This is a genomic window from Achromobacter sp. JUb104 (assembly GCF_024806975.1).
GTDB lineage: Bacteria > Pseudomonadota > Gammaproteobacteria > Burkholderiales > Burkholderiaceae_B > Achromobacter > Achromobacter spanius.
Map to the genome: position 1 here is coordinate 1541908 of NZ_JANUEY010000002.1, position 54841 is coordinate 1596748.

A 54841-nucleotide genomic window follows, 5' to 3' on the forward strand; every position below is an offset into this window, starting at 1 on the left:
TTCGATGGCGTAAGGCGCCGGCACGCGCTTGGCGGTGGACGAGCATCCAACGAGCAGCCCGCCCACGGCCAGGCAAGCAGCAATGCGCCGCCAACGCCCCTGGGGCCACCCTCCCGCCAAGCTTGTCCGGTGAAAAAAAGCGTTCATAAGCCCTCGGAAATAAAACCCACACGTCTGTTACGCCACGACGCAACCCCTGGGCGCAGGGCCGCTATCATCGGCGGAATATCCAAGCCAATTCGTCGTGAATCGACACGCCCGTGCCATGAAACAGCCCGTCCGTCTCAGTCTGATTGCCATTTTTGCGGTGCTTGCGGCCTGTAGTTCCTCGCCGTCGCCGCAAGCCGCCGATGCCTTGCAAGAGGTTCGCGACGAATACGCCGCCAGCCGCTTCGGCGACGTGGCGCGTACCGTGGCCACGTCCGATGCCCTGGCCTCCGCGCCCACGTCCATTCGGGTCGAGGCGCTGAAGCTTCAAGCCTTTAGCTACTGCGTCATCGGCTACCACCAGCTTTGCGAAGACAGCTTCACCCGCATCCTGCAATTGCAGCCCTCGTTCGAACTTGCTCCCAATGAAGCGGGGCATCCCCAATGGGGCCCGGTCTTCAAGTCGGCCAAGGCAGCCCAGACCCGTTGACGCGCCGCCGGCGCCCAGGAGATAGGCATGAAGCTCACCGTGTTCCAACATGCCGGCGATCCGGCCTTCGAACCCATGCATGCCGAGTTCACGGCACCCGGTGGCACGGTGGGACGCAGCCCCGAGAACCATCTTTCCCTGCCCGATGCCACGCACGAGATCTGCCGCGTGCAGGCGGCCATCCGTATCCATGACGCGGGCGCCACGGGCTTCCTGATGAACCTGAGCACCATGAGCGCGGTGAGCGTCAACGGGCAGCCTGTCGCGCGCGATCAGGAAGTGCCGTTGAACCCGGGCGATGAACTGGAAATCGGCGCCTACCGCTTGCGGGCGGAAGCCGCCACCGCAGCCGTCATGGCCGCGGCCGATCCCGAACCCGTGGCCGCCACGGCTACCGAAGACATCTTCGGCGACCTGATCGGCCCCGGCACCTTGCCGGTGGGCAGCGCACCCGACGTATCCACCCACCCCTTCGACCTGGATTCCGCTGCGGCACGCAACCCCGACGACCCACTGCGCCATCTGCCACGCGGCGACGCCACGGTGTCGCGCCCGGTCACCGATCCGCTGGCCCTGTTCGACGCGCCCGGTGACGGCTCGCCCAGTGTCTTCACCGACGGCACGCCGTCCACCCTGCCCGCCCACGACCCGCTGGCTGAACATCGGACCCACCCCGTGGACGACGCCTTGCGCGGGCCGCGCGAGGCCACCGACGGCCGCGCCGCCTCCGATCACCTGCGCGAGATCGGTGGCTTCCTGCGCCCCGCGCCCGTGAAGAAAGCGCTCGACGACAAGGGCCGCTAGCACGACACGCTTAGGTGTAGTCATAGCGAAACTCCCCGTCAGCGGCGGATAGGCGCACACCTTGCAGCTTGCGGTCCTGCATGGACGCGCCCAGCAGTTCGCGGCTGATCTGCGGCAACACGGTGTTGATAAGGATGGCGTCCACCATACGCGCGCCCGACTCCACTTCCGTGCAGCGCGCCACGACCAGCGCCGTCGCATCCTCCGCCACGTCCAGCGCCACGCCATGGTGCTCTTGCAGGCGGCGGCGCACGCGATCGAACTGCAAATCCACGATGCGCGCCAGCATGTCGTCCGACAGCGGCAGGTAAGGCACGGCCACCAGTCGACCGAGCAGCGCCGCCGGGAACGCCTGCAACAAGGGTTCACGCAATGCCGCCGCCAAGCCTTCGGCGTCCGGCATCAGCGCCGGGTCGCGGCACAGCGCGGCGATGCGCTCCGTGCCCACGTTGGACGTCAGGATGATGACGGCGTTGCGGAAATCGATGTAGCGCCCTTCGCCGTCTTCCATCCAGCCCTTGTCGAAGACCTGGAAGAAAATCTCATGAACGTCGGGATGCGCCTTCTCGACTTCGTCCAGCAGCACGACGCAATAGGGCCGCCTGCGCACGGCCTCGGTCAACACGCCGCCTTCGCCGTAGCCCACGTACCCCGGCGGCGCGCCCTTGAGCGTGGAGACGGTGTGCGACTCCTGGAACTCGCTCATGTTGATGGTGATCAGGTTCTGTTCACCGCCATACAGCGCTTCGGCCAGGGCCAGCGCGGTTTCGGTCTTGCCCACGCCGCTGGGACCGCACAACAGGAACACGCCCACCGGCTTGCCCGGATCGGTGAGCCGGGCGCGCGATGTCTGGATGCGGCGCGCCACCGCCTCCAGCGCATCACGCTGGCCGATCACGCGCTTTTCCAGCGTGTCCGCCAGGGCCAGCACGGCGTGTGCCTCATCGCGCACCATGCGGCCCACGGGGATGCCGGTCCAGTCGGCCACCACGGCCGCCACCGCCGCCGCGTCCACGGCGGTATGTATCATCGGCGCCTCGCCCTGGCCGCTGACCAAGGCGTGCGCGGCGCTGGCCAAGGCCTGCCGTGTGCTTGCGTGTTCGGAAGCCGGCGCCGTCGGCGCGTTCAAAGTCTCGCGTAGCGAGAACACCTTTGCCGCCAACTCGCGTTCCGTCTCCCAGCCAGACGCCAACGTCGCTTCCGCCAGCACCGCTTCGGCCAGTTCCGCCTCCAGGCGTTCAACGCGCTGCGCGTCGCCCGCGCCAAGATGGACTTCGTGCCGCGCAATGCGCAGCGCGGTCTCCAGCGCCTGAATGCGACGGCGCGCATCCTCCAGCGCGGGCGGCACGGCGTGCTGGCTGATCGCCACGCGCGCGCAGGCCGTATCCAGCAATGCCACCGCCTTGTCGGGCAATTGCCGCGCAGGGATGTAGCGATGCGACAAGCTCACCGCCGCCGTGATCGCCTCGTCCAGCAGCAGCACGCCGTGATGCGCCTGCAAGGTCTCGGCCAGGCCGCGCAACATGTTGAACGCGCGCGCTTCGTCCGGCTCGTGCACTTGCACCACCTGGAATCGGCGGCTTAGCGCGGGGTCCTTTTCGATATGCTTCTTGTATTCCGACCAAGTAGTTGCGCCGATGGTGCGAAGCTGACCACGCGCCAACGCGGGCTTGAGCAGGTTGGCGGCGTCCCCCGTGCCGGCCGCGCCGCCCGCGCCCACCAGCGTGTGGATCTCGTCGATGAACAGCACGATGGGGCGCACGCTTGCCTGGACCTCATCGATCACGCTGCGCAAGCGTTGTTCGAATTCGCCCTTCACGCCCGCCCCCGCTTGCAAGAGGCCGATGTCCAGCAGATACAGCGACACATCGCGCAAGGGCGGCGGCACATCGCCCGCGGCCAGTCGTAAGGCCAGGCCTTCCACCACGGCGGTCTTGCCCACGCCCGCCTCTCCGGCCAGCAGAGGGTTGTTCTGCCGGCGGCGCATCAGCACGTCGACAATCTGGCGGATCTCTTCATCGCGGCCGGACACGGGGTCGATCTCGCCCGCGCGGGCCTTGGCGGTCAGGTCAACCGCAAAGCGCTCCAACGCGGCCAGGTCATTACCCTGCGTCGGCGCATCGTCGCCAACCACGTCCGTGGCGGTGGCGGCTTCCGGCGAACCCTGCACCATCGCATCCATCTGCTCAAGCAGCTTGTCCGGCACGATGCGCGAGAACTGGGGCGACATGCCCAGCAGCACGTGACGCAGCGCGTAGGTCCTGACCAGACCGGCCAGCAGGTGGCCGCTGCGGATGCGCGCCGCGCCATAACGCAAGGATCCCAGCACCCACGCGCGCTCAACGGCGTGGTCGATGTGTTCCGACAGATCGGACACCGAACCGGCGCCGGCCGGCAGGCGGTCCATCTCGGCCGTCAGGTCGGCTTGCAATTGCCCCAGGTCCAGCTCGAACGCGCGTGCGATGCGATGCAGGTCGCTGTCTTGGGCATGCAGAATTTGATGCACCCAATGCACCAGCTCCACGTAGGGGTTGCCGCGCAGTTTGCAGAATGCGGTCGCGCCCTCCAGTGCCTGGTAGAGCAGCGGATTGAGCTTTCCGAAGAGTTCGATACGACCGATATCCGACATGGCGTCATGGCGCGTTCAAGCGCCTGGTGTCCTGGAAGGTTGAGCCGGCGAGCGGCCACGTGCTGGGGTTTGTTCCCGGCGTTCATAGTCCAGCAGCAAGTCGTCGGCATCGCCCTGCGCGGGCCGGCGCTTGCCCAGCCACGCCGACAGCCCCAACGGCCGGGGCGCGCCAAGGCGCACGCCGCCTGCATCTTGCGCACGCAGCACCGGGCGCACGTCCCAGGCCAGCTCCACACCGATGTAATGCCTGACCCAATGCGTCAGTTGTTGCGCGCGCGGGCCGCCCGGCAGGAAGCTCTTGTAATCGTCCAAGGCCAGCGGGCCGATCTCGATGCGGAACTTGTGCTGCGCATCCCGCACCGCCACGCCCAGCACCGTGTCGCGCCCCAAACCCACCGCGCTGCCAAGGCCAAGCCGCTGCTCGGGCTCAAGGCGTATCCATTGCGGCACGAATTCGCGGATGCGCACCGGCAAGCCGAAGAACGTTTGCAGGATGTGCTTGAGGCCTTCCGGGTTGCGGGTCTGGCGCACCAGATGCCCCGCCATGAAGTACTTGGCATGGTCCAGCACGGCATCGCGCCGCTGCATGGACGGCTCGCCCATGTGCAGCAGGCTGGCCACATAGCGCGTGAAGCGCGCATCCTTGCGGTCCAGGCTGACCGTACTTTGCGCGTCGGCCCAGGCGCGGTAGAACAGCAGGATGAGCCGGTGATGAAACACATCGGCAAAGGCGGCCAGCGTGCGGTCGCCGTAATGCGCCATGCGTTCGTGGGCATGTTCCGTCAGATGCAGCGGCAAGGGGCCGTTCGGGCCGAACAGACCGAAGCCGTAGATCGACACCTCTGCGGGCCGCTCGCCCTTCGCCGCCTGCACCCGCGCCACGGTGGACGGCGCGAACGCCATCGACGGCTCTTGCCGCAACCGCACGGGCTCATAACGCGCCACCGTGTCGCGCCCCAGCGGCTTGCGCGCGCCACAATGCGCGTCGATCCAGCGCAAGGCATGGAACAGGTCGTGCGCGTAGGGCTCGCGTTCCAACGCGCGCCACCACTGCGCCTGCGCATCGTTCGGGGCAGCGGCGCTGGGGGAAACCTGATCGGCGACGGGTTGCGTGACGTCCACCGCGTCACCCCATGTGTATCTGCTTGGCGTCCACCTTGACCAGGTCGGAACCCGTCACAAGCGTGTACGACGCATGCAGCCGCGCGCTTTGGTCGGCCTGAAAATCAATGGAGCCCGCGCGCAACTGGTCTACCTCGCTGACGCTGCGCATCGATAGGCGCGCCATGAGCGTCATGCGGTCCAGCACGGCTTCGTAGTTCCGGCCCACCAGCCGCGTCTCGCCGATGGTGGCGTGCAACTGTTCGGCAACCATGCGCACACGCTTGCAGGCATGGCGTTCGTCGGCAGCTTCCACCGAGTATTCGGACGTACGGACGCGCACGGCATCCTGGCCCTGCAACGTCAGGTCGCCCGCGCTTTCTAACCGCACCCCGCCCGTTGACCGCAGCACCAGGTCCCCCTGCGTTTCCAGCACGGTTTGTAAGGGCTCGGCCTGCACCGTGACCGCGATGAGATACACGCGCGATGGGTCCGGCCCGCTGATCAGCACCTCGTCACCGGGTTGCGGCGCCAGCAGGCAACTCGCGGCGCGCTGCGCAATCCACGTGCGGCCATCGCACGCGATGGCGTAGCGGCCGTCGGGTTCAATATGCAGCACTTCGCCCAGCAGATGCACGGGGTCATACGCGATACGGTTCAGGCTAACTGCGGATTTCATCATGCGCTCCGGTTCGTGAGGGGCGCCGGCCTAGACCGCGGGCCGGCGTCCCATGCGGGGCTTGAAGCGGGCAAGCTCGCCGCGCTGCAGGGTCGACAAGACCAGCTCCGACATCATGTTGATCGAGACATGGCGCGCGAAAAACTGTTCAAGCACGGCGCCAAACAAATACGGACTGATGCCGGAAAAGGCTCCCTCGTCCACTTCCAGCGCGATGCGCACGCCGCGTCCATGCACGATGGGCCCCGGCACCGGCAAGCGGTGATACACGGGCTTGGCGCTGACGTGCCGCAGGCCGGAAATATGCTTGCGCACCACCGGGTCGGCCAAGTTGCCATAGACGTGCAGCATCTCGCGCAGCGTTTGCGCGCCCTGCTCCGTGTCCAGGTCCGTCAGGCTCAGGTAGTTCAGGCCCAGGTGGCTGATCAAATGCCAGGTGGCGGCGTTCTCGGCCAGCGCCGCGCAGGGGCGTGTGGGGCCGTGCAGCACCTTCACCGCGCGCACGGGCGCCGACACACGCAGTGTCATGTCCGTGTCCGTCCCCAAGGGCAACAACATCGCCATGTCCCGATTGGTGCAGAGCGTTTCCAGCGAAACATGGCGCAATTGGCCAGAGAACGGCGCTTCGTTCCGGTCCACCAGCGACAGGAACACTTCGCTGCCGGTGTAGCCGGTGCGCGTGCCGTTGCGCTGGGCGGTGTCCGAGATCAGCCGGGGCTCGCGGCGCACGGAGAAATACGCGCCGTAGTCATCCGGGTCGCTGCCCAGGGATCCATAAAACGGCCGGAACTCCTGCTCTTGTTGCTGCGCAGAGGCGTGACCCGTCACGCGCGTGACGCCGAACACTTCGTAGTCCAAGGGGCGGCTGCGATCGACCACCACGTGATACTCGGAGGTGCGCGGCGTGATCGCCACGCGGTCCGCGCGCTTGGGGAACAGGTTGATCACCGGCGCGCAGTGCAGCGCCAGGTTGTCGGCCGATATCGCCCCTTCCAGTTCCGGCGCGGCCACCGAGAACAGGAAGGTCAGATCGAATGCGCGGGTGTCACGCGGCGTGCCTTGCGATGGCGATTGCGCCGCGCCGGGAGAGCCCGCGCTCGAGCCCGCCCTCGCCCCCGTCTTCAAGCCCGCCTTTAGCCCATTCACACTGAAGAACAGATAACGCTGCGCAAAGGCGAAATACTCCTGCAGCAGCCGATAGCCCTGGAACACGCGCGCATCGCCCGGCAACAGCGCCTGGTCATCCGCGAACCCTTCGTGGTGCACGGCGGTAGCCGGCAACTTGTTGATCCACGCCACCGGTCGCGCCGTGTCGTGGCCCAGCACCGCCACCGTGTGCCCCATCAACACTTCCAGCAAGCGCTGCATTTGCAGATCTTGCCCGTTCAGATGGAACACCAGTTGATCAAGATCCAGGTCTTCCAGGCGCTGGCCGCCGCCGATTTCGATGCGGATGCGCAGCGCGCTAAGCACGCGTCCGGCCCGGCCCGCCAGGCCCAGGCGCGCCAGCGGCAGGTCCTGCGGCGCGGCAGTGAAGTCGGCCTGGGTGACTTGCAGGGGCCACAGGCGCACGGCGTGCCCGGTCGTGAATTCGCAAGGTGTCTGCTCGCCACGCGGCACGCGGCCACGCAGCAGCGTGCCGCGCGGCAATTCAAAGCCGCCCGCCAGCGTGCCCTCGTTCATGCTGGGCGAAAACTGCACGATCGCCATCGATGGCGTGGGCGCCAGGTAGTTGGGATACACCACTTCCAGCAAGCGCTGCGAGAAGCGCGGAAACTCCGCGTCCATCTTCATCTGGATGCGCGCGGTCAGAAAGCTGAAGCCTTCCAGCAGACGTTCAACATACGGGTCCGCCACTTCCGTCGCGTTCATGCCCAAACGGCCCGCCACCTTGGGGTGTGCCTGCGCGAACTCCGCCCCCAGCTCGCGCAGATACACGAGCTCGCGGTTGTAGTAGTCCAGCAAACGGGCGTCCATCAGAGGCCGCCCAGATCGCGCAGATCCATGTGTCCGCTTTCCAGATCGATGTCCGTGCGGAACAGGAACTCAAGCGGATGCGGCACGCACCACAGCATGCCCCGGATCTCTAGGCTCAACACGTTGTGGTGTTCCAGCGTGCCCGTGTCCGTCACGCAGCGCACCTCGACCGAGGAATCCAGAATGCGCGGTTCAAACGCAGAGATCGCATTGCGGATGGAGTCTTCCACGTCGATCCAGTCGATCTCCGACATGCGCTTTCCGGCCATCGCGCGCACACCGAAGTTAAGCGTCGATGTGGCGACAGGACGATGCGCTGACAGGTCCTGCGACGTTTGCAAGTTGACCGTGTTCAGCAGCCAGCGCAAATCTCGCAACACGGCCGCGCGCAACTGCTCATGCGTGAGCATCGCGCTGTCGCGCGGCTCTTGGCGACGTGCCGGCTCGTTGTCCATCAAGCGATCCAGCAGCGACGGCTGAAGACGGTCCCGCGCCGCGCGCGGGGTGCGCGGCGTGCGAGCAAGGGGTTCCCACTGGGCGGTATCGTCGGCGTGGCCCATCACGCAAACTCCAGGCTACGAAGGTCGAGCAGCGCGAATTCGCCCGCGTCGGTCAGCCACATCTTCTGACCCACGCCCGCATAGGTGTCGGCATACAGCGGCCGCCATTCGGTGACCCGCCCTAGCTTGACGGGGTCAGGCAGGTCAATCATGCGAGCACCCGGCGCGGGCGGATAGCGCGCCGGCACCAGGCCTTGCAACGACCGGCCGCCAACCAGTTCGATCTCGGCGCGCGCCCACACCAGGTCGCACAGGCCTTCCGGCGCCAGCAGGCGCACCCGCTTGAGCGCCGCGAACGGCAGCCACGCGTAGCGCCCCGCGCCCAGGAACTCGAAGACGGGTCCCAGGCGGCTGTCACCGTCACAGATCCACTGAAACGGCAGCGGCGCGTCCTGCATGACCCCTTGCACCCGGCCCGCGCCCGCCGTTGCGTCCTGCAAGGCCTGGGCACGCAGATCGGCGGCCTGGGCCTTGGGTCCGCGCTCATCCTGGCTCAATGCCGACATCAGAGCCTGCATCCAGGCATCGGGCTCGTTCAGCAAGACCGGCTCGCCCTGACCCGCCAGCACGGCTTCGCGCTCGCGCTCTGCCGCGATGGCGCTGGCGTACAGCGCCACCATCGGCCGCGCCTGCGCACTCAGCGCGCCACATACGCTCAGTTGTTCAGCGGCGCGCGCCCAATCCCCCTGCACCACCAGCAGTTGAAACAGTTGCGCGCGCAAGTCCGCGTCGGCCGGCCGGCGGCGAATCTGCGCCTGCACCTCGTCCAACTGGCCAGACAGGCTGATCGCGCCGAAAGGAACGGCAACTATAGACATGGAGGCTCCGCGCTAACCGACTTCCTTGTTCTGCTTGATATCCCAAGCCACCAGGCTTTCGGCGCCCTTGCCGCCCTTTTCGGTCTGCTCCCAGTACTGCTGCTTGACCTTGGCTGCCTGGAACGCGAAGTTCACCACCACGCCTTCGGCGCTGCGGTCACCCGAGATCTGCACCGACGACACGATTACGTCTTCCAGCGTGATCTTCGAATATTCGATCTGCTCGCCGCCCGCCTTGCACATGGACAGCTCGATCTTGCCCAGGTGCTTGCCGCTGGCGCAGTGCTTCATGACGGCGGGCGCCGCCTTGTCGATACGCGCCACCACGTGCAGGTCGTTGAAGCTGGCCTTGCCCGCGCCCAGGCCGCCGCCGCTGGCCAGGTTGCCCGGCTGCGTCGCGCCCCACGAGAAGGACACGATATCCGTCCAGTCCTTGTGGTTGGCGTCTTTGGATTCGCCGTTGGCGCCATCGATTTTCATGAACATATCCACAGCCACATCTGTCTCCTGAAGTTATCGGGCGCGGCTGCGCCCATCTAGTCTGAGGCTCAGCCTTCGTTCTGCTTAAGCGAAGGCAGCTTGGACACCAGCCGCAGCGACACCGTCAGCCCTTCAAGCTGATAGTGCGGCCGCAAGAAAAACTTGGCGGAGTAATAGCCCGGGTTGTCTTCGATTTCCTGCACTTGCACCTCAGCCGCCGCCAAGGGCTTGCGCGCCTTGGTTTCCTGCGACGAGTTCACCGGGTCACCATCCACGTAATTCATGATCCAGTCGTTCAGCCAGCGCTCCATGTCATCGCGTTCGCGGAACGAGCCGATCTTGTCGCGCACGATGCACTTCAGGTAGTGCGCGAACCGGCAGCACGCAAACAGGTACGGCAGGCGCGCGGCCAGCTTGGCATTGGCCGATGCGTCGGCCTCGTAGTACTCGTGCGGCTTCTGCAAGGACTGCGCACCGATGAAGGCGGCAAAGTCGGAGTTCTTGCGATGCACCAGCGGCATGAAGCCGTTCTTGGCCAACTCGGCCTCGCGCCGATCGCTGATGGCGATTTCGGTCGGGCACTTCATGTCCACGCCGCCGTCATCGCTGGGAAAGCTGTGGCAGGGCAGGTTTTCCACCGCGCCGCCAGACTCCACGCCTCGGATCGACGTGCACCAGCCGTACAACTTGAACGAGCGGTTCACGTTCGCCGCCATCGCGTAAGCGGAATTGGCCCAGGTGTAGCGGTCGTGGTTGGCGCCGTCGGTGTCTTCGTCAAAGTCGAACTCGTCCACCGGATTGGTGCGCGCGCCATAAGGCAGGCGGGCCAGGAAGCGCGGCATCGCCAGCCCGATGTAGCGCGAGTCCTCGGACTCGCGCAGGCTGCGCCAGGCGGCGTATTCGGTGTTGGTGAAGATCTTGGTCAGGTCGCGCGGGTTGGCCAGTTCCTGCCACGAATCCATCTGCATCACGTTGGGCGATGCGCCGGCAATGAAGGGGCAATGCGCGGCGGACGAGATCTTGGCAATCTCGCCCAGCAGTTCCACATCGGGCGGACTGTGGTCGAAGTGGTAGTCGCCCACCAGGCAGCCGATGGGCTCGCCGCCGAACTGGCCATACTCCTCTTCGTACACGCGCTTGAAGATGGGGCTTTGGTCCCAGCCCACACCCTTGTGGCGCTTGAGCGTGCGCCCCAGCTCCGCCTTCGAGATACTCATCACGCGGATCTTCAACAGCTCGTCGGTTTCGGTGTTGGTGACCAGGTAATGCAGGCCACGCCACGCGCCTTCAAGCTGTTGAAATTCGGGGTGGTGCATCACCCGGTTGATTTGTTCGGACAGCTTGCGGTCGATCTCGGCGATGATCGCCTGGATGGTGCGGTAGGCATCCGACGACAGCCCGACGCCGCTGTTCTCAAGCGCCTGATGCGCCAGCGTGCGCACGGCGTGTTCCACCGCCTCGCGCGCCTGCTCGGTCTTGGGTTTGAACTCTTTCTTCAGGAGCGCGGACAGGTCGTCGGCCTCCAGGGTGTCGACAGCGCGCGCGTCCGCGCGTTTGGCCACTGCGGTCATGGCATTCTCCGAAAACGGTTCAAGCGGAACTAGGCGGCCGGGTCCGTGGCGGCGGGGTCGGATGCGGGCGGTGCTTCAGGCTTGGGTGCCGCCGCCAGCGCGTTCATCAGCGCGGGGTTCTTGAGTACGTTGCCGATCAGTTCCTCGGCGCCCGACTTGCCATCCATGTAGGTCAGCAAGTTGGCCAGTTGGGTCCGCGCGCTCAACAGCTCGTTCAACGCCCCGACTTTCTTGGCAACCGTGGCCGGCGAGAAATCGTCGATGCTCTCGAACGTGATATCAACGTTCAAGTTGCCTTCGCCGGTCAGCGTGTTGTCTACCTGGAACGCCGCGCGCGGTTGAATCGAACGCATGCGTTCATCGAAGTTGTCGATATCGATGTCCAGGAACTTGCGCTCGCCCACTTCGGGCTGGGGCGTTTCGGACTTGCCGGCCAGGTCGGCCAGCACGCCCATCACGAAGGGCAATTGGATCTTGCGCTCCGCGCCGTAGATCTCCACGTCGTACTCGATCTGCACACGCGGCGCGCGGTTTCTGGCAATGAACTTCTGGCCGCTTCCTTTCAGGCTGGTCGCCATGGTGTTGTCTCCTCTTGTTTATGTGGGGGCTGGCCCGCCCTACGAATCCGGCCGGCTCTCCGTGTCGCGCGGCAACCATGCCTCGAATTGCTCAAGGCCTTGGGGCGCCAGGTTTTTGATGATGTCGTGAAAGCTCAACGGAATGAGTTGCTGGGTGCGGCGGATGAGATAGGGCGCGGGGTGGCCGGGCTCGTTGGCCTCGAAGTACGCGCTTACCTTGCTCAGCATGGCCATGGCGTCGTCCCGCGACTGAATGCGCGCGTCCTGCCAGCGCACGTCGGCGTTGGGTGTGGTGTTGGGTGCAGCTCCGCTGGCGGATGCGTCAGGCGCCTGCGCCGAGTCATCCTGTGGGGCCGCTTGCGGCGGCGCAGACATTCCGGCTGCATCAGAGGACACCTGCGGCCCATCGCGCGCGGCATCCAGCACGACGTTCAGCGTGCGCAGGACAGCGGTGTAATCCGGCGTCCACGTGGGGCCCAATTTGTCCGTCACCAATTTCTGTATGCGCCGCAGCGCATCCGCGGCGGACGCCAGCGCCAGCACATCGGCTTCACGTTGCGCCCAGGCGTCGCGCAGGCGCGCGACCACGCGGGGACGCCCGCCCGGATAGCAATCGGCATCCTGGCGGCTGCCATCCAGCAGCGCCTCGGTATCACGCAAGGACAGTTGCCCATGCACACCATTGACCAGGCTCGCCGAGCGCACGCTGCGCGCGCAGCCCTGCATATCGCCAAACGCCGCCAGCGCGTTCATGCGCGGCATCGGATCGTCTTCGCCCACGCTATCCAGGCGCGGATGCACGGGTTCCCAATAGCGTTCCAGGGTGTCGACGGCCAGCGCCAGCCCGTCTGCGTAACCCGGCAGGCCGCGGATCTCGGTCCATGCACAGGTCAACAGGCCGATCACGCGCAGGTCTCGCGTGCGTTCAAGCAGCGCGCGGGCCAGGCGTTCGACCTCGCGCCAGTCAGGCGGCTGCGCGGCGATGATGGTCGAGCCGAACTGCTGTTCGTCCCGGCCGGCCGCGGCTCGCTGCAACTGCAGGAAGTCAGCGTCGTATTCAAGGTCTTCCCCGCAGGGCAGACGTGAATCGAGTGTATTGAGGATATCGGCGAAGTCCATAGTCATTGCTTAGATGCCTGGGGATGCTGCCTGGAACCAACCACTACGCTCCGCGCTGCTTCACGGAAGGGAGAATTCTAGGCACGTCTTTCCGCATGCAACGAACAACTCACAACTTCAGATTTTTCTTACAACCAGCTAACAAGCACTAAACAAATGCACACTTTTCGCCCTGCTGTACTGATGTTTTGACATACTCCTTACGCGACAGGGGTGTCGGCGCAAGCGTTGTTACCGAACCGTAAAAAACACAAAAGCATGTGTTTGCGCTTCTCGCCCGCTTTGCACGCTGCCTACAATCGGCGCTCACGCTGGCGACAGACCGGCGCGTCAGTAGATACAGAGACAGATATCCCCGGCATCGGTGCTCCCGTCATCACGGCGGCACCCGCCCTTTTGCAAGCGGTCCATGACGTGGCCGGCCCTCACATTGCAGTCAATGCGGCGCGCGCCATTTGCGTGCTCGCGCAACACTCGTAGCAGCAAGCGCAGCAGCTTTGAATTCTCATAAGGAGACGATGAGATGGACCGCACCGTGCCAAGCGAACGCGTCGTCAAGGCGCATACGCCCTTGCCGCCAGAGCAATTGAAGTTTCGCGGCATGCACGGCGCGGAGAGCCTGTCGCAGCTATTTGAATTTGAAGTCGAGCTGGTCTCGGAGTCTTATTCGCTGGACATGAAATCGCTGCTTGGCAAACCGCTGACGCTCGAGATCGAGACCACGCCGGGCGCACCGCGCTATCTCAGCGGACACATCACCCGCTGCGTGCTGGTGGGCCGCGAGAACAACACGTCGCGCTACACCATCTACCGCGCCACGGTGCGGCCGTGGCTCTGGTACCTGACGCAAACGTCGGACAACAAGATCTTCCAGAACAAGAACGTGCCCGACGTGATCCGCGAGGTGCTCAAGGACTACAGCTACCCCGTCGAGTTCAAGCTGACGGAGACGTATCGCAATTGGGAATACTGCGTGCAGTACCAGGAAACCGACTACGCCTTCATCTGCCGCCTGATGGAACACGAAGGCATTTACTTCTGGTTCAAACACGACAAGGGCAAGCACACGCTGGTGCTGACCGACGACATCACGCAGCACGAACCCGTGCCTGACTACGAGCAGATTCCCTATTACGGCCCCGACCGCATCACCGTTCCGCGCGAAGACTACATCCACAAATGGGAAGTGGCCGAGCAGATCACCCCCGGCGCGTTCGCCACCACCGACTACCACCCGCTAACGCCCGCCGCCAGCCTGGAAGCGCGGCGCAACAATCCCGGCGCCTATGACCACGGCGATCTGGAAATGTACGAATGGCAGGGCGGCTACACCAACCCCGACGACGCCGAACACTACACGCGCGTGCGTCTGCAAGACCTGCAATGCCGGCAGGAACAAAGCACTGGGGCGTCGAACGCGCGCGGGCTTTCCACCGGGCATCTTTTCACGCTGCGCAACCATCCGCGGCAAGCCGAGAACCGCGAGTACCTCGTCGTCAGCATCTACTACCGCATCCGTGAAACGGGCTACGCCAGCGGCCAGATCGATCCGGGTGACTTTGATCTAGAATTCGTTGTGTTGCCCTCCAGCACGCAGTTTCGCGCGCCGCGCATCACGCCGATTCCCCGCACACACGGGCCACAGACTGCGACGGTGGTGGGCAAGCAGGGCGAGGAAATCTGGACCGACAAGATGGGCCGCGTCAAAGTGCAGTTTCATTGGGACCGCTACGGCAAGAAAGACGAAAACAGTTCGTGCTGGGTGCGTGTGTCCAGCCCATGGGCCGGCGGGGGCTTTGGCGGCATCCAACTGCCGCGCATACGCGACGAAGTGATCGTGGATTTCATTGGCGGGCAGCCCGACCGTCCCATCGTGATCGGGCGCGTCTTCAACGCGAACAACCTGCCGCCGTGGGACCTGCCCGACAACGCCACGCAAAGCGGTTTCTTGAGCCGCTCGAAAAGCGGCACGCCCGCCACCGCGAATGCGCTGATGTTTGAAGACAAGAGCGGCTGCGAACGCATCTGGCTGCACGCCGAGCGCGAGCTATGCACCGAGGTCGAAGCCAACGAAACGCACACGACGGACCTGAACCGCAGCACGACGATCGGCGAGAACGACACCACCAAGATCGGCGGCTTTCGCGACATCAACATCACCGGCACCGACAACTTGAAAGTCGGCAAGCGCCGCGACGTCTTCGTCACGGGACACGAGGAATACACCGTCAAGGCATCGCGCACGGTCAACGTGAAAGACGGCCTGATGGATGAGAAGTTCGACAACGGTTTGAAGACCACCGTGGCCGCCAAGGGCGAAGAACGCGAGGTCACGGGGCTGTTCAAGGAAACGTTGAAGACGGGCCAACAGGTCTACGTCAACAGCGGCGACTCGCTGCATCACGTCAAGGAAGGCACGCTGACCGAGAAGGCCAAGGGCAAGGTTGAAGTGTTGTCCACCGACGCGAACATGGACGTGAAAGCCAAGACCGCGATGCTGGTGCAGTCGGAAACCGCCACGATGGACATCAAGTCCAAAGGCAAGGCGCACATGGAATCGGAAGGTTCCACGGTGACGGTCAAGGCCAAGGGCAACATCACCCTGGAAACCCCGGCGGATGTCGTGATGGACGCCGCCAACGTCAAGGACCTGTCGAAAGAAAGCTGGCTGCAAGCCACGCCGTTTTCTATCGGCCTGGCGGTGGCCAAGGCGGAATTCGGGCTGCATCGCGTCGCGCTGTTCCGCACCACGGTCATGTTGAATTTGTCGTTCACGAACTACGCCGCGGTCAGCAGCATCGGCCAGTTGGTGTCGTACCGCACAACCGGGTCCAGCTACGCCTTTGATATGCAGAAGGCAGAACAAGTGGGCCTGGGCGCATCCATGGTCGGCCTGTGGACCATCATCTGAGGCGCCCATGTCCGACTTCGTGACCGCCTGGCCGGATTGGGGAAAGTGGGTGGTGCTGGGCTTGCTGTTATCGGGCGCGCAGGCGATGTTCATGCTTCGGCGCGAACGCAAGCGCCGGGCAACGGGGCGCGCGGACGCGCAGCGCCTCGACACCGTGCGCGCCACCGGCGTGGCCAGCACCGCGCGCGTGACCGCTGCGCGCGACACGCGCACCCGCATTGGCGAGTCGCTGTATTTCATCATCGAGCTGGATCTGGACGTGGCCGCCACCGCCACCACGCCGGCCTTGATCCGCACGGTGCGCGTGCCGCTATCGCCGCTGCACCTGGCGGAGTTCGGCGTGGGCAAGACCGTGCAGGTGCGCGTTCAGGATGATGGGGCCACGCATGAAGTCGCCATTGATCAGCCCACCGGATAACGCATGAAGACCATCAAGCCTTTCCGCCTGGGCATTCTTACGCGGCCGTATCGTAGTCAGCGCCGCGACGTGCTGGGCGTGTGCGTCTTCGCCTTGGTCGACATCGCGCAATCCCCCACCTTGTTGAGCGACCAGGACCTGTGGAAGCTTGCCGCTGAAGAAGGCATCGGCGCGCTGGACCTGGCCACGCCCAAGCAGTACCCGGAAGTGCTGGTCTCGGGCCATGCCTACCCGCATGACGCCAAGCAACCCGGCGCGTGCGGCGTGCGCGTGCAGGTGGGCGCCATCGATAAGTCATTGCTGGTTTTTGGCGACCGCTACTGGATCGATGGCAAGGCGACGGCGCCGCAGCCTTTCGCTCGCATGCGCCTGGACTGGAGCCGCGCCTATGGTGGCCCGGACGTTGCCGAAAACCCCTTGGGCATCGGCGCGCACGACGAAACCATCAATGGCGTGCGCGCGCGCCGGTTGCCGAACATCGAACATCCCTTGCAGCGCATCAGTGCCCCCGGCCAGCGTGTGGCGCCCGCGGGCTTTGGCGCGTTGCCCGTGGAATGGCCGCAACGGGCATCGCATATGGGCCGCGACTACGGGCAGGAATGGCTGGAGCACGACTTCCCCGGCTTCGCGCGCGACATGGACTGGCGCTTCTTCAACGCCGCGCCACCCGACCAATGGGGGCCGGCCAACGCCGAGCTTGCCGGCGGCACGGACTACGCGCTGTGGAACCTGCACCCGCAACAGCCGGTGCTGCGCGGCCACCTTCCCCACTGGCGCGCGCACTGTTTTGTCAGCCGCCACGCCGACGGCAGCGCGCTTGAAGACGTGTCGCTGCGCCTGACCACCGCGTGGTTTTTTCCCGACCACACGAAGATGGTGTTGATGTGGCATGGCGCAGTTCATGTGCAAGAAGATGACGCGGCGGATATCCGCCTCATCATGCCCGCGCTGGAACACGTGGATCAGCCGAAAGCGCTTGCCCATTATGAAGACGTGGCGCGGCAACGCCTGAACCCGGAGTTAGGCTCCGTCTACGCCTTGCTGGACTCGCAGCTCGTGCCCGAAGATCTTTGCGGCGGGCAACTGGAAGGCGATGCGCAAGCCGTGGCCGTGCGTCCCACCAACAAGAACGTGCACGCCGGGCTGGCACGCCGCCACGCGCGCGAACGTGAGTCACTATTGGCGCAGGGCCTGGACCCGGATCGGTACATGGTCCCGCTGGACCCGCCGCCCACGGCGCCCCGGCTTGCCGATCTGCCGCAGACCATTCTGCGCATGCAGGAAGAGCTGGAAGCCGCCAAGCGCCTGTCTGGCGGGCCAGGGGCGCGCGCGCTGGCTGATCCCAACTTGCCGCAGATGGCCGAGGTGGCCGGCGTGGACATGGACGCGCTGCGTCGGCAAGACGCGGATGGCAAGCTACCGTCGGGTTTCGATCCCCGCAAGATCAAACGGCACATCGCCGAATTCGACGCCAGCCCGCATGCACAGGCCGGACGCACCTCGGCGGACAGCGAAGGAACGCAGCCGCCATTGGCCGACACGCTGGGCCCGCAGGTTCACCAGGCGTATCAGCAGTCCGCGCACCATTTCGCGCCGCCCCCGCCCATGCCGCCGTTGCGCGCGCAGCGCACGCGCCGCAAGCTGGAAGCGCAGTTGAAAACCAGCCGGGACTGTCGCGACATGAATCTGACCGGCGCGGATCTTTCAGGCATGGACCTGTCCAACGCCAACTTCCAACGCGCGATTTTCGCGGGCGCGAAACTCGTGGATGCGCGGCTGGATGGCTGCGACCTGACGGATGCGGTCCTGACCGGCGCCGACATGACCCGCACAAGCCTGTCCGACGCGAACCTGACGCGCACCAACCTGGGCCGCGCGCAATGCGTGAACACGAACTTTGCAAAGGCCCAGATCAAGGAGTGCACGTGGGACCACGCCCACTGCAAAGACTGCAATTTTGTTGATAGCGCCTGGCAGTTGGGACGCTTGCATCAGGCGCGGCTGATACGTTGCGACTTCGGCCGCGCGAGCTTTCACCAATGGGCAGCGATGAGCGCCACGTTCGAGGACTGCCGCTTTTTCAAGGCGCGGCTGGATCAATGCGTGTTCATGCAAGGTGCGCTCGCCAACGCCGACTTTACCGGCGCGGCGCTGGTGCGCGTGAGCTTCATGGATGCTGGCTTTTCCGGCCGCTTCAGCATGGAGGCCGCCACGCTGGACGGCTGCGCCTTCGCGGGCCGCGTCGAGCTAGCGGGCGCGCGGTTGCGCGGCATGCAGTTCAAGCACGGCAGCGCACGCGGCGCCACCTTGACGGGGGCCGACCTGCGCGGCGCCACCCTGAACGCCTGCGACTTTTCCGAGTGCCTGTTGCAAGACGCCGATCTTAGCGGCCTGACCGCCCCCGACACGCACTTTGTGCGCGCGGATTTCACCGGTGCCCGCCTGCGCGACGCCAACCTGATCAACGGCTTGCTGGGCAAGGCCATCTTTCTGCGCGCCGATCTCACGGGCGCGAATTTCTTCCGCGCCGATGTCGCACAGACTCGGATGGACGACAGCACCGGGCTGGACCACACCTACACACAAGGCGCGAAGCGCTGGCCCGCCAGACAGCCGGAGCACCCCGCATGAACCTCGACAAGCTGCTGGACAGCGTGCGCCATGGCGAGCCGATCCAACACCTCAGTTTGGCGGGTGCCGATCTGCGCGGGCAGGATCTGGCCGGCGCGTTCTTCGATCACGTGGACTTCACGGGTGCGAAAATGAGCGGCTGCCAGTTGCAGGACAGCCAGTTCATCAGTTGCGACATGACGCGCTGGGAAGCCGACGGCGCCAACCTGGATACGGCGCGCCTGCTCCGCTGTCGCGCGCCAGGCGCGACGTGCAGCGGCGGCAACTTCCATGGCACGAGCTTCACCGAATGTGATCTGGAGGGCGCCAGGCTGGATCAAGCCACGCTTCATGAAGCGTCTTTCACCGCGACCTCACTGGCGGGCGCGTCGTTGCGGGCGGCTCGTGTGGAACGCTCGGTGTTCTCGCGCGGAGCATTCGCGAACGCCGATCTGACGCAAGCGCAATTCAGCTACACCCTGTTCCATCAACTGGACCTGCACGGCGTGACGCTGACCGGCGTGAACGCGGCCAGCACCATGTTCACGGAATGCAATCTGTCGGCGCAGAACGTCGCGGGGCAAGCCTTTGCGCTGTGCCATTTCACGGATTGCCAACTGGACGCGGCGGACTTTCGTCAATGCGATTTGCGCCAGTCGGGCTTCAAGGGCTCGTCGTTGCGGGGTGCGCGCTTTGCCGGTGCTTGCGCGCCGCAGGCGCTGTTTCCCCTGGCCGATTTAAGCGGAGCCGACCTGCAAGGCGGCCGCTTTGACGGCGCCATCTGGGCCGAGGCCACACTGGACGGCGCCACCTTCCAGGGCGCAAGCCTGGGCCTGTGCATTTTTCAGCGCGCGCGTTGTGCCAACACGGACTTTCGCGGCGCCCTTCTTGTCGACGCCGATTTCTCGCTGGCGGACCTGGACGGCGCCGACCTGCGCGACGCCACGTTCCTGCGCACCCGCATGCATCGCGCGCTGACGCGCGGGGTGCGCTGGTCGCAGCGTCACGGCATCATCGACAACGACGCCCCCTTGCTCGACGCCGAACTGTGGTCGGCGGGACGCGCCGGCCTTTGACCCATCGCAACAGGAGTGGAAACCATGCAAGTGCTCTGCCAGTTACCCAGCGTGGGGTTGGGATTCCCCGATGTCTGCAAGACACCGGTGCCGCCGGTGCCGCACATTGACGTGTCCACGTCGTCCATGGGCATCCCGGTGGTGTGGAACGTGTGGCTAAGCTGCATGCCGATGCACAACATGGTCACGACCATACCGGTGACGCTCGGCGATACGGCTGGTGTGGGCGGCGGCCTGATCTCGCAGACCTTTATGGGTCGGGCGCGCTACATGACCGGGGCGTTCACGGTGCTGGTGCGTGCCGCGCCGCTGGTGCGCGTAACCAGCCTTACCTTGCAGAACACGATCAATGCGCCGGGTTTCAAGGCGGCCACGCCGCAGAAGTCGATGTTTGCCTTGGCGGCGTGACGCATTCGGGCGGCTGGCAGCAGCCGCCCGAATCAAGGCTGACGGCTACAGCTGACCGTACGAGTGCAGCCCCGAAAGGAACATGTTCACGCCCAGGAACGCAAAGCCGGTGATCAACAGCCCCATCAGCGCCCAGTAGGCCGCCATGGTGCCGCGCAGGCCCTTGATCAGGCGCATGTGCAGCCAGGCCGCGTAATTCAGCCAGACGATCAGCGCCCAGGTTTCCTTGGGATCCCACTGCCAGTACGCGCCCCAGGCGTCCGCCGCCCACAGCGCGCCCAGAATGGTCGCCACCGTGAAGAAGGCGAACCCGATCGCGATGGCGCGATACATGATGTCGTCCAGCACTTCCAGCGAGGGCAGCGCGGCGGCGATGCGGCGGCGGCCCAGCAGGATGGCGCCCACGATCACCGCGCCCACGCCGAAGTACAGCATCCAAGTGGCGGACAGGCCATCAGTGCGGAACACCATCGGCTCGGCGCACAGCAGCACACCCAGAATGAACAAGGGCGCCAGCTTGGCCCACGACGTGGTCTGCCCGTGCTGCTTGACCAGGTAGGCAAAGCCCACCATCGCCGCCAGCGAGAACGTGCCGTAGCCGATGAAGTTGGCGGGCACGTGCAGCTTCATCCACCAGCTTTTCAACGCCGGCACCAGCGGTTGGATCTGGCCGGCATCGCGCGTGAAGGAATACCAAAGCAGGAACACGACGGCGGACGTCACCACCAGCAGCACGAAACCGCCCAGCGCGCGCGTGGCGTACTTGCGTTCGTAATACAGGTAGAACAGCGCCGTGATCAGCGAGAACAGCACGAATACTTCATACAGGTTGCTGACGGGGATATGGCCCAGGTCCGGGCCCATCAGATGGCCTTCGCGCCAGCGCACCAACAGGCCGGTGACGCCGGCAAATACCGCGCCCCAGGTCAACGCCGTGCCCAGCCACGCGGCGGTGGGGCTGAATACGCCGATCCAGTAGCAGACCATGGCCAGCGCGAACAGTGCGCACATCCACAAAATGGCGGACTGGGACGAGAACAGGTACTTCAGGAAGAACACCTGCTCGGCGCGGGCCAGGTCATTGCCGTACAGCATCAAGGCCAGGCCCGCCGCGATGGCACAGGCGACCATCAAACGGCGCAGCGGCCGCCACAACCAGCCCAACCACGTCAGCGCGGGCACGGTGCCGCACAGGATGATCTTCTCGTAATAATCCATCGCGTTGCCGTGACGGGTCAGCGCGAAGGCCGCGCCCACCGACAGCAACAGGAAGAAGACTACGTCGGTCCAGTCCGGCTTGCCGCGCCGGGCGCGGTTGTCGCCCGTTTCCGACAGGCTGTCTTGCCACAGGATATCGGGCGACGCGTTCAACGTGTCCGGCGAGGAGGGATGCGGGGTGGTCGTCGTCGACATAAAAAAACCTTAAGACCTTTTCTGGCGCAGCAGCGCCTGCTTGAAGCGTTCAAACTCCTGATTGAAGTCGAGTGTACGCTTCTGGGACGTCATGGCCGCCAGGACGCTGCTGCCGCTGCCTTGCGGCTTGACCCAGATCCAGACGCGGCGGTCGCGGATGTAGAACATCGAAAACACCCCCAGGACCAGCAACAGGCTGCCCAGGTAGACCGTATTCTTGCCCGGCGTGCGGCTGACCTGGAACACGCTGGCCTGCACATGGTTGAAGTCGGCCAGCGACAGGAACACCGGCGCCGGATAGACCGTCAGGTCGGACAGCGCCGCCACGGCCAGGCGCGACCACACGGCAGCGCGCTCGCCGTCGGGGCCTTCGACCGCGACGGGGGGCAAGCCGGCGCGTTCGCGTTCAATGGCGCGCAGCTCGTTCATGCTGGCCCCGATCAGCCGGATCACCACATCGGCGGCCCGCTCCAGGTCGGCGGCGGGCGTGTTGGCTTGCAGGAAGGCGGCAACGGCTTGCAGGCCACCCGACGCAAAGGTTTCCAGCGCGCGCTCGGCAGCGGTTTGCAGGGGCTGGCGGTCAGCGCCGGACGGACTGTTGCGCTCGGCGAAACGGCGGGCGGCTTCGCGGCGCGCGGCCGGGTCGGCCAGCGTGGCGCGCAGCCGCATGAATTCCGCGATCGAGCTGTCGTCGTCAGCCGGAATGCGCAAGTAGCGGAAAGGCTCGGACGCATTGTTGCGCACCCCGGCCAGGAACACGCTGGCGCCGTCCAGTTCCATGGGCAGCATGTAGTTCTGGAATTCGTGGGCCTGGCCCGCGTCGTCGATCAGCTTGTATTCAACGCTGGGACCCACGTTGCGCAGGTTCTCGTTCTTCTTGCCCGCCGCGCTGCCCGACACCGATGCCACGTGCTCGGCAAAACTCTGGTTGGGGCCCTTGGGATCGCCGCGCGTCAGGTCTTCCACATTGATCGGCCGCATGGCCGTGATCTCTACGCCCATGCTGCGCGGACCGGCCGACGTGTGAGCGGTCACTTCGCTTGTCTTGCCCACCGTGCCGTCAACGGCGAAAGTGGCATCCTGGGAACCTACTAGCGGATAACCCTTCAAGACCACCGTGCTGCCGCCATCGTCAAAGCTGGACTGGTACACCGTCATGCCCTTGAAACGCAACGGCTCGTTGACCTCGATGGTGGAATCGAAGGTCTTGCCCGTATCCGGGTCGGTGACTTCAACTTCGCTGGCGAAACGACTGGGCATGCCGGTCGAGTAGTAATCAACCACGAACTTCTTCAGCTTCAGCGTGAAGGGCATCGGCTGCACCAAGGCGCCGTCGCCCACCATCACGACCGCCGTACTGGCCTGGCCGCCTTCGGGCACCAGCACGCTGGCGCGGAAACTCGGGTTATTGACCGACAGGCGGCCGCTTTCGGGCACTTCCGAAATCAGCATGTTGTCGACAATGGGTTGCTTGCCGCCGAACATGACTTGCAGCCGCACGGGCAGCTCGCTGTCTAGCAGACCGCCCACGCAGATGATGACCATGGCCGCGTGCGCGAACACATAGCCCAGGCGGTTGGCGCTGCCCTTCTTGGCGGCCAGCAGCACGCCGTCGTTGTCCTGCCGTACACGCACGGCGTAACCCAGCCGTTCCAGCAGCGCCTTCAGCCCTGCCGAGGTCTGCGCGACATCGGTGGGCTCTTCCGTTTCAACGCGATGCGGAAACGCGCGCAGGCTGCTCGCGCGCACGTGCTCGCGGAATGAGCGCGCTTCGCGCAGCATCTTGGGTGCGTTGCGGGTCAGGCACACCGAGGTCGACACGACCAGGAAACCCATGATCAGCAAGAACCACCAACTGTTGTAAACGTGCCAGATGGAAAACTTGTCGAACACCTCGTACCAGAACGGGCCGAACTGGTCGATGTAGTTGCTGGACGAGCGGTTCTGCTGCAACACCGTGCCCACCAGGCTCGCCACGCAGATGAACATCAACAGGCTGACGGCGAACCGCATCGAACCGAGCAGTTCGAAGAAGTCACCGGGCAGGCTGCGCAAAGAGGGGCGAGTGTGGGTTCGTGTTGAATTCATGAAAAAAGGGGGGCCGCGCGATCGGCTACCCCCCTCATAGACAGCGCGTAACGGAATCGGGTTCCGTCACGCTCAGGTTGCATGAACGCGGACCAGCCGCGCGTGTTGCGGGCTGGCGCCTACCGCAGGCCTGCCGCGTAGTCGGATACCGCCTTGATATCGGCATCCGACATGCGGTCCGCAATCGCGAACATGATGTCGTTCTTGCGGTCGCCGCTGCGGAACAGCTTGAGCTGCTCTTCAATGTACATGGGGAACTGCCCCGACAAGCGGGGGTACTGGGCGGGCATGCCCGCGCCATTGGCAGAGTGGCACGCCGCGCAGGCCGGCACATTGCGTTCGGGCAAGCCACCGCGCCAGATCTTCTGGCCCAGATCCACCAGCTTCTCTTGGCCTGCCGTGGCGGGTTCCTTGAGAGGCTGTTGCGCCAGGTACAGCGCGATGTTCTGCATATCGGCCGGCGTCAGGTTCTGCGCCATGGCGGTCATCGGCGTGGGGTTGCCACCCGCGCCGTTGCGCACAGGCAGCTTGGCGCCCTGCTTGATCTGGAAGTCGGCCAATTGCTTGGCCAGGTATTCGTGGGGTTGCGCGGCCAGGTTGGGGTTCACCGGGATGGTGCTGTTGCCCGCCGCGCCGTGACAGGACGCACAGGCGATGATGCCTCTGGAGGCGTCGCCCTGGTCAAACAGCTGACCGCCCTTGGCGGCATCTGGCTTGGCCGGGCCCGCAGCGCCGTCAGCGGCGAAACTGGGTGTAGAGAAGGCGGAGGCGCCGAGCAACAGCCCGCTCGCAACCAACATTCGGGACAGCACACGCTTCATGAAGACCTCGACGATCACATCGATCAAGGCGCAAAAAGGCGCCCACGCCTGCCCCGCACACCCTGGAAAACCGTATCGAACCTCATTTGCCCAATCTGCCTGCCAAGTTGCCGCTGGCACCTAAACAGTAAGCAAAAAAGACGGCTCCGCGCACGGGGACCACTGTTGCAAACGCCGGATTATACAATAGGGCTCGAAACCAACCGTATCCAAAGCCCATCCGTGTCCCTCCTACATCGCGCCTCCTTCCTTACCTCCGCAGCTCGCCTCGACCAGTTGCCGGCCGCCGGCGCTCCCGAGGTCTGCTTTGTCGGCCGCTCCAACGCCGGCAAATCCACGGCCATCAACGTGCTGTGCAACCAGCGCCGCCTTGCGTTTTCCAGCAAGACGCCGGGCCGCACGCGCTTGATCAACATGTTCGGCTTGCCCGACCCGCTGGATCCGGAAGGCCACATCGGTTTTCTCGTTGACTTGCCCGGCTACGGCTATGCGTCCGTCGCGCGCAACGAAAAAGAAAAATGGGCGGACATCCTCGGCGGCTATCTGCGCGACCGCGAGTCGCTTGCAGGCATCGTGCTGCTGATCGACATCCGCCGCGGCGTCACCGAACTTGACCGCCGCCTGGCCAACTTCATCGCCCCCACCGGACGCCCGGTGCTGGCGCTGCTGACCAAGGCCGACAAACTGCCTTACGGACAGCGCATGCGCACGGTGTTCTCCGTCCGCAAAGACCTGGCCGACATCGGCGCCCTGCACACCATCCCGTTCTCTGCGCCCGAGCGCATCGGGCTGGAAGAAGCCGGCGCCCACATTGAGAATTGGATTTCCCCCAAGGTCGAATCATGAACCCGCAGATCATCACCCCTGAGTTTCCGGTTTCCCGCCCCCGCCGCCTGCGCCGCGACGACTTCACCCGCCGTCTGGTGCGCGAAAATGCGCTGACGGTCAATGACCTGATCTACCCCGTCTTCGTGACCGACGGCACGGGCGTGCAGCAAGCCGTGGCGTCGTTGCCCGGCGTGGTCCGCTATTCGCTGGACACGCTGCTGCCGGTGGCCGAGCAATGCGTGAAGCTGGGCATTCCGGTGATGGCGCTGTTCCCCGTCATCGACCCCGCGCTGAAAACGCCCGACGGCATCGAAGCCACCAACCCGCGCGGCCTGATTCCGCGCGTGGTGGGCGAGCTGAAAAAGCGTTTTCCCGAACTCGGCATTCTGTGCGATGTGGCGCTGGACCCCTATACCAGCCATGGCCAGGACGGTGTCATCGACGAGAACGGCTACGTCATCAATGAAATCACGGTCGAGATCCTGGTCAAGCAGGCGCTGACTCAAGCCGCGGCCGGTGTCGATATGGTCGCCCCCAGCGACATGATGGACGGCCGCATCGGCGCGATCCGCCAGGCGCTGGAAGCCAACGGCCACATCCACACGCAGATCATGGCTTACTCGGCCAAGTACGCCAGCGCGTTCTACGGCCCGTTCCGCGACGCGGTGGGCTCGGCCACCAACCTGGGCAAGTCAAACAAAATGGCTTACCAGATGGACCCGGGCAATCTCGATGAAGCCTTGCGCGAAGTGGCCGCCGATCTGAACGAAGGCGCCGACATGGTCATGGTCAAGCCGGGCATGCCGTATCTGGACGTGCTGCGCCGCGTGAAAGACACGTTCCGCGTGCCCACGTTCGCCTATCAGGTCAGCGGCGAATACGCGATGATCAAGGCCGCCGCCGCCAACGGCTGGCTGGACCACGACAAGGTCATGATGGAAGCGCTGCTGGCGTTCAAGCGCGCTGGCGCCGACGGCATCCTGACCTACTTCGCCATCGAAGCGGCCACGCTGCTCAAGGCGCAGCGCTAAACGCTTTTACGGCTAGGCGCCGGCTTCGTCCGGCGCAGCCCCAGCCACGTTCCACCCAACACGCAAGCCAGGCCCAGCACGTGGGTCAACGTGACGTGTTCATCCAGGAACAGGGACGCGAACAGCAACCCGAATATCGGCAGCCAGTTCACGAACAAGGCCGCGCGGCTGATGCCCAGCCGCGCGATGCCGGCATTCCAGATGATGTTGCTGACGCCTGACGCAATCACCGCTGAAAACAGCAGCACCAGCCACGGCCACCACGTCATCTGCCAGGTATCGGTCTGGTAGGAAGACGGCGTCACCGCCGCGTGCACCACCAGCATCAGGCCGCCTGCCAGGTACATGTACCAAAGCATGCCCAACGGATCCATCGTGCGCGACATGCGCTGGATCACCAGCCCGCCAAACACGAACACCAGCACGGCCACGAAAACCACCGCATCGCCCCAGCCGGTCAGCCCGAACTGCGCCCCGCTGCCCGCCACCACCATGCCCACGCCCAGCAGGCCGAGCAAGGCCCCGCAGATGCGTACCGTAGTCAGCTTTTCGCGATAGAACAGCGCGGCCAGCAATGCCGACAACAGCGGGCTGGTGGCCATGATCAGCGTGCCGTTGGCCGCCGATGAAAACCGCAGCCCCGACACCAGCGCCACCTGGTGCGCGTACACAACCAAGAAGCCCGCCAGCGCCACCCAGCCAAGTTCCATGCGGCCCAGCTTGGGCACGCGGCCTCGACGGGCCTTGATGATCAGGGTGACGGTGATGAACGCAATGACGATCCGCACGGCGGCAAGCGCCTGGATGTCCATGTGCTGCGTGAGGTACTTGATGGAGACGATGTTCAGGCCCCATGTGGCCATGACGAACATCAATTGAACATAGATAAGACCGTTACGGTCCTGGCTTGCATCAACTGTTGTGGACGTCACGGGCGCCGGCCTGGAGGGAGTGGAATGCGCCGCCCACGCGGCGCAGCCGCCATGGTATATCGCCCGTCGTCAGCGCACCAGCACCTTGTCCAACGATTCCGTGAAGCGCTTGGCGTCCTGGAAACCGACGACGCGCGCGTCCGGCAATTCCTTGCCGCCCGGTTCAAAGAACATGATGCCCGGCGGCCCAAACAGCCGGAAGCGCTTGAGCAGGGCCCGGTCGTCGGCGTTGTTCGCGGTGACGTCGGCCTGCACCAGCAACATACCGGACATGCGCTGCGCTACGCCCGGATCGGTAAACGTGAAGCGCTCCATTTCGCGACACGACACGCACCAGTCGGCATAGAAATCCAGCATGACCGGCTGGGTGCTCTGCGCCAGCAGCGCGTCCAGTTCCGCGTTGTTGCGCACGCGGGTGAACTGAAGCTCGCCTTTGGTGACGGCCGTGCCCACGGATGCGTCGCCACGCGCGGCCAGGTGCGACAACGGTTGCAATACGTCGCGCCCGCCGCTGGCCGCACCCAGCAGCCACGCAGCAGCGGCAAGCGCCAACAACAGCCCCAGCCCCTTGCCGAACATGCGCGCGGCGCCGGCGCCCGCGGGCAAGGCATCAAACGCACGCAGCATCACCGCCGACACAACCGCCAGGAAGGCCCAGCCCGACATCTGCACCCAGGTTGGCACCACGGGTATCAGCATCCACCACGCCGTCGCCAGCAGCAGCATGCCGAACAGGCGCTTGACGCCGTCCATCCAGGGGCCGGCCTTGGGCAGCAAGGCGCCCGACGATGCACCCACGATCAACAGCGGCACGCCCATGCCCCAGGCCATGGCGAACAGGGCCGAACCGCCCAGCACCACGTCGCCCGTCTGCGAGATATACAACAGCGCACCCGCCAGCGGCGCGGCAACGCAAGGTCCGACAATCAGCGCCGACAAGGCGCCCATCAGCAGCGCGCCGGTGTAGCGGCCGCCCGGCACGCGCGACGAACGCTCGGACAATTTGGCCTGCACGCCTGACGGCATCTGGAAAGTGAAGACGTCAAACATCGCCAGTGCCAACACGGTCAGCAGGATGGCGAACAGCGTCAGGATCCAGGGGGTTTGCAACCATGCGGCCAGGCCCGCGCCGCTCAGTCCGGCGGCGACGCCCAGCGCGGTGTACACCACCGACATGCCCAGCACATACGTTGCGGCCAGGGCCAGGCCACGCCCGCGCGAGGGCCGGGCCTGCGTTGCGCCGCCCAGCACGATCGAAGACAGGATGGGGATCATCGGCAACACGCAGGGCGTGAATGCCAGCAGCAAGCCCAGAACCAGGAACACGCCAGCGGTCTTGGCCCAACCCAGGCCGCCCAACGCATCGGCCAGACCGGTATCGCCAGCCTTGACCAGCGCGCTCAAGCCGCCAGAAGACCCGGCGGGAGCGGCTTGCGCGCCTGCCCCATCCGCCAGCGCGTAGCCGCCGGCAACCGGCGTGAGCTTGACGCTGCTGTCCATGGGCGGATAGCACAGGCCGGCATCCGCGCAGCCCTGCCCGGTCAAGGTCAGGGTGAAAGGTTGCCCACCCGCGCCCACCGGCACGCGGATCATCACATCCTTGTGAAAGACCTCCATGTCCTTCTCAAAGGTCGGGTCGTACTTGACCTCGCCTTTGGGGTAGACCGCCTCGCCCAACGTGGTGGCGCCGATCGGGCTGATCGTGATGCCGAAGCGCTCGCGGTACATGTAGTAGCCGGGCGCGACCTTGTAATGCAGTTCCAAGGTGTCGGGCGCGGCCATCTGCGCGCTGAACACGAACGCCTTTTCGGGTTCCAGGAATTCGGCTTCGGCCTGCGCGGCCGCCTGCCAGGTCAGCAGCAACAGCGCCGTCGCCAGCAACACCAGGCTGCGCCCGATCAAGGCGCGCGCCGCGCGGATGGCAGGAATCGAGCGCCCGCGCGCACCGACGATACCGGCAAGTTGCAACATTATTCTCTCTTGGTTTGCTTGACGGCCGTCTGTTCGCGAACCCAGTCCAGATAGGGTGCGGCGCCGCCGATAACGGGCAGCACAATGATCTCGGGCACATCGTAGGGATGCATCTGCGCCAGGGCCTGAACAACGGCCTGATGACGCGCGTAGGTGGTCTTGATGTGGATGGGGACTTCTTCCGTCCCCTCGACCTCTCCGTTCCACAGATAGATGGACAGGCCCGGCGCGCCAAGGTTCACACAGGCGGCCAAGCCATCTTCCACCAGCACATGCGCAATGCGCTTGGCCAACAAGAGATCGGGTGCATTGCTGATGACCAGCACGACGTCGTCATCGCGCAACATGGAGCCTCCTTGGGATACCCGTGTGGGATGTAACTCGGGGTATTTTATCGATATTGCGGCGAACGCTCCGGTTCCATCAACGCGGACGTCCCCCCCACCATGCCACCCGCTTTCACGAGGCCCGCATGCCAGACCAATGCCTGTTCTGCCGGATCGCCCGGCACGAGATTCCCGCCCACATCATTCATGAAGACGAGCGTTTGCTGGCCTTCCTGGACATCCAGCCCGTGCGGCCGGGGCACACGCTGATCATTCCCAAGCAGCATTACCCGTACTTCGAGGACATGCCGGCTGACCTGGCGGGGCACATTGTGAACCTGGGACAGAAGCTGGGCCGCCACATGAAGCGCCTGTACGGCGTGGAGCGGGTGGGCTTCGCCTTCACCGGCATACACGTGGCGCACTCGCACGCGCACGTTATCCCCATGCACCACACGCAGGACGTCACGTCCACGGCGTACATCGAACAGCAGAACCTGACGTTCAAGATGCCGCCACAACCGCCTCAAGAGGCCCTGGCGGCCACCGCCGCGCAATTGCGGGGGGAACTGCACGCGTCCTGATTCAAAGCGCGAGCCGGATGCGCCAACGCCGGGCAAGCAAATGCCCGGCGCAAATAAAACAAGGGCGGGTCCGAAGACCCGCCCTTGTCGCTTATCTAGCAACCGAATTTATTCGGCGCTGTCCTCAGCGGCTTCATCAACTTCCGGACGGTCAACCAGTTCCATGAAAGCCATGGGAGCGTTGTCGCCTTGACGGAAGCCCATCTTCAGCACGCGGGTGTAGCCACCGTTACGGGCCGCGTAGCGCGGGCCGATTTCGGCAAACAGCTTCACCACCGCATCGCGATCGCGCAGACGGGCAAATGCCAGACGCTTGTTCGCCAGCGTGGGCTCTTTGCCCAGCGTGATCAGGGGTTCGATGACGCGGCGCAATTCTTTCGCCTTCGGCAGCGTGGTCTTGATAGCTTCGTGAGTGATCAACGAAACGGCCATGTTGCGGAACATGGCAAGACGGTGACTGCTGGTGCGGTTGAGCTTACGCAAGCCATTACCGTGACGCATGATAAGTTTCCTTTGAATCTAAAGATGGCGTTCGCCATCGGGTTGCCGGCTCTTCTATCAACCTGCAATCAGGCTGCGGTCCGGTAGAAAACGGTGCATTTTACGACGAATTCGCAAACCGCCCGACGGGGTTGCCGGGCGTTGCAGGAGACGCCCCGTTGCCAGGGCGCCACCCGTTTAAAGCTTAGGGACGCTCCAGGCCCAGGGGCGGCCAGTTCTCGAGCTTCATGCCCAAGGTCAAGCCACGTGCAGCCAGAACTTCCTTGATTTCGTTGAGCGACTTGCGACCCAGGTTCGGGGTCTTGAGCAGCTCGTTTTCGGTACGCTGGATCAGGTCGCCGATGTAGTAGATGTTTTCGGCCTTCAGGCAGTTGGCCGAACGCACGGTCAGTTCCAGGTCGTCGACCGGACGCAGCAAGACCGGGTCGATCTGCGGCGTGCCGCGGACCGGCGCTTCGTACGAATCGCCAGCGCCTTCCAGCGCGGCGAAGACCGAGATCTGGTCCATCAGGATGCGAGCCGACTGGCGCACCGCTTCCTCGGGCGAGATCACGCCGTTGGTTTCGATGTCCAGAACCAGCTTGTCCAGGTCGGTGCGCTGTTCAACACGAGCGCTTTCCACCGCGTAGCTGACGCGGCGAACCGGGCTGAACGAAGCGTCCAGAACGATGCGGCCGATGGTGTGGGTGCGGTCTTCCGACAGCGCGCGCACGTTGCCCGGCACGTAGCCACGGCCCTTCTCAACCTTGATCTGCATTTCCAGCTTGCCTGCGTCCGTCAGGTTGCAGATGGCATGGCCGGGGTTGATGATCTCGACGTCGTGCGGCAGTTCGATGTCGCTGGCCAGCACGGTGCCCGCGCCGGTCTTGCGCAAAACCAGGGTCACTTCGTCGCGATTGTGCAGCTTGAAAACCACGCCCTTCAGGTTCAGCAGGATGTCGACGACATCTTCGCGAACGCCCGGGATGGTCGAATATTCGTGCACCACGCCCGTCATTTGCACTTCGGTCGGCGCGTAGCCGGTCATCGAAGACAGCAGGATGCGGCGCAGGGCGTTGCCCAGAGTATGACCGTAGCCACGCTCGAACGGCTCCATCACGATCTTGGCATGGTGCGTGCCGACCGGTTCGACTTCAATGGAGCGCGGCTTCAGAAAACCTTGAGTGGACATTTACTGTGTTCCTTTTCAATACCCTCGGCTCGTTACACCGATAAGGCTGATGGACAGGGTGAAACATGAAACTCGGGCGGTGCAAAAACGCCGGCCGATACTTACCGCAAAGCCCGCCCCACCAAAAGGCGGAAAGCGGGCTGCTGCGAGACGTGCAAACGGGTCGCGGGACCAGTAGCCGGCACACCTGCGAAGGAGGCGCCGGCCGACCTGATTAACGCGAGTACAGTTCGACGACCATCGATTCGTTGATGTCGCGAGCGACGTCAGCGCGATCGGGAGCCGACTTGAACGTACCGGTCAGCTTGGTCGTGTCGACTTCCACCCATTGGGGGATGCCGATGCTGGTGGCCAGATCGAGCGATTCCTTGATACGGCCTTGCTTCTTGGCCTTTTCGCGGATCGAGATGACGTCACCGGCCTTGACCAGCATCGAAGCGATGTCAGCCGTGTGGCCGTTCAGTTCGATGGCGCGGTGGCTCACCAGCTGGCGAGCTTCGGCGCGCGTCGAGCCGAAGCCCATGCGGTAGACGACGTTGTCCAGGCGCGATTCCAGCAGCTGGATCAGGGTTTCGCCGGTGTTGCCACGGCGACGCTCTGCTTCAGCGAAGTACTTGCGGAATTGCTTTTCCAGCACGCCGTACATGCGCTTCAGCTTTTGCTTTTCGCGCAGCTGCAGGCCGTAGTCGGAAGTGCGGGCACCCGAAGTGCGGCCGTGTTGGCCAGGCTTGGAATCCAGCTTGCACTTGGAATCCAGCGAGCGACGGGCGCTCTTCAGGAACAGGTCAGTACCCTCGCGGCGCGAGAGCTTGCATTTGGGTCCAATATAACGTGCCATGTGGATTCCCTTTAGATACGACGACGCTTCGGCGGACGGCAGCCGTTGTGCGGAACGGGCGTGATGTCGGCGATGGACGAAATCTTGATGCCCAGCGCGTTCAGAGCGCGGACAGACGATTCGCGGCCAGGACCGGGGCCCTTGATGCGCACTTCCAGCGTCTTGATGCCGTATTCCAGCGCGACGCGGCCAGCCGTTTCAGCGGCGACTTGCGCGGCAAACGGGGTCGACTTACGCGAACCCTTGAAACCAGCACCACCCGAAGTGGCCCACGACAAAGCGTTGCCCTGACGGTCGGTGATGGTGATGATGGTGTTGTTGAACGAAGCGTGAACGTGCGCGATGCCGTCCGAGACGTTCTTCTTAACCTTTTTGCGCACGCGCGAAGCGCCGCTGGTGGAAGCTTTCGCCATAATCCAGTTCCTCGATTATTTCTTCAGGGACGCAGCAGCACGACGCGGGCCCTTACGGGTCCGGGCGTTGGTGCGAGTGCGCTGGCCGCGCACGGGCAAACCGCGCTTGTGACGCATACCGCGGTAGGTTCCCAGGTCGATCAAACGCTTGATCGAGAGCTGTACTTCACGACGCAGGTCGCCTTCAACCGTGAACAAACCAACATGTTCGCGGACGCGTTCCAATTCAGCGTCGTTCAGATCCTTGACCTTTTTGTCAAAGGGTACGTTTGCCGCTTCGCAGATTTTGCGAGCGCGCGTACGACCAATGCCAAAAATGGCGGTCAGTCCGATCTCGGCGTGCTGTTGCGGCGGGATGTTAATGCCAGCAATACGGGCCATGACTATTCCTTGAATAAATCTGTTGCGTAGTCGCTAACCCGAGTTAGCCTTGACGCTGCTTGTGACGCGGGTCGGTGCAGATAACACGCACCACGCCGTGACGTTTGATAACTTTGCAGTTGCGGCAGATCCGCTTAACCGATGCCATTACTTTCATGGTTGACTCCTAATTTTCCGTAATCCGGTTCCGCTCATTTGGAGCGGAAAACTATCCTGGCTCGCGTCAGATCATAGGGCGTGAGCTCCACTGTGACCTTGTCACCCGGCAGGATCCGGATGTAATGCATACGCATCTTGCCGGAAATATGGCCCAACACCACGTGGCCGTTTTCGAGCTTGACGCGAAATGTCGCGTTCGGGAGGTTCTCAAGAACCTCGCCTTGCATCTGAATGACGTCGTCCTTGGACATTCTTTTGCTTACCGCATCGGCAAACCCGCGCCCTTGAAGTTGGCCTTCTTGAGCAACGAGTCGTACTGGTGAGACATCATGTAGGCCTGAACCTGTGCCATGAAATCCATCGTCACCACCACAATAATCAACAGAGACGTACCACCGAAGTAGAAGGGAACGTTCCAGCGCATCACCAAGAATTCAGGCAACAGGCACACCAAAGTGATGTACAAGGCACCTGCGAGCGTCAGACGCATCAGGATCTTGTCGATGTAGCGCGCCGTTTGCTCGCCCGGACGAATACCCGGAACAAACGCACCACTCTTCTTCAGGTTGTCCGCCGTTTCGCGGCTGTTGAACACCAGAGCCGTGTAGAAAAAGCAGAAGAAAATAATCGCGACGGAGTACAGCGTGATGTAGAGCGGTTGACGAGGCGACAGGGCCGCAGCCAGGTCACTAAGCCAGCGCATGTTCTCACTGCTGGAGAACCAGCTCGTGATCGTGGCCGGGAACAGAATGATCGACGATGCGAAAATCGGCGGAATCACCCCTGCCATGTTCAGCTTCAGCGGCAAATGCGAGCTTTGACCACCGTAGACCTTATTGCCGACCTGACGCTTGGCGTAGTTCACCGTGATCTTGCGCTGTCCGCGTTCCACGAACACCACAAAAGCGGTAACCAGCACCACCAGAGCCACAATGAACAGTGCCGAAAGCACGGACATCGCGTTGGTGCGGACCAGGTCCAACAGTGCAGCCAGCGCCGCGGGCAGACCCGCAACGATACCTGCGAAGATCAGGATGGAAATCCCGTTGCCAAGACCACGTTCAGTGATCTGCTCACCCAGCCACATGACGAACATGGTGCCGGTGACCAGAGTCACAATGGTCGTGAAGCGAAACAGCATACCCGGATCGATCACCAGTCCCTGTTGGGACTCCAACGCTACCGAAATGCCCACTGCTTGCACCAGCGCCAGCACGACTGTGCCGTAGCGGGTGTATTGGGTAATCTTCCGACGACCGGATTCGCCCTCTTTCTTGAGCGCTTCCAGCGACGGCACCACCACCGACATCAACTGCATGATGATGGATGCCGAAATGTACGGCATGATCCCCAGGGCAAAAATCGAGAAACGCGAGAGCGCCCCACCCGAGAACATGTTGAACAGGCCCAGGATCCCGCCCTGGTTCTGACGGAACAAGTCCGCCAGCGCATCCGGATTAATACCCGGTACGGGGATGTGTGTACCCAAACGGTAAACCACCAGAGCGAGCACCAGGAACACAAGACGGCGCTTCAAATCACCGTACCGTGCTCCGGTTTTGCCCAATGCCTGCGCGTTAGCCACTCGTCACCTCATGATCAAGCAAGCGAGCCGCCCGCGCCTTCGATGGCGGCGCGAGCGCCGGCCGTCGCGGTAATGCCCTTGAGCACTACCTTGCGCGAGAGTTCACCCGACTTGATGACCTTGGCGTAACGAACCGCCTGACCAATCACGCCAGCCGCCTTGAGCACTTGCACGTCGACTTCGTCGATGGGCAAGGCTTGCAGGTCCGACAGACGGACTTCGGCGTACAGGTGCTGACCGAGCGGGGTGAAACCACGCTTGGGCAGACGACGCTGCAGCGGCATTTGACCGCCTTCGAAGCCAACCTTATGGAAACCGCCCGAGCGCGACTTCTGACCTTTGTGGCCACGGCCGGCGGTTTTACCCAGACCCGAACCGATACCACGGCCGACGCGGCGCTTGGCGTGCTTGCTGCCCTCAGCGGGCTTCAGCGAATTAAGTTGCATATCCGACATGGTGATTCCTTAGGCTTCCGAGACGGAAACGAGATAATCCACCTTACGGATCATCCCACGCACCTCGGGCGTATCGACCAACACGCGGCTGCTGTTGATGCGGCCCAAGCCCAAACCGCGAACCGTGTCACGGTGCGATTGCTTGGTACCGATCACGGAGCGCACGAGGGTCACTTTGATCTGCTTCTGAGCCATGATTTACCCCAGGATTTCTTCGACCGACTTGCCGCGCTTGGCAGCAACATCGGCCGGGGTCAGGGAAGCGCGCAGACCATTCAACGTGGCGCGAACCATGTTGTAGGGGTTGCTCGAGCCCAGGCTCTTGGCAACCACGTTACGCACACCCATCACTTCAAAAATAGCGCGCATCGGGCCGCCGGCGATAACGCCAGTACCTTCAGCAGCCGGCGAGATCAGCACGGTAGCGGCGCCATGCTTGCCAACCACGGTGTGGTGCAGCGTGCCGTTCTTCAGAGCAACCTTGAACATGCCGCGACGGGCCTGTTCCATTGCCTTCTGGACGGACACCGGCACTTCACGCGCCTTGCCCTTACCCATGCCGACGCGACCATCGCCATCGCCAACCACGGTCAGCGCGGCAAAGCTCATGGTGCGACCACCCTTGACCACTTTGCTCACGCGGTTGACCGCGATCATCTTTTCGCGGAGGCCGTCATCGTTCTCTTTTTCCGCGGCGTTCTTGCCTTGTACTTTAGCCATTTGACAGATCCTCGCTTAGAACTTCAGGCCGGCTTCACGCGCGGCATCGGCCAGCGCTTTCACGCGGCCATGGTAACGAAAGCCCGAGCGATCGAAAGCGACCAGTTCAATACCGGCAGCCTTGGCCTTTTCGGCCACGCGCTTGCCAACCAGCGTCGCAGCGGCAGTGTTGCCACCTTGACCGGTTTGGCCAGCCAGTTGCGCACGCACTTCGGCTTCCACCGTCGAGGCGCTGACCAGAACGCGATCGCCTTCCGGCGAAATGATGTTGGCGTAGATGTGCTGGTTCGAGCGGAAGACCGAGAGGCGGTGAACGCGCAGCTCGTTGATCTTCCGGCGGGTCGGAACCGCACGACGCAAACGGGAAACTTTTTTGTCCATGATTCGTCCTTGCGTGCGCCGTTATTTCTTCTTGGTTTCTTTGATGACGACGCGTTCGTCCGAGTAACGCACACCCTTGCCCTTGTAGGGTTCGGGTTCGCGGTACGAGCGGATTTCAGCGGCCATCTGACCGACGACTTGCTTGTTGGCGCCCTTGATGACGATTTCCGTCTGGGTGGGGCATTCGGCCTTGATACCGGCCGGCAACTGATGCAAAACGTCGTGCGAGAAACCGAGCTGCAGCTTAACGGCATCGCCTTGGATCGAGGCGCGGTAACCCACGCCAACCAGGGTCAGCTTGCGCTCGAAGCCCTTGCTCACGCCGGTAACCATATTGGCAACCAGAGCGCGCACGGTACCCGACATGGCATTGGCGTGACGGGATTCGTTGGCGGCGGCAAACGTGAGCTTGCCTTCGTCCATCGCAACCGTAACGTCGCCAGTCAGGGCTTGAGTCAGGGTGCCCAGCGGGCCCTTGACGATGATCTGATCCTGCTTGATGTCAGCTTCGACACCCTTGGGCAGTTCGACCGGATACTTAGCGATACGTGACATTCGAATTTCTCCTTAGGCCACGTAGCACAGCACTTCGCCGCCGACGCCGTTGGCGCGAGCCTTACGGTCGGTCATGACGCCGCGCGAGGTCGAAACGATAGCCACGCCCAGGCCGTTCATGACCTGAGGAATGCTGGTACGGCCCTTGTAGATACGCAGACCGGGGCGCGAAACGCGTTCAATGCGCTCGATAACCGGACGACCAGCGTAGTACTTCAGGGTGATCTCGAGCTCAGGCTTGGCCTGGGTGCCCTTGATTTCAAAGCTGTCGATGTAGCCTTCGTCTTTCAGCACAGCGGCAATAGCCGCCTTCAGCTTCGAGGAGGGCATGCTCACCGTAACTTTGTCCACTTGCTGCGCATTGCGAATGCGGGTCAGCATATCGGCGATGGGATCGCTCATGCTCATAATGTATCTCCTACCAGCTGGCCTTGGTGATGCCGGGGATTTCGCCCTTCATCGCCATTTCACGCAGTTTGTGACGCGTCAGGCCGAACTTGCGGAACACACCGCGCGGACGACCGGTGACCACGCAACGGTTACGTTGGCGCGTCGGATTGGCATTGCGCGGCAGCTGTTGCAGCTTGAGCCGAGCTTGGTAACGTTCTTCGTCGGTCTTCGACTGGTCGTCGATGATCGCCTTCAACTCAGCGCGCTTGGCAGCGAACTTGTCAGCCAGCTTGGCGCGCTTGATGTCGCGATTGATGAGGGAAAGTTTAGCCACGTCATCAGCCCCTTAGTTACGGAACGGGAAGCTGAAGGCCGTCAACAGCGCCTTGGCTTCTTCGTCGGTCTTCGCGGAGGTGGTGATGCTGATGTTCAGCCCACGCAGCGCGTCGATCTTGTCGTACTCGATTTCGGGGAAAATGATTTGCTCTTTCACCCCGATGTTGTAGTTGCCACGGCCGTCGAACGCACGACCCGAGATACCACGGAAGTCGCGCACGCGAGGCAGCGCGACCGCAACGAGGCGATCCAGGAATTCGTACATGCGTTGACCACGCAACGTGACCATGCAACCAATCGGGTAGTTTTCGCGGATCTTGAAACCGGCGATAGCCTTCTTGGTCTTCGTCACGACAGGCTTTTGGCCAGCGATCTTGGTCAGGTCCGACACCGCGTGTTCGATAACCTTCTTATCGGACACGGCTTCCGAGACACCCATGTTCAGGGTGATCTTGGTGATGCGCGGCACTTCCATGACGCTCTTGTAGCCAAACTTGGCCTGCAGGTCGCCAGCGACCTTGCTCTTGTAGAAATCTTGCAAACGAGACATGTCTATCGCCCCTTACGCCTTGGCGCCGACAACGGCACCATTGGAACGGAACACGCGGACCTTGCGACCTTCGACTTCTTGAACGCCCACGCGGTCGCCACGACCGGTTGCGGGGTTGAAGAGCGCCACATTCGAGATGTGGATCGGCATGGTCTTTTCGACAATCCCGCCCGGGTTGTTAGCCATCGGGTTGGCTTTCACGTGCTTCTTGGCAACGTTGACGCCTTCGACCAGGACGTGGTCGGCATCGACGCGGGCCAGCACGGTACCGCGACGCTTCTTGTCGCGGCCGGTCAGGACGATGACTTCGTCGCCTTTACGAATGTTGTTCATCGTAGGGCTCCTTACAGCACTTCCGGGGCCAACGACACGATCTTCATGAACTTCTCGGTACGCAACTCGCGCGTAACGGGTCCGAAGATGCGGGTGCCGATGGGCTCCAGCTTGGCGTTGAGCAATACGGCGGCATTGCCACCGAACTTAATCAGCGAACCGTCTTTACGGCGCACGCCCTTGGCGGTACGAACCACCACGGCATTGTAAATTTCGCCTTTCTTGACGCGTCCGCGCGGAGCCGCATCTTTGACGCTCACCTTGATGATGTCGCCGATACCGGCATAACGGCGCTTGGAGCCACCGAGCACCTTAATGCACATGACATGACGCGCACCAGTGTTATCGGCCACGTCCAGCGTGGTCTGCATTTGGATCATGATTTTTCCTGTTCCAACTTAACTGGAAATACTGTTTTCCCGGGGTTTTCCCCCCGAGGAACTCTGCAATTCCTGCCAGTTTTGGTCCCGTCAGGTCTGCCGCCCTGCTTTTGTGTTGTAGACCTAGAGCTTTCGCTCTACCTCTGCAACGGGTTGGCAACGCAACGACCCTGGGTTGAAATCCTGCGGGTATTCCCCCAACACGACGAGTTCAGAAGCTAGCTTTTAGTGCTAAACATCCCTTAACTCAATCGACAATCTGGGAAAGCTGATCATTCTAGCGTGGTTAAATTTTGAGCGCAAGCACTTTGTTGGAATGACGCACAAAAGACCACGCTCCCCTATAAGGGGAACGGTTTTCGAGCTATCCGCCCCTATTTCTGACGGTAGTAGCCCTTCTCCCAGGCGTCATGATTGGCCTTGCCGCGACGGATTTCATCCGTGAACGGCGCCGCTCTGAGCACCAGGCGATTCAACCATTTTACCGGAACCCGGCAGGGGCGCTCAAAGTCGACAAACAACACGGCCCGCAGGCCCGGCGTGTCGTTGTGGACTTGATGGGGATACAGGTCGTCAAACACCACGGCCCGACCTTCCTGCCAGTGGTACCGCTCGCCCCCGACCTCGATCCAGCAGCGTTCGGCAGGTTCCGGCACAACCAAGCCCAGGTGCAGACGCAGCACGCCGTTGTAGGGGCCGGTATGCAGCGGGATCCGTTTGCCCGGTTCCAGGATCGAAAAGAACGCGCTTCGGATGCCGGGTATGCCTTGCAGGGCGCGGGCAGTCTCGGGACAGCGCGCCAGGTTGCGCTCGGAACGCAGCCCGTAGCCCATGAATACGAACGTCTTCCATTGGTCGTCGGACGTGATCATGCCGACATCCGGGGAGATCTCGTGAAACGCCGGCAGATGCTGGCGTTCGGCCAACAATTCCGTAAGTTCAGCACGGATAGCAGGGGTGCGAGCTTCAAGCTCGGGGATCCACGGGAACTGGCTGTTCTGGAAGATCGGCTTGTCGCCCACCAGCGATGCCCGTGCTATCCGGTGGCGCAACCAATCAATAAAGCGAAACAGCAGCCGGGAATACAGACTGGGTTTGCTGCCGGGAAGCGCATCAACGGGTTGCACGATAGGAATGGGATCAGGCTGCATAAGAGGGTCCCATTGTGTCCAAGCCCGCATGGCCTTGCAAGGCTCGGCCTGTGGATTGGCTCCAATCTTGCAATGCGGATTGGACCTCCCCGCCACACGCAAGCTGGTTTAGACTGGCGTGGGCGATACGCGATCGCACTCCACTCCCATTTCGCAAGGAACGACAGGCATGTATGAACAGTTGGCGCTGTATATCGACGGCGAATTCATCTCCGGCGAGGGTAGGCGCACCCAGGACGTCATCAACCCGGCCACGCTGGAAGTGCTTGGCCAGTTGCCTCACGCCACGGAAGCGGATCTGGACCGTGCGCTAGCCGCCGCGCAGCGCGCGTTCGAATCGTGGAAGAAGTCTTCTCCGATGGATCGCTCCGCCATCCTGCGCAAGGTTGCCACGCTGTCGCGCGAGCGCGCCAAGGAAATCGGCCGCAACATGACCTTGGACCAGGGCAAGCCGCTGGCCGAAGCCGTGGGCGAAGTTACCTCCTGCGCCGAACACGCTGACTGGCACGCCGAAGAATGCCGCCGCATCTATGGCCGCGTGGTCCCGCCCCGCAACCCGGACGTGCGCCAGTTCGTCGTGCGTGAACCCATCGGCGTGTGCGCCGCGTTCACGCCCTGGAACTTCCCGTACAACCAGGCCATCCGCAAGATCGCCGCCGCGCTCGGCGCCGGTTGCACGGTGGTGCTGAAAGGCCCGGAAGATTCGCCCAGCGCCGTCATGGCGATTGCCCGCATGTTCCACGACGCCGGGCTGCCCAAGGGCTGCCTGAACATCGTCTGGGGCGAGCCCGCCAAGATTTCCGATTACCTGATCCGTTCGCCGATCGTGCGCAAGGTGTCGTTCACCGGCTCCGTGCCGGTGGGCAAGCAGCTGGCCGCGCTGGCCGGCGCGCACATGAAGCGTGTCACCATGGAATTGGGCGGCCATTCGCCGGTGCTGGTGTTCGACGATGCCGACATTGACCGCGCCGCTGAAATGCTGGCCAAGTTCAAGGTCCGCAACGCCGGTCAGGTCTGCGTGTCGCCCACCCGCTTCTACGTGCAGGAAGGCGCCTACGAACAGTTCCTGGCGCGCTTCTCCGACGTGCTGAAGAACATCAAGGTTGGCGACGGCCTGGAAGCCGGTACCGACATGGGCCCGCTGGCGCACGAACGCCGCGTGCCCGCCATGAGCGCCTTCATCGACGACGCCAAGAAGCATGGCGGCAAGGTCGTGGTCGGCGGCGGCCCGCTGGATCGCAAGGGCTTCTTCTTCGCCCCGACGGTCGTGACGGAACTGCCGGACGACTCGATGCTGATGACCGAAGAGCCCTTCGGCCCCGTGGCGCCGGTGGTCCGCTTCAAGGACACCGACGAAGTCCTGCGCCGCGCCAACAGCCTGCCGTTTGGCCTGTCGTCCTACGTGTTCACGAACTCGCTGAAGACGGCCACCAAGGTCTCCAATGGCCTCGAAGCCGGCATGGTCAACATCAATCACTTCGGCAGCGCGCTGGCCGAGACGCCGTTCGGCGGCATCAAGGACAGCGGCATCGGCAGTGAAGGCGGCCTGGAAACGTTCGACGGTTATCTCGTCACGAAATTCATCACGCACATCTGATCGGTTTCGACCGTCAGCCAAAAGCCCCGCAAGGGGCTTTTTTTTCGCCCAGCGCCCAGCACCCAGCACCAGCCCCCAAGCGACAAGCACTCCCCATGCGTTTCATGATGCTGTCATGGGTGTCCGGGAATATTGCGCTTCGCTGACAGGCACCTGACCTTGAACAAGGAACTGTCTGCCCCTCTTTCCAGGAAATGTACGCGCAATGAATGCCCTCTCCCGCTTCGCCCGCACTGCCGGCGCCGCCACGCTCGTGGCCCTGCTCGCCGCTTGTGGCGGCGACGATGACGACAGCAGCTCCCCGGTCACCGAGACGCCCCCGCCTGTCACGGAAACGCCGGTCGCGCCGCCCGCCCCCGTGCAAGTCGCGTTCATGCCCGACATCCACTTCCACGACGTCTACGCCGACTTCAAGGATGGCTCGTTCCCCGGCATCCCGAACCCGAAGCATGGCGACAACGCCACCATCCGCACGATGTACGCGCAACTGACGTCGACCCGCCTGTTCAACGAAAACTACTTCGCTTTCCTGGCCGCGCTGGATAACGCCGTATCGCGTGGCGTGAAGTACATCGCGCTGCCAGGTGACTTTTCGGATGATGGCCAGCCCGTGCACATGCGCGGCCTGGTCAAGATCATGGACGACTATTCGAAGAAGCACGGCATTCAGTTCTTCGCGGCCCCGGGCAACCATGATCCCAACCGTCCCTTTAACCAGGCCGCCGGAAAAAGCGACTACCTGGGCCTGGACCCGGTAACCGGCGCCATCGGCTTCTCGCAACCGATCTACAGCCGTGGTGGCAATGCCGCTTGCAGCACGCCCTACAGCGGCGACTGGGCACTGATCGGCAGCACCTACTGCACGGAAGAAGTCCTGCACATGGGATACGCCGGCATCACCGACGCGTTGAAGCAGCACGGCTTCATGCCGCAGCCGCAAAACGTCTATTACGAAACACCGTACAGCACCTACAAGTACGAAGACTACGACTACACCACCGCACGCGATCAAGCCAACTGGATCAACCGCCAGTACGAGATCTGCGCGGAAGGCACGGGCGGCCCGAACAAGCCGCAGAACTACACGCTATGCAAGATGGTTCCGGACACGTCCTACGTGGTGGAACCGGTCAAGGGCGTCTGGTTGGTTGGCATCGACGCCAACGTCTATGTGCCCACCGGCATCGGTGCGAATGACTTCACCGGCTCTGGCGACCAAGGCTACAACAAGATGCTCACGCACAAGGCCCACGTCATCAAATGGCTGACGGACGTGGTCGCGCGCGGCAAGGCGCAGGGCAAACAGGTCATCGCGTTCAGCCACTTCCCGATGTCGGAGTTCTTCAACGGCGCGTCGGACGACATCGAGGCGCTGTTGGGCGCCAACAAGATGCAGATGATCCGCCGCCCGGCCGAGAACACCACGCGGGCGCTGGCTGAAACCGGTTTGAAAGTGCATGTGGGCGGCCACATGCACTTCAACGACATGGCGGCGCGCAACTACGGGGCCGATACGGCGTTGTTCAACATCCAGGCGCCGTCGATGGCGGCCTACGTGCCGGCCTACAAACTGATGACGCTACACAGCGCGGACGAGATCGAAGTGCAAACCATCCGCCTGGACAAGGTGCCGCGCTTTGACGAGCTGTTCGACCTGTACCGCGCCGAGAACGCCTACACGACGCCGGCGCGCTGGGACGTGTCGATCCTGGACGCCAAGGACTACGGCGACTTCACCTATCGCTACATGAGCGAATTGGTGCGCCTGCGCCTGCTCAACGACGACTGGCGCTGCGAAATGCGTGAACTGGTCAAGAGCCCGCTCACCGGCGCCGACCTGCTGACGCTGTCGCAACTGCAAACCACCGTCACGCTCAAGGAACTGGCGAGCACCGGCAATCAGAACAATCTGACTCCCGCCTTCTTCGCTTGCCTTGCGGAGGGCGGTGGCAGCGGCGCCAGCAACGCCGCCTATGCCGGCAACGTGGCGGATGCCCAAGCACGCGCTCAAGCCCTGGCGCAAGCCAACGGCATGCAGTTGTCTGACTTTGCGCAGTGGAAGGCACTGGACATGGCAGGTGACTTCGTGCGCATCGCCAACGCGGGCGACCTGGCGTTTGCCGACATCCCGGCGCAACGCGCCAACCAGTACAAGCTGTTGGCCCAGGCCCTTGCCAATAGCAACGCTTCGGTTCAGATGAACGGCAACAGCGTCAGCAACGCCAACACGCTGGCCGACCTGTTCAAGGCGCGCTTCAAGCCGTTGATGGCAATCATGTTGAAGCTGGCTGCGGGCGCCCCGTCGGAACACATCCGGCTGGACCTGACCAGCAACAGCATCGTCAATCTTTCGAACGAGCCTTCACCGTTTTAAGCGCTCGAAGATCGCGCGGCGTCATGCCGAAGCGGTTCTTGAACAGGCGGCTGAAATGCGACTGGTGGGTGAAGCCCACCTGGTACGCCAGTTCTCCGATGCCACGATGGCGGTGCCGCGAATCCAGCAACAGCTCGCGGCACCGGTCCAGGCGCTGATCAAAGATGAAGGACTCCACCGACAGGCCCCCTGCCCGCAGAATGCGGTGCAGATAGGCCACCGACACGCCGCAGCCCTGCGCCACCTGCTGCGGCGACAGCGCGGGGTCCGCCAGGTGCTGCCGGATATACGCCAGCACGCGCTGACGGTGCGCGAGCGTAACGCTGCTATCGGATTCCGAAGCATGCCCCTGCCCCGGCTGCACCAGGAACAGCACGATCAAATCGATCAAGCGTTCGCCAAGCTCGGTCACCTCGGTGTCCGACCAGCCGCCCATGCCTTTGAATAGATGGTCCATGTAGCTGGCCAGCATCGCGCCGCGCGGTGAGCCGTCGTCGATGCGCAGCTTGTGAAACGCGCCGATGCGCGAATCCCTCTGCGACAGGGCGCTACGCGGAAACGACACGCTCAGGCTGCGATAGCCCGATGAGCCCAGCGCCGTTGCCTGATACGGCAAGCTCTGGTTCATCAGGTACACGCAGCCTGGCTCGACCTGAAATTCACGGCCTTGCTGGCGTACGGCAAGCGGGCCGGACAGCGGCAGGCCGAACGTGTAGAACTCCTGGTCCAGACGCGACACGTTGCCGGCCGTGCGCTCCAGCTTCTGTCCCTGATAGTGCAGGTCATTGAATTGCAGGCTGGCGCGGCGGGCGTAGCGCACATGCCCGGCGAAATGATCCGGCTTGCCGCGATGTACCTCGAACGGGCCGAATGCGTCCGCCAGGGCCGCGCGCCATTGCTCACGCCCGTCGGCGCCGGCAGCGGCCGAAATGGCGAATTCCGTATCGGGCATGTCTCGGTCTCCTGAACGCGGCGGCAAGCGCAATTTGATCTTGCGTCTACAAGCTCTTGACTCACCCTGCTTTGGGGTGCGCGGCGCATTGTGGATGCGTCTGGCGCAAGTCTATAGTCAGCCCGATAAGCACACAACCTGGACAACCCGGGAGGAGACTCATGGCAAACGCGCCCGCAATGGCCGACCGCCACACGCCGGCTTCGCGCTATCTGCGCTGCGAGGGCCGCGAGCTGCACTACATGGAATGGGGCGCGCCGGATGCGCCCCCCGTCGTCATGTGGCACGGCCTGGCCCGTACCGGTCGTGATTTCGACGATCTGGCGCAAGCGCTGGCAAACGACTACCGCATCATTTGCCCGGATACGATCGGCCGCGGTCTATCGCAATGGAGCCCCGATCCGGTGTCCGAATACCGGCTGGATTTCTACGCGCGCCTGGCGCTCGCGCTGGCCGATGGCCTGTCGCTTGCGCGCATGCGTTGGGTGGGCACGTCAATGGGTGGTGCAACCGGCATGCACGCCGCCGCCACCACCTTGCGCGACCGTATCTCGCACATGGTCGTCAACGACATCGGACCCGAACTGCCCCAACCCGCTGTCGACCGCATCCTTGCCTACGCGGGCAACCCGCCCGCCTTCGATACCGTCACCGAACTGGAAGCGTGGCTGCGTGTGGCCTACAAACCTTACGGCTGGCAGAGCGACGCGCAATGGCGGCGCATGGCCGAGACTTCGGTCCGGCGCCTGCCCGATGGCCGCGTCACGGCGCATTACGACCCCGCCATCGTGGGCCAATTCAAGCACCATCCCGATGACTACAACCGCTGGAGCGGCTACGACACGCTGCGCATGCCCTTGCTGCTCTTGCGCGGTGCCGACTCCGACCTGCTGCTGCCCGAAGTCGCTCATGCCATGACGCAGCGCGGCCCACGCGCCACGCGCATCGACTTCCCCGACTGCGGCCATGCCCCCGCATTGAACGTGGCGCCGCAGATCGACGTCATCCGCCAATTCCTTGCCACGCCGGACCCCATGGCGGGCGCGCGCGCGCCCCAATAACAGGAGACTTCCCATGAATCGCATTTTGCTGGCCACCCTGGCGGCCCTTTGCATGAACTCAGCGGTGGCCGCGAAGGAATTTGTCGTAGCCCATGTGTACGACAAGACCGGGCCGCTGGAAGCCTATGCCAAGCAGACACAAGCGGGCCTGATGCTGGGCTTGGAATACGCCACGCAAGGCACGATGACCGTGGCTGGCCGCAAGATCCGCGTCATCGAAAAAGACAACCAGGGAAAGCCGGATGTCGCCCGCGCGCAGTTGGCGTCCGCCTATGCCGACGACAACGCCGACATTGCCGTCGGCCCGACCTCGTCCGGCGTGGCGCTGGCCATGCTGCCCATTGCTGAAGAATACGAAAAGATCTTGCTGGTCGAACCCGCCGTGGCCGACTCCATCACCGGAGCCAAGTGGAACAAGTACATCTTCCGCACTGGCCGTAATTCGTCGCAGGACGCCATCGCCAACGCCGTGGCATTCGACCAGGCCGGCACCTCGATCGCCATGCTGGCGCAAGACTACGCCTTTGGCCGGGATGGCGTGAAAGCCTTCAAGGGCGCCCTGAAGAACGCCAAGATCGTTCACGAGGAATACCTGCCCGCCAACGCCACCGACTTCACCGCGGGCGCACAACGCCTGTTCGATGCGTTGAAGGACAAGCCCGGGCGCAAGATCATCTTCATCCTGTGGGCGGGCGCCGGCAACCCGTTCAAGATCGCCGACCTGGACCCCAAGCGCTTCGGCATCGAAATCGCCACTGGCGGCAACACGCTGGCCGCAATGACGCCGCTTAAGTCCCTGGCCGGCATGGAAGGCGCCACGTACTACTACTACGGCATCCCGAAAAATCCCATCAACGATTGGCTCGTGGCCGAACACCAAAAGCGCTACGGCCAACCGCCTGACTTCTTCACAGCGGGCGGCATGTCGGCCGGTATCGCGATCGCGGCGGCGCTGAACAAGACCGCGGGCAATTCGGACACGGACACGCTGATCAAGGCCATGGAAGGCATGAGCTTTGATACCCCCAAGGGCAAGATGACCTTCCGCCCCGAAGACCACCAGGCCATGCAGTCGATGTACCACTTCCGCATCAAGAACGATCCGTCGGTGCCGTGGGCCGTGCAGGACCTGGTCAAGGAGATCACGCCCGACCAGATGAACGTGCCCATCCAGAACAAGCGCTGAAGGCCGGTTGCCGACATGCTGGAAACCCAATCGCTCACCATCCGGTTCGGCGGGCACGTGGCCGTCAACGACGTCAGTTGCCGCTACGCGCCGGGCACGCTGACAGCCATTGTCGGCCCGAACGGCGCAGGCAAGACCACGTACTTCAACCTGATCTCCGGCCAGTTGCGCGCAAGCGCGGGTTCGGTGCGCTTGAATGGGCGCGACCTGACATCACTATCGGCCCCCGCCCGCATGCATGCGGGACTGGGCCGCGCGTTTCAGTTGACGCAATTGTTCCCGCGTCTGTCGGTGCACGAGAACGTACGGCTGGCGCTGCAATCCCGGCAGCAAGGCTTGAGCTGGCGCCAGATCCGCTTCTGGCGGACGTGGGATGACGACCGAAATCTGCTGGCGCGCGCCGATGGGTTGCTTGAACGCACCCGCTTGTCGGCACGCCGCGACCAGGCCGCCGCCGACCTGCCGCACGGCGATCAGCGCAAACTGGAAATCGCCATGCTGATCGCGCTGGAGCCGCGGGTATTCATGTTTGACGAGCCCACGGCGGGCATGAGCGTGGACGACGTGCCCGTGGTGCTGGAGCTGATCCGAGAGCTCAAGAACGATCCGACAAAAACGATTCTGCTGGTTGAACACAAGATGGACGTCGTGCGTGAACTGGCCGACCGCATCGTCGTGCTGCATAACGGCCAACTGATGGCCGATGGCGAACCCGCAGCCGTCATCGCGTCGCCCATCGTGCAACAGGCGTACCTGGGCGTCGCCCCCACGGAGAAGCCGGCATGAGCGCGCCGCTGCTGCTTGAACTCAAGGGCGTGCACACGCACATCGGCGCCTATCACATCCTGCACGGCGTGGACCTGTCGGTACCGGCCGCGGCCGTCACCATGCTGCTGGGCCGCAATGGCGCCGGCAAGACCACCACGCTGCGCACCATCATGGGACTGTGGCGCGCGTCGCAAGGCCAGGTGACGTTCGACGGCACGCCCATCGGCGGGCCGGCAACGCGCAAGTCACCGCCCGACATGGCGCGCATGGGCATGGCGTACGTGCCCGAGAACATGGGGATCTTTGCGGACCTGTCCGTGAAAGAGAACATTCTGCTGGCCGCGCGCCAGGCCAAGAACGCGGATCAGCTCGACACGGCCCGACTGGAATGGATATTCGGGTTCTTCCCCGCGCTACGTAAATTCTGGCTGCACCCTGCGGGCAAGCTGTCAGGCGGACAAAAGCAGATGCTGGCAGTGGCGCGCGCCATCATCGAACCGCGCCGGCTGCTGCTGATCGACGAACCCAGCAAGGGCCTCGCGCCCGCCATCATCCAGAACATGATCGACGCCTTCATCGAACTCAAGCAGGCGTCCACCACCATTTTGCTGGTCGAACAGAACTTCAACTTCGCGCGGCTGGTCGGCGACCATGTGGCCGTCATGGATAACGGCCGCGTCGTCCATGCGGGCGACATGCAGGCGCTGGCGCAAGACGACGCACTACAGACGCGGCTGCTGGGCCTGTCGCTGGGAAGCCATCAATGAGCACGCTGGATATCGATACACCCTTGCCGCGCGTACGTGCGGATCTGCGCCCCGTTCTGCTGGTGCTGGCGCTGGCCGCGCTGGCGCTGCCCTTGGTGGGTTCGTTCTCAACCTGGATCACGCTGACGCTGGCGGGCCTGGCAATGGGCATGATCATCTTCATCGTTGCGTCAGGCATGACGCTGGTGTTCGGGCTGATGGACGTCCTGAACTTCGGCCACGGCCTGTTCATCGCCATTGGCGCCTACATGGCGGCGACCGTGCTGGGCGCGATGTCCGACTGGACCCAGACAGGCAGCCTGTGGATGAACCTGGCCGCCGTACTGCCGGCCATGATCGTGGGCATGCTGGTCGCGGGCGCCGTCGGCCTGGCCTTTGAACGGGTGATCGTGCGTCCCGTGTATGGGCAGCATTTGAAGCAGATCCTGATCACGATGGGCGGCATGATCATCGGCGAAGAGATCATCAAGATGATCTGGGGGCCGCAAACCCTGTCACTGCCGCTGCCCGAGGCGCTGCGTGGCGCATTCCTGCTGGGCGATGCGGCCATCGAGAAATTCCGTATCGTTGCCTTGGCCGTCGGCGTGCTGGTGTTGGGTGGCATGCTGTGGCTGCTGAACCGAACCAAGCTGGGGTTGCTGATCCGCGCGGGCGTCGAAGACCGCGAAATGGTCGAATGCCTGGGCTACCGCATCCGCCATCTGTTCGTGGGCGTTTTCGTCGCGGGGTCGATGCTGGCGGGCCTGGGCGGCGTGCTGTGGGGCATGTACCAGCAGTCGATCGTGCCGCAACTGGGTGCGCAGGTGAACGTGCTGATCTTCATCGTCATCATGATCGGCGGCCTGGGTTCGACGGTCGGCTGCCTGATCGGTGCGTTGCTGGTCGGCTTGATGGCCAACTACACCGGCTTCCTGCTTCCCAAGGCGGCCCTGTTCTCGAACATCGCGTTGATGGTCGCCATTCTGTTGTGGCGGCCGCAAGGCGTGTATCCGGTCACGAACCGCTAGGAGCCCAGACATGTCATTTCGCCTGCTCTCCGGCGACCCGCCTCGCAGCCCGCTGCTGGCGCTTGCGCTGATTGCAATCGTCGCCTTGCTCGCTACCGCGCCCTTCCTCTTTCCCGGTCCCAAATCGCTGGCGGTGGCGGCCAAGATCCTGGTGTTCGTGATTCTGGTCGCCAGCTATGACTTGCTGCTGGGCTACACCGGCATCGTGAGTTTTGCGCACACCATGTTCTTCGGCATCGGCGCCTATGGCGTGGCAATCGCCAGCATCCGGATGGAACCGGGGTGGACGGCGGTGTTCGCAGGGGTGGGCGCGGGCCTCGCGGTATCGCTGGCGTTTGCATTGCTGATCGGCCTGGCCAGCCTGCGGGTGCGCGCCATTTTCTACGCGATGATCACGCTGGCGGTCGCAGCCGCGTTCCAGACATTGGTGTCGCAATTGTCGGACCTGACAGGCGGCGAAGACGGCCTGAACTTCAAGGTGCCGCAACTGCTGCGGCCGGCGTTCCGGCCCTTTTCCGAACCGGTGTTTGGCGTCACGATCGACGGCCGCATCATCGCTTACTACCTGATTGCCGCGGTCTGCGTGGTGTTGTTCCTGATGCTGCTGCGCATCGTCAATTCGCCGTTCGGCCGCGTGCTCCAGGCCATTCGCGAAAACCCCTTCCGCGCCGAGGCCATCGGCTACCGCACCGTGCTGTACCGCAGCCTGTCGAACCTGCTTGCCGCCGCGTTCGCCACGCTGGCCGGCGCGCTGTACGCGCTTTGGCTGCGCTACAACGGCCCGGACACCACGCTGTCGTTCGAAATCATGCTGAATATCCTGCTGATGCTCGTGATTGGCGGCATGGGCACGATGTATGGCGCGGTGGTGGGCGCCAGCCTGTTCGTATTCGCGCAAAGCTATCTGCAAGACGGCTTGCAAGTCATCCACGACGCGGTGACGGGCGTTGCGCCATTGGCGTTGCTGTTCGAACCTGACCGCTGGCTGCTATGGCTGGGGATTCTATTCGTGGTGTCGGTGTATTACTTTCCGACGGGAATCGCGGGGCGATTGAGGGAGTTCGCGCGGCGGCGCTAACGCCCTCAAGTGCCTCCGCGCGCCGGCATGCGCCCATGCCGCGCGCTAGGCTTGTCGCCTTATTTCACCTTGCTGCGTACGCGATCCAGGTCGCGGCTAAGCTGGTCAATCTGGCGCTGCATCGCGCTGAACTGCCGCTCGTTCGCGCTGTTGTTGCTGCTACTGCTACTTCGGTTGCTATCGCTTTGCTTGCGCTCCAGTGAGGCAATCTTTTTGTCCTGATCGTCCACCTTGCGTTGCAGCGCGCGGTTCTCGTTCTTCAGATCGTCCAACGTACGCGTTTGATCCCGTACCTGATCCATCGCCCTCTGCAACTCCCTGACTTCCATGCCGGCGCGCGCCCGGCTATCGCTCCCAACGACCAGCACGCTGTCGTGGATGGGCCGAGAGATCTCCACATCCTTGAAAACGATGTTCTGTGCGCTTGCGAATGTTGAGAAACCCGCGCCCGCCAACACCATGAAACCTGCTATGCCAAGCTTGCCCGCGGACCTGATCATGTTGCCACTCCTGTGGTCAGAATTGTCAGCGCAATGGGTGCGCTGGCTGGATTTATATCAGGAGTCATGGGGGGTTGTAACAACGCGGGCGCCAATAGTGGCTACGCTGCGTTTCAAAGCCGGCAAGGACCAGGCAGCAACCGCGGCGACGGTCACTTTCCGCTCTGGCGCAGCGTGTCCGCCTCGCGCCGCAGGCTGTCGACTCGCCGCTGCATCTCGTCGATCTTGCCTCGGTCAAGCTGCGAGCCAGCCGGCGTAGGCTGCAAGGGCCGCATCGTCGAACCCGTATTCAACGGCATCATGGCGGGCGCAGCCCCAGCGGCGCTGGCCGGCTTCTGGGTGAACAGGCGCTCCAGCAATAGCAGTTGATTGCGCTGATTCTCCAGGGTCTGTTCCTGCGACGCCAGCGCTTGCTCGTCCTCGTCATCCGATCCGAAGATGGCGGCGTGGTCACGGGACCCGGGAGGCAGCTTCACGCGAGGCTCGGGCCCGGCGTTCAAGACGTTCTTACCGGCACGGGCGTCATCGGGTGGCGCCGCCGGGCCGTTACCTGCGCCCGCATCCACCGCTTGCGCGGCGGCGGTACCAGCCAAGCACAAGGCGGCGACAAGCACATTAGCCCGTACGGTACTGCGCATGATGTTCCTGACCCGCATCGGCATAGATCTCAAGGACGAAAAAAAACGGCAAGGGGTTTAGCCCTTGCCGTTTTATATCAGAACGGCGAACCGTTCCGATGGCTGCTCTACTTAGATGATACGTGCGGCTTCAACCAGACGCACCACACGCCACGACTTCGAGCGCGAGATGGGACGGCCTTCAGCGATTTCAACCGTATCGCCTTCGTTGTATTGGTTCGATTCATCGTGCGCCTTGTACTTCGCGGAACGCATGATGATCTTGCCGAAGATGGGGTGCTTGACGCGGCGCTCAACGAGCACAACGACAGTCTTGTCCATCTTGTTGCTGACGACCTTGCCAACCAGCGTACGCTGGCGCTTGGCCACTTGGGTGTTTTGAGTTTCGCTCATGTTTATTTCCCTGCCTTCTCGGTCAGCAAGGTACGAACGCGCGCAATGTCGCGACGCACGTTGCGCAGCTGGCTGGTGTTGGCCAGTTGCTGCGTGGCCTTCTGCATACGCAGACCGAATTGTGCCTTCAGCAGGCTTTCGAGCTCTTTGCCGAGCTCGGCGGCGTCTTTCGAACGGAGTTCGCTAGCTTTCATGTTAGTACTCCTTAAGCACCGATATGACGCGCGACGAACGTGGTCGAAATCGGCAGCTTGGCAGCGGCCAGGCGGAAAGCTTCACGCGCGATCTCTTCGCTCACACCTTCCATTTCGTAGAGCACTTTGCCGGGCTGAATTTCAGCGACCCAGTACTCAGGATTACCCTTACCGTTACCCATGCGGACTTCGGCGGGCTTTTGCGAGATGGGCTTATCCGGGAAAATGCGAATCCAGATACGGCCGCCACGCTTGATGTGACGATTGATAGCACGACGAGCGGCTTCGATCTGGCGAGCGGTCAGACGGCCACGGCCGGTGGCCTTCAGACCGAATTCGCCAAACGACACGTGGGTACCACGAGTCGCCAGACCGGTGTTGCGGCCCTTCTGCTCTTTGCGATACTTTCTGCGAGAGGGTTGCAGCATGGTTATTCTCCTTCAGGCGCCGGAGCAGCGTCCGCCTTGCGGGGACCACCACGACCACGACCACCCGGACGACCGGTGCGAGCACCGTCCGGACGATCACCACGCGGAGCGCGGCGCGGACGACGTTCTTCTTCGCGCGGGGCAGCGGTTTCCGGCGGCAATTCGCCGTTAGCCAGCATGTCGCCCTTGTAGACCCAGACCTTGATGCCGATCACGCCATACGTGGTGTGGGCTTCGGAGGTGCCGTAGTCAATGTTGGCCTTGAGGGTGTGCAGCGGCACACGGCCTTCGCGATACCACTCGGTGCGAGCAATTTCGATACCGTTCAAACGGCCCGAGCTCATGATCTTGATGCCTTGGGCACCCAGACGCATCGCGTTTTGCATCGCGCGCTTCATTGCGCGACGGAACATGATGCGCTTCTCGAGCTGTTGCGAAATCGAGTCGGCGATCAGTTGAGCATCGGTTTCCGGCTTGCGGATTTCCTCGATGTTGACGTGCACAGGCACGCCCATCAGACGCTGCAGATCAGCCTTCAGGTTTTCGATGTCCTCGCCGCGCTTGCCGATCACCACGCCCGGACGAGCCGAGTAGACGGTGATGCGGGCATTCTTGGCCGGACGCTCGATGATCACGCGACCAACGGAGGCGCTCTTGAGCTTCTTTTTCAGGTACTCGCGAACGCGAATGTCTTCGGCAAGCATCGTGCCGAAGGCCTTGTCGTCGGCGAACCAACGCGAGGACCAATTACGGGTGACCGCGAGACGGAACCCAGTGGGGTGAATTTTCTGACCCATCGTGACTCCTTAAGCTCCGACCTTGACCGTGATATGGCAGGTCTGCTTCTCGATACGGTTGCCGCGGCCCTTGGCGCGAGCGGAGAAGCGCTTCATCGACTGAGCCTTGTCCACAAAAATCGTGGTGACTTTCAGTTCGTCGATATCGGCGCCGTCGTTGTGCTCGGCGTTGGCGATGGCGGACTCGACAGCCTTCTTCAGGATGACGGCAGCCTTCTTCGGCGAGAAGGTGAGGATTTCCAGGGCACGACCGACCTTCTGACCACGGATCAAGTCCGCAACCAGACGGGTCTTCTGTGCCGAGATGTGCACCCCACGGATAATGGCAGTAGTTTCCATCGCTTACCTCTTCGCCTTCTTGTCCGCAGCGTGGCCCTTGAACGTACGGGTCAGCGCGAACTCGCCCAGCTTGTGACCGACCATGTTCTCGTT

Annotated in this window: 63 protein-coding genes (2 of these 63 running past the window's edge); 18 read left to right on the forward strand and 45 right to left on the reverse strand. The window is 63.3% G+C overall.

All coding sequences use genetic code 11. The features are described 5' to 3' along the window. Nucleotides 1-147, reverse strand: partial view of a type VI secretion system lipoprotein TssJ gene (gene tssJ, locus M2361_RS18830; RefSeq protein WP_100853762.1) — the beginning only. It extends 423 nt beyond the left edge of the window; only the first 147 of its 570 coding nucleotides appear in the window; it begins with the start codon at nt 145-147; the stop codon falls past the left edge of the window. Between the two features lie 118 nt (nt 148-265). Here tssJ and M2361_RS18835 point away from each other — a divergent pair, with 118 nt between their 5' ends. Continuing rightward, nucleotides 266-637: a TssQ family T6SS-associated lipoprotein gene (locus M2361_RS18835; RefSeq protein WP_100853761.1), complete on the forward strand. Its 372-nt coding sequence runs from the start codon at nt 266-268 to the stop codon at nt 635-637. Between the two features lie 27 nt (nt 638-664). Further along, nucleotides 665-1441 (forward strand): FHA domain-containing protein, encoded by a 777-nt coding sequence (locus tag M2361_RS18840; RefSeq protein WP_259251160.1) that lies wholly within the window; start codon nt 665-667, stop codon nt 1439-1441. A 10-nt stretch (nt 1442-1451) separates the two neighbouring features. Here M2361_RS18840 and tssH read toward each other — a convergent pair whose 3' ends face one another. The 10 genes from tssH to tssA are packed head-to-tail and all read right to left on the reverse strand — an operon-like array spanning nt 1452 to nt 12953. Beyond that, complete coding sequence (gene tssH, locus M2361_RS18845; protein ID WP_259251162.1) at nt 1452-4070, reverse strand: type VI secretion system ATPase TssH; 2619 nt, start codon at nt 4068-4070, stop codon at nt 1452-1454. Nucleotides 4071-4085: 15 nt separating this feature from the next. Further along, complete coding sequence (gene tssG / locus M2361_RS18850; protein WP_259251163.1) at nt 4086-5192, reverse strand: type VI secretion system baseplate subunit TssG; 1107 nt, start codon at nt 5190-5192, stop codon at nt 4086-4088. A 4-nt stretch (nt 5193-5196) separates the two neighbouring features. Beyond that, nucleotides 5197-5850, reverse strand: a complete 654-nt coding sequence (locus M2361_RS18855) for a DUF3540 domain-containing protein (protein WP_259251164.1) — start codon at nt 5848-5850, stop codon at nt 5197-5199. A gap of 30 nt (nt 5851-5880) precedes the next feature. Then, the gene (tssF, locus tag M2361_RS18860; protein WP_259251165.1) at nt 5881-7827 is read right to left on the reverse strand and encodes a type VI secretion system baseplate subunit TssF; all 1947 of its coding nucleotides are present in this window, start codon (nt 7825-7827) and stop codon (nt 5881-5883) included. Beyond that, nucleotides 7827-8387, reverse strand: coding sequence for a type VI secretion system baseplate subunit TssE (gene tssE, locus M2361_RS18865; RefSeq protein ID WP_259251166.1), 561 nt, complete (start codon nt 8385-8387; stop codon nt 7827-7829). Before tssE ends, tssF begins: the two co-directional genes overlap by 1 nt. After that, on the reverse strand, nt 8387-9205 hold the full coding sequence (locus M2361_RS18870; RefSeq protein WP_259251167.1) for a type VI secretion system accessory protein TagJ: 819 nt from the start codon (nt 9203-9205) through the stop codon (nt 8387-8389). The genes tssE and M2361_RS18870 overlap by 1 nt, the downstream gene beginning before the upstream one ends. A 12-nt stretch (nt 9206-9217) precedes the next feature. Next, nucleotides 9218-9703 carry a type VI secretion system tube protein Hcp gene (locus M2361_RS18875; protein ID WP_167400955.1) on the reverse strand — a complete coding sequence of 162 codons (486 nt, stop codon included), beginning with the start codon at nt 9701-9703 and terminating at the stop codon, nt 9218-9220. A 50-nt stretch (nt 9704-9753) separates the two neighbouring features. Beyond that, nucleotides 9754-11256, reverse strand: coding sequence for a type VI secretion system contractile sheath large subunit (gene tssC, locus M2361_RS18880; RefSeq protein WP_259251168.1), 1503 nt, complete (start codon nt 11254-11256; stop codon nt 9754-9756). Between the two features lie 29 nt (nt 11257-11285). Continuing rightward, the gene (gene tssB / locus M2361_RS18885) at nt 11286-11834 is read right to left on the reverse strand and encodes a type VI secretion system contractile sheath small subunit (protein WP_259251169.1); all 549 of its coding nucleotides are present in this window, start codon (nt 11832-11834) and stop codon (nt 11286-11288) included. Between the two features lie 39 nt (nt 11835-11873). After that, nucleotides 11874-12953, reverse strand: coding sequence for a type VI secretion system protein TssA (gene tssA, locus M2361_RS18890; protein WP_404976413.1), 1080 nt, complete (start codon nt 12951-12953; stop codon nt 11874-11876). Between the two features lie 523 nt (nt 12954-13476). Between tssA and M2361_RS18895 the strand changes: the two genes are divergently transcribed. The 5 genes from M2361_RS18895 to M2361_RS18915 are packed head-to-tail and all read left to right on the forward strand — an operon-like array spanning nt 13477 to nt 20376. Then, a complete protein-coding gene (locus tag M2361_RS18895; protein ID WP_259251171.1) occupies nt 13477-15864 on the forward strand; it encodes a type VI secretion system Vgr family protein in 2388 nt (795 codons plus the stop codon). Nucleotides 15865-15871: 7 nt separating this feature from the next. After that, nucleotides 15872-16282: a hypothetical protein gene (locus tag M2361_RS18900; RefSeq protein WP_259251172.1), complete on the forward strand. Its 411-nt coding sequence runs from the start codon at nt 15872-15874 to the stop codon at nt 16280-16282. A 3-nt stretch (nt 16283-16285) separates the two neighbouring features. Next, entirely contained in the window at nt 16286-18913 is a 2628-nt protein-coding gene (locus M2361_RS18905; protein ID WP_259251173.1) for a DUF2169 domain-containing protein, read from the forward strand. Beyond that, on the forward strand, nt 18910-19968 hold the full coding sequence (locus tag M2361_RS18910) for a pentapeptide repeat-containing protein (RefSeq protein ID WP_259251174.1): 1059 nt from the start codon (nt 18910-18912) through the stop codon (nt 19966-19968). The genes M2361_RS18905 and M2361_RS18910 overlap by 4 nt, the downstream gene beginning before the upstream one ends. 24 nt (nt 19969-19992) lie before the next feature. After that, complete coding sequence (locus M2361_RS18915) at nt 19993-20376, forward strand: DUF4150 domain-containing protein (RefSeq protein ID WP_100853746.1); 384 nt, start codon at nt 19993-19995, stop codon at nt 20374-20376. A gap of 45 nt (nt 20377-20421) precedes the next feature. Here M2361_RS18915 and ccsB read toward each other — a convergent pair whose 3' ends face one another. The 3 genes from ccsB to M2361_RS18930 all read right to left on the reverse strand — a co-directional run bounded on the left by ccsB (nt 20422) and on the right by M2361_RS18930 (nt 24698). Next, nucleotides 20422-21789, reverse strand: a complete 1368-nt coding sequence (ccsB, locus tag M2361_RS18920; RefSeq protein WP_259251175.1) for a c-type cytochrome biogenesis protein CcsB — start codon at nt 21787-21789, stop codon at nt 20422-20424. A gap of 9 nt (nt 21790-21798) precedes the next feature. Further along, nucleotides 21799-23877: a cytochrome c biogenesis protein ResB gene (locus M2361_RS18925; protein WP_259251176.1), complete on the reverse strand. Its 2079-nt coding sequence runs from the start codon at nt 23875-23877 to the stop codon at nt 21799-21801. A gap of 119 nt (nt 23878-23996) precedes the next feature. Beyond that, entirely contained in the window at nt 23997-24698 is a 702-nt protein-coding gene (locus M2361_RS18930) for a c-type cytochrome (RefSeq protein ID WP_100857537.1), read from the reverse strand. Nucleotides 24699-24920: 222 nt separating this feature from the next. Here M2361_RS18930 and yihA point away from each other — a divergent pair, with 222 nt between their 5' ends. Both yihA and hemB read left to right on the forward strand, forming a co-directional pair. Beyond that, nucleotides 24921-25544 carry a ribosome biogenesis GTP-binding protein YihA/YsxC gene (gene yihA, locus M2361_RS18935; protein WP_006216506.1) on the forward strand — a complete coding sequence of 208 codons (624 nt, stop codon included), beginning with the start codon at nt 24921-24923 and terminating at the stop codon, nt 25542-25544. Continuing rightward, on the forward strand, nt 25541-26557 hold the full coding sequence (gene hemB, locus M2361_RS18940) for a porphobilinogen synthase (protein WP_259251178.1): 1017 nt from the start codon (nt 25541-25543) through the stop codon (nt 26555-26557). Before yihA ends, hemB begins: the two co-directional genes overlap by 4 nt. Here hemB and M2361_RS18945 read toward each other — a convergent pair. The 3 genes from M2361_RS18945 to cutA all read right to left on the reverse strand — a co-directional run bounded on the left by M2361_RS18945 (nt 26554) and on the right by cutA (nt 29807). Continuing rightward, a complete protein-coding gene (locus M2361_RS18945; protein ID WP_100857536.1) occupies nt 26554-27429 on the reverse strand; it encodes a DMT family transporter in 876 nt (291 codons plus the stop codon). The genes hemB and M2361_RS18945 overlap by 4 nt on opposite strands. Before the next feature lie 129 nt (nt 27430-27558). After that, a complete protein-coding gene (dsbD, locus tag M2361_RS18950) occupies nt 27559-29460 on the reverse strand; it encodes a protein-disulfide reductase DsbD (protein WP_259251179.1) in 1902 nt (633 codons plus the stop codon). Beyond that, complete coding sequence (gene cutA, locus M2361_RS18955; protein ID WP_050448300.1) at nt 29460-29807, reverse strand: divalent-cation tolerance protein CutA; 348 nt, start codon at nt 29805-29807, stop codon at nt 29460-29462. The genes dsbD and cutA overlap by 1 nt, the downstream gene beginning before the upstream one ends. 125 nt (nt 29808-29932) lie before the next feature. On the opposite strand from cutA, the gene M2361_RS18960 reads away from it, so the two are divergent. Then, nucleotides 29933-30370, forward strand: a complete 438-nt coding sequence (locus tag M2361_RS18960) for an HIT family protein (protein ID WP_100853742.1) — start codon at nt 29933-29935, stop codon at nt 30368-30370. 108 nt (nt 30371-30478) lie between these two features. Here the strand turns inward: M2361_RS18960 and rplQ are convergent, their stop codons facing one another. From rplQ to M2361_RS19055, 19 genes are all read right to left on the reverse strand, one after another. After that, nucleotides 30479-30871, reverse strand: coding sequence for a 50S ribosomal protein L17 (gene rplQ / locus M2361_RS18965; RefSeq protein ID WP_006389635.1), 393 nt, complete (start codon nt 30869-30871; stop codon nt 30479-30481). 184 nt (nt 30872-31055) lie between these two features. Next, nucleotides 31056-32042 (reverse strand): DNA-directed RNA polymerase subunit alpha, encoded by a 987-nt coding sequence (locus M2361_RS18970; protein WP_006216514.1) that lies wholly within the window; start codon nt 32040-32042, stop codon nt 31056-31058. Nucleotides 32043-32256: 214 nt separating this feature from the next. Further along, complete coding sequence (gene rpsD, locus M2361_RS18975) at nt 32257-32880, reverse strand: 30S ribosomal protein S4 (protein WP_006389633.1); 624 nt, start codon at nt 32878-32880, stop codon at nt 32257-32259. Between the two features lie 11 nt (nt 32881-32891). Further along, nucleotides 32892-33293 (reverse strand): 30S ribosomal protein S11, encoded by a 402-nt coding sequence (gene rpsK, locus M2361_RS18980; protein ID WP_006216516.1) that lies wholly within the window; start codon nt 33291-33293, stop codon nt 32892-32894. 15 nt (nt 33294-33308) lie between these two features. Beyond that, nucleotides 33309-33674, reverse strand: coding sequence for a 30S ribosomal protein S13 (rpsM, locus tag M2361_RS18985; RefSeq protein WP_006216517.1), 366 nt, complete (start codon nt 33672-33674; stop codon nt 33309-33311). Between the two features lie 43 nt (nt 33675-33717). After that, nucleotides 33718-33831, reverse strand: a complete 114-nt coding sequence (gene rpmJ / locus M2361_RS18990) for a 50S ribosomal protein L36 (RefSeq protein ID WP_003806928.1) — start codon at nt 33829-33831, stop codon at nt 33718-33720. 34 nt (nt 33832-33865) lie between these two features. After that, the gene (gene infA / locus M2361_RS18995) at nt 33866-34084 is read right to left on the reverse strand and encodes a translation initiation factor IF-1 (protein ID WP_003806927.1); all 219 of its coding nucleotides are present in this window, start codon (nt 34082-34084) and stop codon (nt 33866-33868) included. A gap of 8 nt (nt 34085-34092) precedes the next feature. Further along, nucleotides 34093-35418 carry a preprotein translocase subunit SecY gene (secY, locus tag M2361_RS19000; protein WP_054420844.1) on the reverse strand — a complete coding sequence of 442 codons (1326 nt, stop codon included), beginning with the start codon at nt 35416-35418 and terminating at the stop codon, nt 34093-34095. Nucleotides 35419-35432: 14 nt separating this feature from the next. Further along, complete coding sequence (gene rplO, locus M2361_RS19005; protein WP_013397002.1) at nt 35433-35873, reverse strand: 50S ribosomal protein L15; 441 nt, start codon at nt 35871-35873, stop codon at nt 35433-35435. 9 nt (nt 35874-35882) lie between these two features. After that, nucleotides 35883-36068 carry a 50S ribosomal protein L30 gene (rpmD, locus tag M2361_RS19010; RefSeq protein ID WP_006216520.1) on the reverse strand — a complete coding sequence of 62 codons (186 nt, stop codon included), beginning with the start codon at nt 36066-36068 and terminating at the stop codon, nt 35883-35885. 3 nt (nt 36069-36071) lie between these two features. Beyond that, a complete protein-coding gene (gene rpsE / locus M2361_RS19015; RefSeq protein WP_006216521.1) occupies nt 36072-36593 on the reverse strand; it encodes a 30S ribosomal protein S5 in 522 nt (173 codons plus the stop codon). Between the two features lie 15 nt (nt 36594-36608). Beyond that, a complete protein-coding gene (gene rplR, locus M2361_RS19020; protein ID WP_006227039.1) occupies nt 36609-36974 on the reverse strand; it encodes a 50S ribosomal protein L18 in 366 nt (121 codons plus the stop codon). A gap of 21 nt (nt 36975-36995) precedes the next feature. After that, entirely contained in the window at nt 36996-37529 is a 534-nt protein-coding gene (gene rplF, locus M2361_RS19025; protein ID WP_046807445.1) for a 50S ribosomal protein L6, read from the reverse strand. 12 nt (nt 37530-37541) lie between these two features. Continuing rightward, complete coding sequence (gene rpsH / locus M2361_RS19030) at nt 37542-37937, reverse strand: 30S ribosomal protein S8 (RefSeq protein ID WP_006216525.1); 396 nt, start codon at nt 37935-37937, stop codon at nt 37542-37544. A 10-nt stretch (nt 37938-37947) separates the two neighbouring features. Then, a complete protein-coding gene (rpsN, locus tag M2361_RS19035; protein ID WP_006216527.1) occupies nt 37948-38253 on the reverse strand; it encodes a 30S ribosomal protein S14 in 306 nt (101 codons plus the stop codon). Between the two features lie 12 nt (nt 38254-38265). Beyond that, the gene (gene rplE / locus M2361_RS19040) at nt 38266-38805 is read right to left on the reverse strand and encodes a 50S ribosomal protein L5 (RefSeq protein ID WP_006216529.1); all 540 of its coding nucleotides are present in this window, start codon (nt 38803-38805) and stop codon (nt 38266-38268) included. Nucleotides 38806-38817: 12 nt separating this feature from the next. Next, nucleotides 38818-39138, reverse strand: coding sequence for a 50S ribosomal protein L24 (rplX, locus tag M2361_RS19045; protein WP_056571030.1), 321 nt, complete (start codon nt 39136-39138; stop codon nt 38818-38820). 11 nt (nt 39139-39149) lie between these two features. After that, complete coding sequence (rplN, locus tag M2361_RS19050; RefSeq protein WP_046807446.1) at nt 39150-39518, reverse strand: 50S ribosomal protein L14; 369 nt, start codon at nt 39516-39518, stop codon at nt 39150-39152. 374 nt (nt 39519-39892) lie between these two features. Continuing rightward, nucleotides 39893-40669: an aspartyl/asparaginyl beta-hydroxylase domain-containing protein gene (locus tag M2361_RS19055; RefSeq protein ID WP_259251213.1), complete on the reverse strand. Its 777-nt coding sequence runs from the start codon at nt 40667-40669 to the stop codon at nt 39893-39895. A 169-nt stretch (nt 40670-40838) separates the two neighbouring features. On the opposite strand from M2361_RS19055, the gene M2361_RS19060 reads away from it, so the two are divergent. Together M2361_RS19060 and M2361_RS19065 are read left to right on the forward strand one after the other, a co-directional pair. Next, the gene (locus tag M2361_RS19060; protein ID WP_046807447.1) at nt 40839-42266 is read left to right on the forward strand and encodes an NAD-dependent succinate-semialdehyde dehydrogenase; all 1428 of its coding nucleotides are present in this window, start codon (nt 40839-40841) and stop codon (nt 42264-42266) included. A gap of 205 nt (nt 42267-42471) precedes the next feature. Beyond that, nucleotides 42472-44640: a metallophosphoesterase gene (locus M2361_RS19065; protein ID WP_259251216.1), complete on the forward strand. Its 2169-nt coding sequence runs from the start codon at nt 42472-42474 to the stop codon at nt 44638-44640. Here the strand turns inward: M2361_RS19065 and M2361_RS19070 are convergent. Beyond that, on the reverse strand, nt 44609-45592 hold the full coding sequence (locus M2361_RS19070) for a helix-turn-helix domain-containing protein (RefSeq protein WP_259251217.1): 984 nt from the start codon (nt 45590-45592) through the stop codon (nt 44609-44611). The two genes, M2361_RS19065 and M2361_RS19070, sit on opposite strands and share 32 nt — an antisense overlap. Nucleotides 45593-45771: 179 nt before the next feature. Here M2361_RS19070 and M2361_RS19075 point away from each other — a divergent pair, with 179 nt between their 5' ends. From M2361_RS19075 to M2361_RS19100, 6 genes are read left to right on the forward strand one after another with little or no spacing between them, the layout of a single operon-like run. Next, entirely contained in the window at nt 45772-46653 is an 882-nt protein-coding gene (locus M2361_RS19075; protein WP_259251529.1) for an alpha/beta fold hydrolase, read from the forward strand. A 13-nt stretch (nt 46654-46666) separates the two neighbouring features. Next, the gene (locus M2361_RS19080) at nt 46667-47839 is read left to right on the forward strand and encodes a substrate-binding domain-containing protein (protein ID WP_259251218.1); all 1173 of its coding nucleotides are present in this window, start codon (nt 46667-46669) and stop codon (nt 47837-47839) included. A 15-nt stretch (nt 47840-47854) separates the two neighbouring features. After that, nucleotides 47855-48625, forward strand: a complete 771-nt coding sequence (locus M2361_RS19085; RefSeq protein WP_259251219.1) for an ABC transporter ATP-binding protein — start codon at nt 47855-47857, stop codon at nt 48623-48625. After that, a complete protein-coding gene (locus M2361_RS19090; RefSeq protein ID WP_259251220.1) occupies nt 48622-49374 on the forward strand; it encodes an ABC transporter ATP-binding protein in 753 nt (250 codons plus the stop codon). The genes M2361_RS19085 and M2361_RS19090 overlap by 4 nt, the downstream gene beginning before the upstream one ends. After that, the gene (locus M2361_RS19095; RefSeq protein WP_259251221.1) at nt 49371-50381 is read left to right on the forward strand and encodes a branched-chain amino acid ABC transporter permease; all 1011 of its coding nucleotides are present in this window, start codon (nt 49371-49373) and stop codon (nt 50379-50381) included. The genes M2361_RS19090 and M2361_RS19095 overlap by 4 nt, the downstream gene beginning before the upstream one ends. A 10-nt stretch (nt 50382-50391) precedes the next feature. Beyond that, nucleotides 50392-51459, forward strand: coding sequence for a branched-chain amino acid ABC transporter permease (locus M2361_RS19100; RefSeq protein ID WP_259251222.1), 1068 nt, complete (start codon nt 50392-50394; stop codon nt 51457-51459). 59 nt (nt 51460-51518) lie between these two features. Here M2361_RS19100 and M2361_RS19105 read toward each other — a convergent pair whose 3' ends face one another. From M2361_RS19105 to rpsS, 8 genes are all read right to left on the reverse strand, one after another. Beyond that, the gene (locus tag M2361_RS19105) at nt 51519-51959 is read right to left on the reverse strand and encodes a hypothetical protein (RefSeq protein ID WP_259251223.1); all 441 of its coding nucleotides are present in this window, start codon (nt 51957-51959) and stop codon (nt 51519-51521) included. A gap of 152 nt (nt 51960-52111) precedes the next feature. Next, entirely contained in the window at nt 52112-52597 is a 486-nt protein-coding gene (locus M2361_RS19110; protein WP_259251225.1) for a hypothetical protein, read from the reverse strand. A 111-nt stretch (nt 52598-52708) separates the two neighbouring features. Continuing rightward, the gene (rpsQ, locus tag M2361_RS19115) at nt 52709-52990 is read right to left on the reverse strand and encodes a 30S ribosomal protein S17 (RefSeq protein WP_006216549.1); all 282 of its coding nucleotides are present in this window, start codon (nt 52988-52990) and stop codon (nt 52709-52711) included. A gap of 2 nt (nt 52991-52992) precedes the next feature. After that, entirely contained in the window at nt 52993-53184 is a 192-nt protein-coding gene (gene rpmC, locus M2361_RS19120; protein WP_003806912.1) for a 50S ribosomal protein L29, read from the reverse strand. An 11-nt stretch (nt 53185-53195) separates the two neighbouring features. Continuing rightward, on the reverse strand, nt 53196-53612 hold the full coding sequence (gene rplP, locus M2361_RS19125) for a 50S ribosomal protein L16 (RefSeq protein ID WP_006216552.1): 417 nt from the start codon (nt 53610-53612) through the stop codon (nt 53196-53198). 2 nt (nt 53613-53614) lie between these two features. Then, entirely contained in the window at nt 53615-54409 is a 795-nt protein-coding gene (rpsC, locus tag M2361_RS19130; protein WP_100853732.1) for a 30S ribosomal protein S3, read from the reverse strand. A 9-nt stretch (nt 54410-54418) separates the two neighbouring features. Continuing rightward, nucleotides 54419-54748 carry a 50S ribosomal protein L22 gene (gene rplV, locus M2361_RS19135; RefSeq protein ID WP_006227021.1) on the reverse strand — a complete coding sequence of 110 codons (330 nt, stop codon included), beginning with the start codon at nt 54746-54748 and terminating at the stop codon, nt 54419-54421. Nucleotides 54749-54751: 3 nt separating this feature from the next. Then, nucleotides 54752-54841, reverse strand: the end of a protein-coding gene (rpsS, locus tag M2361_RS19140) for a 30S ribosomal protein S19 (protein WP_006216555.1). Its footprint extends 186 nt past the window's final position; the window shows 90 of its 276 coding nt (coding positions 187-276); its start codon lies beyond the right edge, outside the window — the gene reads right to left on this strand; it ends in the stop codon at nt 54752-54754.

Coding starts and splice junctions, on each gene's coding strand:
- M2361_RS18835 (WP_100853761.1), top strand. CDS start 266: ATGAAACAGCCCGTCCGTCTCAGTCTGATTGCCATTTTTGCGGTGCTT.
- M2361_RS18840 (WP_259251160.1), top strand. CDS start 665: ATGAAGCTCACCGTGTTCCAACATGCCGGCGATCCGGCCTTCGAACCC.
- tssH (WP_259251162.1), bottom strand. CDS start 4,070: ATGTCGGATATCGGTCGTATCGAACTCTTCGGAAAGCTCAATCCGCTG.
- M2361_RS18855 (WP_259251164.1), bottom strand. CDS start 5,850: ATGAAATCCGCAGTTAGCCTGAACCGTATCGCGTATGACCCCGTGCAT.
- tssF (WP_259251165.1), bottom strand. CDS start 7,827: ATGGACGCCCGTTTGCTGGACTACTACAACCGCGAGCTCGTGTATCTG.
- tssE (WP_259251166.1), bottom strand. CDS start 8,387: ATGGGCCACGCCGACGATACCGCCCAGTGGGAACCCCTTGCTCGCACG.
- M2361_RS18870 (WP_259251167.1), bottom strand. CDS start 9,205: ATGTCTATAGTTGCCGTTCCTTTCGGCGCGATCAGCCTGTCTGGCCAG.
- tssC (WP_259251168.1), bottom strand. CDS start 11,256: ATGACCGCAGTGGCCAAACGCGCGGACGCGCGCGCTGTCGACACCCTG.
- tssB (WP_259251169.1), bottom strand. CDS start 11,834: ATGGCGACCAGCCTGAAAGGAAGCGGCCAGAAGTTCATTGCCAGAAAC.
- tssA (WP_404976413.1), bottom strand. CDS start 12,953: ATGGACTTCGCCGATATCCTCAATACACTCGATTCACGTCTGCCCTGC.
- M2361_RS18895 (WP_259251171.1), top strand. CDS start 13,477: ATGGACCGCACCGTGCCAAGCGAACGCGTCGTCAAGGCGCATACGCCC.
- M2361_RS18900 (WP_259251172.1), top strand. CDS start 15,872: ATGTCCGACTTCGTGACCGCCTGGCCGGATTGGGGAAAGTGGGTGGTG.
- M2361_RS18905 (WP_259251173.1), top strand. CDS start 16,286: ATGAAGACCATCAAGCCTTTCCGCCTGGGCATTCTTACGCGGCCGTAT.
- M2361_RS18910 (WP_259251174.1), top strand. CDS start 18,910: ATGAACCTCGACAAGCTGCTGGACAGCGTGCGCCATGGCGAGCCGATC.
- M2361_RS18915 (WP_100853746.1), top strand. CDS start 19,993: ATGCAAGTGCTCTGCCAGTTACCCAGCGTGGGGTTGGGATTCCCCGAT.
- ccsB (WP_259251175.1), bottom strand. CDS start 21,789: ATGTCGACGACGACCACCCCGCATCCCTCCTCGCCGGACACGTTGAAC.
- M2361_RS18925 (WP_259251176.1), bottom strand. CDS start 23,877: ATGAATTCAACACGAACCCACACTCGCCCCTCTTTGCGCAGCCTGCCC.
- M2361_RS18930 (WP_100857537.1), bottom strand. CDS start 24,698: ATGAAGCGTGTGCTGTCCCGAATGTTGGTTGCGAGCGGGCTGTTGCTC.
- hemB (WP_259251178.1), top strand. CDS start 25,541: ATGAACCCGCAGATCATCACCCCTGAGTTTCCGGTTTCCCGCCCCCGC.
- M2361_RS18945 (WP_100857536.1), bottom strand. CDS start 27,429: ATGTTCGTCATGGCCACATGGGGCCTGAACATCGTCTCCATCAAGTAC.
- dsbD (WP_259251179.1), bottom strand. CDS start 29,460: ATGTTGCAACTTGCCGGTATCGTCGGTGCGCGCGGGCGCTCGATTCCT.
- cutA (WP_050448300.1), bottom strand. CDS start 29,807: ATGTTGCGCGATGACGACGTCGTGCTGGTCATCAGCAATGCACCCGAT.
- M2361_RS18960 (WP_100853742.1), top strand. CDS start 29,933: ATGCCAGACCAATGCCTGTTCTGCCGGATCGCCCGGCACGAGATTCCC.
- rplQ (WP_006389635.1), bottom strand. CDS start 30,871: ATGCGTCACGGTAATGGCTTGCGTAAGCTCAACCGCACCAGCAGTCAC.
- M2361_RS18970 (WP_006216514.1), bottom strand. CDS start 32,042: ATGTCCACTCAAGGTTTTCTGAAGCCGCGCTCCATTGAAGTCGAACCG.
- rpsD (WP_006389633.1), bottom strand. CDS start 32,880: ATGGCACGTTATATTGGACCCAAATGCAAGCTCTCGCGCCGCGAGGGT.
- rpsK (WP_006216516.1), bottom strand. CDS start 33,293: ATGGCGAAAGCTTCCACCAGCGGCGCTTCGCGCGTGCGCAAAAAGGTT.
- rpsM (WP_006216517.1), bottom strand. CDS start 33,674: ATGGCCCGTATTGCTGGCATTAACATCCCGCCGCAACAGCACGCCGAG.
- rpmJ (WP_003806928.1), bottom strand. CDS start 33,831: ATGAAAGTAATGGCATCGGTTAAGCGGATCTGCCGCAACTGCAAAGTT.
- infA (WP_003806927.1), bottom strand. CDS start 34,084: ATGTCCAAGGACGACGTCATTCAGATGCAAGGCGAGGTTCTTGAGAAC.
- rplO (WP_013397002.1), bottom strand. CDS start 35,873: ATGTCGGATATGCAACTTAATTCGCTGAAGCCCGCTGAGGGCAGCAAG.
- rpmD (WP_006216520.1), bottom strand. CDS start 36,068: ATGGCTCAGAAGCAGATCAAAGTGACCCTCGTGCGCTCCGTGATCGGT.
- rpsE (WP_006216521.1), bottom strand. CDS start 36,593: ATGGCTAAAGTACAAGGCAAGAACGCCGCGGAAAAAGAGAACGATGAC.
- rplR (WP_006227039.1), bottom strand. CDS start 36,974: ATGGACAAAAAAGTTTCCCGTTTGCGTCGTGCGGTTCCGACCCGCCGG.
- rplF (WP_046807445.1), bottom strand. CDS start 37,529: ATGTCACGTATCGCTAAGTATCCGGTCGAACTGCCCAAGGGTGTCGAA.
- rpsH (WP_006216525.1), bottom strand. CDS start 37,937: ATGAGCATGAGCGATCCCATCGCCGATATGCTGACCCGCATTCGCAAT.
- rplE (WP_006216529.1), bottom strand. CDS start 38,805: ATGTCTCGTTTGCAAGATTTCTACAAGAGCAAGGTCGCTGGCGACCTG.
- rplX (WP_056571030.1), bottom strand. CDS start 39,138: ATGAACAACATTCGTAAAGGCGACGAAGTCATCGTCCTGACCGGCCGC.
- rplN (WP_046807446.1), bottom strand. CDS start 39,518: ATGATCCAAATGCAGACCACGCTGGACGTGGCCGATAACACTGGTGCG.
- M2361_RS19055 (WP_259251213.1), bottom strand. CDS start 40,669: ATGCAGCCTGATCCCATTCCTATCGTGCAACCCGTTGATGCGCTTCCC.
- M2361_RS19060 (WP_046807447.1), top strand. CDS start 40,839: ATGTATGAACAGTTGGCGCTGTATATCGACGGCGAATTCATCTCCGGC.
- M2361_RS19065 (WP_259251216.1), top strand. CDS start 42,472: ATGAATGCCCTCTCCCGCTTCGCCCGCACTGCCGGCGCCGCCACGCTC.
- M2361_RS19070 (WP_259251217.1), bottom strand. CDS start 45,592: ATGCCCGATACGGAATTCGCCATTTCGGCCGCTGCCGGCGCCGACGGG.
- M2361_RS19075 (WP_259251529.1), top strand. CDS start 45,772: ATGGCCGACCGCCACACGCCGGCTTCGCGCTATCTGCGCTGCGAGGGC.
- M2361_RS19080 (WP_259251218.1), top strand. CDS start 46,667: ATGAATCGCATTTTGCTGGCCACCCTGGCGGCCCTTTGCATGAACTCA.
- M2361_RS19085 (WP_259251219.1), top strand. CDS start 47,855: ATGCTGGAAACCCAATCGCTCACCATCCGGTTCGGCGGGCACGTGGCC.
- M2361_RS19090 (WP_259251220.1), top strand. CDS start 48,622: ATGAGCGCGCCGCTGCTGCTTGAACTCAAGGGCGTGCACACGCACATC.
- M2361_RS19095 (WP_259251221.1), top strand. CDS start 49,371: ATGAGCACGCTGGATATCGATACACCCTTGCCGCGCGTACGTGCGGAT.
- M2361_RS19100 (WP_259251222.1), top strand. CDS start 50,392: ATGTCATTTCGCCTGCTCTCCGGCGACCCGCCTCGCAGCCCGCTGCTG.
- M2361_RS19105 (WP_259251223.1), bottom strand. CDS start 51,959: ATGATCAGGTCCGCGGGCAAGCTTGGCATAGCAGGTTTCATGGTGTTG.
- M2361_RS19110 (WP_259251225.1), bottom strand. CDS start 52,597: ATGCGCAGTACCGTACGGGCTAATGTGCTTGTCGCCGCCTTGTGCTTG.
- rpsQ (WP_006216549.1), bottom strand. CDS start 52,990: ATGAGCGAAACTCAAAACACCCAAGTGGCCAAGCGCCAGCGTACGCTG.
- rpmC (WP_003806912.1), bottom strand. CDS start 53,184: ATGAAAGCTAGCGAACTCCGTTCGAAAGACGCCGCCGAGCTCGGCAAA.
- rplP (WP_006216552.1), bottom strand. CDS start 53,612: ATGCTGCAACCCTCTCGCAGAAAGTATCGCAAAGAGCAGAAGGGCCGC.
- rpsC (WP_100853732.1), bottom strand. CDS start 54,409: ATGGGTCAGAAAATTCACCCCACTGGGTTCCGTCTCGCGGTCACCCGT.
- rplV (WP_006227021.1), bottom strand. CDS start 54,748: ATGGAAACTACTGCCATTATCCGTGGGGTGCACATCTCGGCACAGAAG.